58 protein-coding genes and 1 tRNA gene (2 of these 59 only partly in view) are annotated in these 55,517 nt (G+C 69.4%); 20 read left to right on the top strand and 39 right to left on the bottom strand.

The window, feature by feature from the left end; all coding sequences use genetic code 11:
• Positions 1 to 169, bottom strand: partial view of a molecular chaperone DnaK gene (dnaK, locus tag NE235_RS17635; RefSeq protein ID WP_252804164.1) — the start only. Its footprint begins 1,682 nt before the window's first position; only the first 169 of its 1,851 coding nucleotides appear in the window; it begins with the start codon at positions 167 to 169; its stop codon lies beyond the left edge, outside the window.
• A gap of 481 nt (positions 170 to 650) precedes the next feature.
• Between dnaK and NE235_RS17630 the strand changes: the two genes are divergently transcribed.
• The 4 genes from NE235_RS17630 to NE235_RS17615 all read left to right on the top strand — a co-directional run bounded on the left by NE235_RS17630 (position 651) and on the right by NE235_RS17615 (position 5,712).
• Positions 651 to 1,745: a hypothetical protein gene (locus NE235_RS17630; protein ID WP_252804161.1), complete on the top strand. Its 1,095-nt coding sequence runs from the start codon at positions 651 to 653 to the stop codon at positions 1,743 to 1,745.
• Positions 1,746 to 1,802: 57 nt separating this feature from the next.
• Positions 1,803 to 3,233, top strand: coding sequence for a non-oxidative hydroxyarylic acid decarboxylases subunit C (locus tag NE235_RS17625; RefSeq protein ID WP_252804159.1), 1,431 nt, complete (start codon positions 1,803 to 1,805; stop codon positions 3,231 to 3,233).
• Positions 3,230 to 3,469 carry a non-oxidative hydroxyarylic acid decarboxylases subunit D gene (locus NE235_RS17620; RefSeq protein WP_252804156.1) on the top strand — a complete coding sequence of 80 codons (240 nt, stop codon included), beginning with the start codon at positions 3,230 to 3,232 and terminating at the stop codon, positions 3,467 to 3,469. Before NE235_RS17625 ends, NE235_RS17620 begins: the two co-directional genes overlap by 4 nt.
• Positions 3,470 to 3,573: 104 nt before the next feature.
• The gene (locus NE235_RS17615; RefSeq protein ID WP_252804154.1) at positions 3,574 to 5,712 is read left to right on the top strand and encodes a (Fe-S)-binding protein; all 2,139 of its coding nucleotides are present in this window, start codon (positions 3,574 to 3,576) and stop codon (positions 5,710 to 5,712) included.
• Between the two features lie 351 nt (positions 5,713 to 6,063).
• Here NE235_RS17615 and NE235_RS17610 read toward each other — a convergent pair whose 3' ends face one another.
• From NE235_RS17610 to dcd, 5 genes are all read right to left on the bottom strand, one after another.
• Complete coding sequence (locus NE235_RS17610) at positions 6,064 to 7,821, bottom strand: ABC transporter permease/substrate binding protein (RefSeq protein ID WP_252804152.1); 1,758 nt, start codon at positions 7,819 to 7,821, stop codon at positions 6,064 to 6,066.
• Positions 7,814 to 9,097: a quaternary amine ABC transporter ATP-binding protein gene (locus NE235_RS17605; RefSeq protein ID WP_308206099.1), complete on the bottom strand. Its 1,284-nt coding sequence runs from the start codon at positions 9,095 to 9,097 to the stop codon at positions 7,814 to 7,816. The genes NE235_RS17610 and NE235_RS17605 overlap by 8 nt, the downstream gene beginning before the upstream one ends.
• A gap of 431 nt (positions 9,098 to 9,528) precedes the next feature.
• A complete protein-coding gene (locus tag NE235_RS17600; protein WP_252804147.1) occupies positions 9,529 to 10,821 on the bottom strand; it encodes a GDSL-type esterase/lipase family protein in 1,293 nt (430 codons plus the stop codon).
• A 17-nt stretch (positions 10,822 to 10,838) separates the two neighbouring features.
• Positions 10,839 to 11,699 (bottom strand): CHAP domain-containing protein, encoded by an 861-nt coding sequence (locus NE235_RS17595; RefSeq protein WP_252804145.1) that lies wholly within the window; start codon positions 11,697 to 11,699, stop codon positions 10,839 to 10,841.
• A gap of 366 nt (positions 11,700 to 12,065) precedes the next feature.
• The gene (gene dcd / locus NE235_RS17590; RefSeq protein WP_252804143.1) at positions 12,066 to 12,641 is read right to left on the bottom strand and encodes a dCTP deaminase; all 576 of its coding nucleotides are present in this window, start codon (positions 12,639 to 12,641) and stop codon (positions 12,066 to 12,068) included.
• A 177-nt stretch (positions 12,642 to 12,818) separates the two neighbouring features.
• Here dcd and NE235_RS17585 point away from each other — a divergent pair.
• Positions 12,819 to 12,889 (top strand) — tRNA-Gly (locus tag NE235_RS17585).
• 126 nt (positions 12,890 to 13,015) lie between these two features.
• On the opposite strand, the gene NE235_RS17580 is transcribed toward NE235_RS17585, so the two are convergent.
• From NE235_RS17580 to NE235_RS17505, 16 genes are all read right to left on the bottom strand, one after another.
• Positions 13,016 to 14,368: a tyrosine-type recombinase/integrase gene (locus NE235_RS17580; protein ID WP_252804141.1), complete on the bottom strand. Its 1,353-nt coding sequence runs from the start codon at positions 14,366 to 14,368 to the stop codon at positions 13,016 to 13,018.
• Positions 14,368 to 14,583 carry a helix-turn-helix domain-containing protein gene (locus NE235_RS17575; protein ID WP_252804139.1) on the bottom strand — a complete coding sequence of 72 codons (216 nt, stop codon included), beginning with the start codon at positions 14,581 to 14,583 and terminating at the stop codon, positions 14,368 to 14,370. The genes NE235_RS17580 and NE235_RS17575 overlap by 1 nt, the downstream gene beginning before the upstream one ends.
• Positions 14,583 to 16,205: a replication initiator gene (locus NE235_RS17570; RefSeq protein WP_252804137.1), complete on the bottom strand. Its 1,623-nt coding sequence runs from the start codon at positions 16,203 to 16,205 to the stop codon at positions 14,583 to 14,585. The genes NE235_RS17575 and NE235_RS17570 overlap by 1 nt, the downstream gene beginning before the upstream one ends.
• Positions 16,202 to 17,641 (bottom strand): FtsK/SpoIIIE domain-containing protein, encoded by a 1,440-nt coding sequence (locus NE235_RS17565; RefSeq protein WP_252804135.1) that lies wholly within the window; start codon positions 17,639 to 17,641, stop codon positions 16,202 to 16,204. Before NE235_RS17565 ends, NE235_RS17570 begins: the two co-directional genes overlap by 4 nt.
• Positions 17,641 to 17,808: a hypothetical protein gene (locus tag NE235_RS17560; protein WP_252804133.1), complete on the bottom strand. Its 168-nt coding sequence runs from the start codon at positions 17,806 to 17,808 to the stop codon at positions 17,641 to 17,643. The genes NE235_RS17565 and NE235_RS17560 overlap by 1 nt, the downstream gene beginning before the upstream one ends.
• A gap of 86 nt (positions 17,809 to 17,894) precedes the next feature.
• A complete protein-coding gene (locus NE235_RS17555; RefSeq protein WP_252804130.1) occupies positions 17,895 to 18,203 on the bottom strand; it encodes a hypothetical protein in 309 nt (102 codons plus the stop codon).
• On the bottom strand, positions 18,200 to 18,448 hold the full coding sequence (locus NE235_RS17550) for a hypothetical protein (RefSeq protein WP_252804129.1): 249 nt from the start codon (positions 18,446 to 18,448) through the stop codon (positions 18,200 to 18,202). The genes NE235_RS17555 and NE235_RS17550 overlap by 4 nt, the downstream gene beginning before the upstream one ends.
• The gene (locus tag NE235_RS17545) at positions 18,448 to 18,864 is read right to left on the bottom strand and encodes a plasmid replication, integration and excision activator (protein ID WP_252804127.1); all 417 of its coding nucleotides are present in this window, start codon (positions 18,862 to 18,864) and stop codon (positions 18,448 to 18,450) included. Before NE235_RS17545 ends, NE235_RS17550 begins: the two co-directional genes overlap by 1 nt.
• 142 nt (positions 18,865 to 19,006) lie before the next feature.
• Positions 19,007 to 19,828, bottom strand: coding sequence for a protein phosphatase 2C domain-containing protein (locus NE235_RS17540; RefSeq protein ID WP_252804125.1), 822 nt, complete (start codon positions 19,826 to 19,828; stop codon positions 19,007 to 19,009).
• On the bottom strand, positions 19,829 to 20,671 hold the full coding sequence (locus NE235_RS17535; RefSeq protein WP_252804123.1) for a sigma factor-like helix-turn-helix DNA-binding protein: 843 nt from the start codon (positions 20,669 to 20,671) through the stop codon (positions 19,829 to 19,831).
• A 104-nt stretch (positions 20,672 to 20,775) separates the two neighbouring features.
• Positions 20,776 to 21,174, bottom strand: coding sequence for an ATP-binding protein (locus tag NE235_RS17530; protein ID WP_252804121.1), 399 nt, complete (start codon positions 21,172 to 21,174; stop codon positions 20,776 to 20,778).
• 91 nt (positions 21,175 to 21,265) lie between these two features.
• Positions 21,266 to 22,111 carry a helix-turn-helix domain-containing protein gene (locus NE235_RS17525; RefSeq protein WP_252804120.1) on the bottom strand — a complete coding sequence of 282 codons (846 nt, stop codon included), beginning with the start codon at positions 22,109 to 22,111 and terminating at the stop codon, positions 21,266 to 21,268.
• 93 nt (positions 22,112 to 22,204) lie between these two features.
• Complete coding sequence (locus NE235_RS17520; protein ID WP_252804117.1) at positions 22,205 to 23,068, bottom strand: DNA adenine methylase; 864 nt, start codon at positions 23,066 to 23,068, stop codon at positions 22,205 to 22,207.
• Position 23,069: 1 nt separating this feature from the next.
• Entirely contained in the window at positions 23,070 to 24,512 is a 1,443-nt protein-coding gene (locus tag NE235_RS17515) for a ParB/Srx family N-terminal domain-containing protein (protein ID WP_252804115.1), read from the bottom strand.
• Between the two features lie 911 nt (positions 24,513 to 25,423).
• Entirely contained in the window at positions 25,424 to 26,398 is a 975-nt protein-coding gene (locus tag NE235_RS17510; RefSeq protein WP_252804113.1) for a DUF1259 domain-containing protein, read from the bottom strand.
• A gap of 849 nt (positions 26,399 to 27,247) precedes the next feature.
• Entirely contained in the window at positions 27,248 to 27,535 is a 288-nt protein-coding gene (locus tag NE235_RS17505; RefSeq protein ID WP_252804111.1) for a putative quinol monooxygenase, read from the bottom strand.
• Between the two features lie 848 nt (positions 27,536 to 28,383).
• Between NE235_RS17505 and NE235_RS17500 the strand changes: the two genes are divergently transcribed.
• Positions 28,384 to 28,800: a hypothetical protein gene (locus tag NE235_RS17500; protein ID WP_252804109.1), complete on the top strand. Its 417-nt coding sequence runs from the start codon at positions 28,384 to 28,386 to the stop codon at positions 28,798 to 28,800.
• A gap of 258 nt (positions 28,801 to 29,058) precedes the next feature.
• On the opposite strand, the gene NE235_RS17495 is transcribed toward NE235_RS17500, so the two are convergent.
• A complete protein-coding gene (locus tag NE235_RS17495) occupies positions 29,059 to 29,475 on the bottom strand; it encodes a hypothetical protein (RefSeq protein WP_252804107.1) in 417 nt (138 codons plus the stop codon).
• Between the two features lie 159 nt (positions 29,476 to 29,634).
• On the opposite strand from NE235_RS17495, the gene NE235_RS17490 reads away from it, so the two are divergent.
• From NE235_RS17490 to NE235_RS17480, 3 genes are all read left to right on the top strand, one after another.
• Positions 29,635 to 29,835 carry a hypothetical protein gene (locus NE235_RS17490; RefSeq protein ID WP_252804105.1) on the top strand — a complete coding sequence of 67 codons (201 nt, stop codon included), beginning with the start codon at positions 29,635 to 29,637 and terminating at the stop codon, positions 29,833 to 29,835.
• A gap of 245 nt (positions 29,836 to 30,080) precedes the next feature.
• On the top strand, positions 30,081 to 30,659 hold the full coding sequence (locus NE235_RS17485; RefSeq protein WP_252804103.1) for an RNA polymerase sigma factor: 579 nt from the start codon (positions 30,081 to 30,083) through the stop codon (positions 30,657 to 30,659).
• Positions 30,659 to 31,732, top strand: a complete 1,074-nt coding sequence (locus NE235_RS17480) for a hypothetical protein (RefSeq protein WP_252804101.1) — start codon at positions 30,659 to 30,661, stop codon at positions 31,730 to 31,732. Before NE235_RS17485 ends, NE235_RS17480 begins: the two co-directional genes overlap by 1 nt.
• A 125-nt stretch (positions 31,733 to 31,857) precedes the next feature.
• Here the strand turns inward: NE235_RS17480 and NE235_RS17475 are convergent, their stop codons facing one another.
• The 5 genes from NE235_RS17475 to NE235_RS17455 form a co-directional block, all read right to left on the bottom strand.
• Positions 31,858 to 32,337: a GlcG/HbpS family heme-binding protein gene (locus NE235_RS17475; protein WP_252804099.1), complete on the bottom strand. Its 480-nt coding sequence runs from the start codon at positions 32,335 to 32,337 to the stop codon at positions 31,858 to 31,860.
• A 78-nt stretch (positions 32,338 to 32,415) separates the two neighbouring features.
• Positions 32,416 to 32,943: a hypothetical protein gene (locus NE235_RS17470; protein ID WP_252804097.1), complete on the bottom strand. Its 528-nt coding sequence runs from the start codon at positions 32,941 to 32,943 to the stop codon at positions 32,416 to 32,418.
• 197 nt (positions 32,944 to 33,140) lie between these two features.
• On the bottom strand, positions 33,141 to 33,815 hold the full coding sequence (locus NE235_RS17465; RefSeq protein ID WP_252804094.1) for a C39 family peptidase: 675 nt from the start codon (positions 33,813 to 33,815) through the stop codon (positions 33,141 to 33,143).
• Between the two features lie 147 nt (positions 33,816 to 33,962).
• Positions 33,963 to 34,484, bottom strand: a complete 522-nt coding sequence (locus tag NE235_RS17460) for a UTRA domain-containing protein (protein ID WP_252804306.1) — start codon at positions 34,482 to 34,484, stop codon at positions 33,963 to 33,965.
• A gap of 18 nt (positions 34,485 to 34,502) precedes the next feature.
• Positions 34,503 to 35,729 carry an MFS transporter gene (locus NE235_RS17455; RefSeq protein ID WP_252804092.1) on the bottom strand — a complete coding sequence of 409 codons (1,227 nt, stop codon included), beginning with the start codon at positions 35,727 to 35,729 and terminating at the stop codon, positions 34,503 to 34,505.
• A gap of 151 nt (positions 35,730 to 35,880) precedes the next feature.
• Here NE235_RS17455 and NE235_RS17450 point away from each other — a divergent pair, with 151 nt between their 5' ends.
• On the top strand, positions 35,881 to 36,510 hold the full coding sequence (locus tag NE235_RS17450) for a GNAT family N-acetyltransferase (RefSeq protein WP_252804091.1): 630 nt from the start codon (positions 35,881 to 35,883) through the stop codon (positions 36,508 to 36,510).
• Positions 36,511 to 36,531: 21 nt separating this feature from the next.
• Here the strand turns inward: NE235_RS17450 and NE235_RS17445 are convergent, their stop codons facing one another.
• Both NE235_RS17445 and NE235_RS17440 read right to left on the bottom strand, forming a co-directional pair.
• Positions 36,532 to 36,969, bottom strand: a complete 438-nt coding sequence (locus NE235_RS17445; protein WP_252804090.1) for an MBL fold metallo-hydrolase — start codon at positions 36,967 to 36,969, stop codon at positions 36,532 to 36,534.
• Positions 36,970 to 37,000: 31 nt separating this feature from the next.
• On the bottom strand, positions 37,001 to 37,351 hold the full coding sequence (locus tag NE235_RS17440) for a VOC family protein (RefSeq protein WP_252804089.1): 351 nt from the start codon (positions 37,349 to 37,351) through the stop codon (positions 37,001 to 37,003).
• A 161-nt stretch (positions 37,352 to 37,512) separates the two neighbouring features.
• On the opposite strand from NE235_RS17440, the gene NE235_RS17435 reads away from it, so the two are divergent.
• From NE235_RS17435 to NE235_RS17420, 4 genes are all read left to right on the top strand, one after another.
• Positions 37,513 to 38,025, top strand: a complete 513-nt coding sequence (locus NE235_RS17435; RefSeq protein ID WP_252804087.1) for an FBP domain-containing protein — start codon at positions 37,513 to 37,515, stop codon at positions 38,023 to 38,025.
• Between the two features lie 107 nt (positions 38,026 to 38,132).
• Positions 38,133 to 38,840 carry a choice-of-anchor P family protein gene (locus NE235_RS17430; protein WP_252804085.1) on the top strand — a complete coding sequence of 236 codons (708 nt, stop codon included), beginning with the start codon at positions 38,133 to 38,135 and terminating at the stop codon, positions 38,838 to 38,840.
• A 117-nt stretch (positions 38,841 to 38,957) separates the two neighbouring features.
• Positions 38,958 to 39,419 carry a hypothetical protein gene (locus NE235_RS17425; RefSeq protein WP_252804083.1) on the top strand — a complete coding sequence of 154 codons (462 nt, stop codon included), beginning with the start codon at positions 38,958 to 38,960 and terminating at the stop codon, positions 39,417 to 39,419.
• A 6-nt stretch (positions 39,420 to 39,425) separates the two neighbouring features.
• Positions 39,426 to 39,776, top strand: a complete 351-nt coding sequence (locus NE235_RS17420) for a type II toxin-antitoxin system RelE family toxin (protein ID WP_252804081.1) — start codon at positions 39,426 to 39,428, stop codon at positions 39,774 to 39,776.
• A 185-nt stretch (positions 39,777 to 39,961) separates the two neighbouring features.
• Here the strand turns inward: NE235_RS17420 and NE235_RS17415 are convergent, their stop codons facing one another.
• From NE235_RS17415 to NE235_RS17405, 3 genes are read right to left on the bottom strand one after another with little or no spacing between them, the layout of a single operon-like run.
• A complete protein-coding gene (locus NE235_RS17415) occupies positions 39,962 to 42,151 on the bottom strand; it encodes a hypothetical protein (RefSeq protein WP_252804079.1) in 2,190 nt (729 codons plus the stop codon).
• Positions 42,063 to 42,647, bottom strand: a complete 585-nt coding sequence (locus tag NE235_RS17410; RefSeq protein ID WP_252804077.1) for a hypothetical protein — start codon at positions 42,645 to 42,647, stop codon at positions 42,063 to 42,065. The genes NE235_RS17415 and NE235_RS17410 overlap by 89 nt, the downstream gene beginning before the upstream one ends.
• Positions 42,644 to 44,416 carry an HSP90 family protein gene (locus tag NE235_RS17405; protein WP_252804075.1) on the bottom strand — a complete coding sequence of 591 codons (1,773 nt, stop codon included), beginning with the start codon at positions 44,414 to 44,416 and terminating at the stop codon, positions 42,644 to 42,646. Before NE235_RS17405 ends, NE235_RS17410 begins: the two co-directional genes overlap by 4 nt.
• Positions 44,417 to 44,567: 151 nt before the next feature.
• Between NE235_RS17405 and NE235_RS17400 the strand changes: the two genes are divergently transcribed.
• Both NE235_RS17400 and NE235_RS17395 read left to right on the top strand, forming a co-directional pair.
• Positions 44,568 to 44,756 (top strand): hypothetical protein, encoded by a 189-nt coding sequence (locus tag NE235_RS17400; protein WP_252804073.1) that lies wholly within the window; start codon positions 44,568 to 44,570, stop codon positions 44,754 to 44,756.
• 32 nt (positions 44,757 to 44,788) lie between these two features.
• Complete coding sequence (locus NE235_RS17395; RefSeq protein ID WP_252804072.1) at positions 44,789 to 45,502, top strand: YqjF family protein; 714 nt, start codon at positions 44,789 to 44,791, stop codon at positions 45,500 to 45,502.
• A 239-nt stretch (positions 45,503 to 45,741) separates the two neighbouring features.
• Here NE235_RS17395 and NE235_RS17390 read toward each other — a convergent pair whose 3' ends face one another.
• Entirely contained in the window at positions 45,742 to 46,323 is a 582-nt protein-coding gene (locus NE235_RS17390; RefSeq protein WP_252804070.1) for a nuclear transport factor 2 family protein, read from the bottom strand.
• 69 nt (positions 46,324 to 46,392) lie between these two features.
• Positions 46,393 to 47,469 (bottom strand): amidohydrolase family protein, encoded by a 1,077-nt coding sequence (locus NE235_RS17385; protein WP_252804067.1) that lies wholly within the window; start codon positions 47,467 to 47,469, stop codon positions 46,393 to 46,395.
• Between the two features lie 95 nt (positions 47,470 to 47,564).
• On the opposite strand from NE235_RS17385, the gene NE235_RS17380 reads away from it, so the two are divergent.
• Complete coding sequence (locus NE235_RS17380; RefSeq protein WP_308206096.1) at positions 47,565 to 48,266, top strand: TetR/AcrR family transcriptional regulator; 702 nt, start codon at positions 47,565 to 47,567, stop codon at positions 48,264 to 48,266.
• 33 nt (positions 48,267 to 48,299) lie between these two features.
• On the opposite strand, the gene NE235_RS17375 is transcribed toward NE235_RS17380, so the two are convergent.
• Positions 48,300 to 48,707 (bottom strand): DUF2795 domain-containing protein, encoded by a 408-nt coding sequence (locus NE235_RS17375; RefSeq protein ID WP_252804065.1) that lies wholly within the window; start codon positions 48,705 to 48,707, stop codon positions 48,300 to 48,302.
• A 194-nt stretch (positions 48,708 to 48,901) separates the two neighbouring features.
• Between NE235_RS17375 and NE235_RS17370 the strand changes: the two genes are divergently transcribed.
• Entirely contained in the window at positions 48,902 to 50,656 is a 1,755-nt protein-coding gene (locus tag NE235_RS17370) for an acyclic terpene utilization AtuA family protein (protein ID WP_252804063.1), read from the top strand.
• Between the two features lie 38 nt (positions 50,657 to 50,694).
• Here the strand turns inward: NE235_RS17370 and NE235_RS17365 are convergent, their stop codons facing one another.
• Together NE235_RS17365 and NE235_RS17360 are read right to left on the bottom strand one after the other, a co-directional pair.
• Entirely contained in the window at positions 50,695 to 51,390 is a 696-nt protein-coding gene (locus tag NE235_RS17365) for a TIGR03943 family putative permease subunit (protein ID WP_252804061.1), read from the bottom strand.
• The gene (locus tag NE235_RS17360) at positions 51,387 to 52,397 is read right to left on the bottom strand and encodes a permease (RefSeq protein WP_252804059.1); all 1,011 of its coding nucleotides are present in this window, start codon (positions 52,395 to 52,397) and stop codon (positions 51,387 to 51,389) included. The genes NE235_RS17365 and NE235_RS17360 overlap by 4 nt, the downstream gene beginning before the upstream one ends.
• 148 nt (positions 52,398 to 52,545) lie before the next feature.
• Between NE235_RS17360 and NE235_RS17355 the strand changes: the two genes are divergently transcribed.
• Positions 52,546 to 54,438 carry a bifunctional metallophosphatase/5'-nucleotidase gene (locus NE235_RS17355; protein ID WP_252804058.1) on the top strand — a complete coding sequence of 631 codons (1,893 nt, stop codon included), beginning with the start codon at positions 52,546 to 52,548 and terminating at the stop codon, positions 54,436 to 54,438.
• A 79-nt stretch (positions 54,439 to 54,517) separates the two neighbouring features.
• Here NE235_RS17355 and NE235_RS17350 read toward each other — a convergent pair whose 3' ends face one another.
• Positions 54,518 to 55,093, bottom strand: coding sequence for a TetR/AcrR family transcriptional regulator (locus NE235_RS17350; RefSeq protein WP_252804056.1), 576 nt, complete (start codon positions 55,091 to 55,093; stop codon positions 54,518 to 54,520).
• A gap of 78 nt (positions 55,094 to 55,171) precedes the next feature.
• On the opposite strand from NE235_RS17350, the gene NE235_RS17345 reads away from it, so the two are divergent.
• Positions 55,172 to 55,517: the 5' portion of an organic hydroperoxide resistance protein gene (locus NE235_RS17345; RefSeq protein ID WP_252804054.1), read on the top strand. The gene runs 68 nt beyond the window's last position; the window shows 346 of its 414 coding nt (coding positions 1-346); the start codon lies at positions 55,172 to 55,174; its stop codon lies off the right edge, out of view.

Here is a 55,517-nt window from a genome sequence, read left to right as displayed (position 1 = left end):
GACGCTTGGCGACCTCGCCGACCAGGACCTCGCCGTTCTTGGCGAAGGCGACGACGGACGGCGTGGTCCTCGACCCCTCCGCGTTGGCGATGACGGTGGGCTCGCCACCCTCCAGGATCGCGACGACCGAGTTGGTCGTTCCAAGGTCGATACCGACCGCACGTGCCATGAGTTGGTTCCTCCGACTGTGAGCTTGCTAAGCCGATGAAGCTGAGTCCAGCAGACGCAAGGTTGCCAAACCACTCCTGCTCTGTCAAATGACTTGAGCCTGGGCGACTCAACTTTGCTGATTGGTACAACGAGTGGTGCGCCACGCTTGTTCCCGCCCAGGAAGGATCCGGGATCCGCGTGGCGAACCGCCCGCCGTACGACGCGGTCTCGCCGTGGGATCGCTCAGGTCCGGCGAGTGCCGGCCCGGGTTTCGACGGTGGTCTAAAGCCCCAGGCTCAGATGGTGCTCAAACTCACTCCGCCCGGCCGGGAACTCCGGTAGGGAGATCGGGAGACATAAGGGTGACGGGGTCCGTGCCGGATCCCGGCTCGGGGACCGTGCCGGGCCCCGGCCGCCGGCCGAAGCCCGACACGCCGCCGACTCCTTGGCATCGGGACCGGGCGCTCCGCCCGCCCGGGAGAGTGAAGGGGGCCTGACGCGTGACCGACCTGATGCGGGTCGTCGGCGAGCTCGACGACCACCCTGCGCCGCCCTCGGACGAGACCGCGTCTCCGCCCGGGTTCCGGCGCGGCCGGTCGCGCCTGGGCGTGGGGGTGCCCCTGGGCCTGGCGGTCACCGGCGCGGCCGTCGCCGTCGCGCTGTCGGTCGGGTGCCCGCCGTCCGGGCGGCCACGGCCGCACACGCCGACCGGCGGCGACATCCTCCGCGCGACCGCCGCCGCGGCGGACCGCGGGACCGGCATGACGGCCGGCCGCGGAACGGTCACGACGACCGGCCGCGGAACGGTCACGACGACCGGCCGGGGGGCCGGCGCGGCGACCGGCCGCTACTGGCGCGTGGTGGAGACCGGCCGGTACACCCTTCCCGCCGGGGGCCGCGCCGGCGAGGACCCCATCGAGGTCCGGGTGCGGGACGAGCGCCGGCTCGCCGGGCCCGGCGGCGGACGGAGCGCGGCGTACCGGCGGTGCCTCACCTCGCGGCCCCTCACGCTGTCCGAGCGGGCGGCGTACCTGGACCGGCCGTCGCAGGAGTGGCCGGTGGAGACCGCCGCGGCGCGGATCTGCGCGGCGGGGTCCGGGCCCGCCGCGCGGAACGCCGCCCTCACGGCCGCCACCGACTACCGCCTCGCGGGCGTCCCCGTGTCGCAGATCTGGCTGGACCACCTCTCGACCGAACCGGCCGTCCTGCGCCGGCAGGTCGAGGCCAAGCTCGCGACGGCGCACCTGGGCGGCCTGGCCGTGCTGGGTCACGTCGTGCTGCCGCAGCTGACGACCGAGCTGCCGCTCCGTCCGGAGATCCGGGCGGCGGTCCTGCGGATGATGGCCGGGCTGCCCGGCGTACGCGCGACGGGGGCGGTACGGGACGCGCTCGGCCGTACCGGGGTGGGCGTAGCGATCAGCGGGCTCGGGCTCACGACCACGGAGCTGCGCTGGATCGTCGACCCGCGCGGCGGTGGTGTTCTGGGCGTCCAGGAGGTCACCACCGGGCATGGCCGCCGACTGGCCGGAGCGGTGGTCGCGGAGAAGGCGTACGCGTCGGCGGGCTGGACGAACGACGCTCCGGAGAGTGACTGACCGGAGGCCGCTTCTAGGGTGGAGAGGAGGACATCGCACCCTGGAAGGGGACCTCCGATGGCCTACGACGACCTACGTGGCTTCCTGGACACCCTGGAGCGCGAGGGCCGGCTGCTGCGCGTACCCGACGAGGTGCTCCCGGAGCCGGACCTCGCCGCCGCGGCGAACGCCGCCGGGCGGATCGGCGAGGGGGCGCCCGCGCTGTGGTTCGACAACGTCACGGGCTTCACCGGCGCCCGGATCGTCCTGAACGTGCACGGGTCCTGGCCCAACCACGCCCTCGCCCTGGGCCTGCCGAAGGACACCCCGATCCGGGAGCAGGTGGAGGAGTTCGCCCGGCGCTGGGACGACTTCCCGGTGGCACCCGAGCGCCGCGAGGACGCCCCGTGGCGGGAGAACACGGTCGAGGGGCCGGACGCCGACCTTTTCCAGGTGCTGCCGCTGTTCCGGCTCAACGACGGCGACGGCGGCTTCTACCTGGACAAGGCGGCCGTCGTCTCCCGCGATCCGGACGCCCCCGACGACTTCGGCCGGCAGAACGTCGGGATCTACCGGATCGAGGTGATGGGCCGGAACCGGCTGGCGTTCCAGCCCGTCCCGGTCCACGACGTGGCCATCCACCTGCGCAAGGCGGAGGAGCGGGGCGAGGATCTGCCGATCGCGATCACGCTGGGGAACGACCCGGTGATCTCGATCGTCGCGGGCATGCCGATGGCGTACGACCAGTCCGAGTACGCGATGGCGGGCGCGCTGCGCGGTGCGCCCGCGCCGATCGCCACCGCGCCGCTGACCGGCTTCGACGTGCCCTGGGGCTCGGAGGTGGTCGTCGAGGGGGTGATCGAGGGGCGCCGGCGGGAACTGGAGGGGCCGTTCGGCGAGTTCACCGGCCACTACTCCGGCGGCCGCCGGATGCCGGTGATTCGCGTCGACCGCGTCTCGTACCGGACCGATCCGATCTTCGAGTCGCTGTACCTCGGCATGCCGTGGACGGAGATCGACTATCTCGTCGGCCCGAACACCTGCGTGCCGGTGCTCAAGCAGCTGCGCGCGGAGTTCCCCGAGGTGCAGGCGGTGAACGCGATGTACACCCATGGCCTGCTGGGGATCATCTCGACGAGGAAGCGGTACGGCGGCTTCGCCAAGGCGGTCGGCATGCGGGCCATGACGACCCCGCACGGGCTCGGCTACCTGAAGGTCGTGATCGTCGTGGACGAGGACGTCGACCCGTTCGACCTGCGCCAGGTGATGTGGGCCGTCTCCGCCAAGGTCGACCCGGCGGTCGACGTGATCACCGTCCCGGGCCTCCCGGTGGTGCCGCTGGACCCGGCGTCCTCGCCGCCCGGCATGATCGCCAAGCTGCTCGTCGACGCCACGACCCCGGTCTTCCCCGACGACCGGGGGCACTTCGGCAGCCCTGTACGGGACCTGCCCGAGACCGGGGAGTGGGTGCGCCGGCTGCAGGCGCTCCGCTCGGAGGGAGTCCGATGAGCACCGTGATCTGCCCGCGCTGCGCGTACGAGACCGTCGACCACGTCGCCACGTCGCCCGTGCCGGGCGTGTGGGACGTGCTGCAGTGCGGGCGGTGCCTCTACATGTGGCGCACCACCGAGCCGGAGCGCCGTACCCGCCGGGACGCGTATCCGGAGGCGTTCCGCCTGACGCCGGAGGACATCGCGGCGGCGCAGGAGGTCCCCGCGATCCCGCCGCTGCGCACCGGGCGGTGACACATGAAGTTACTGCTCGGTAGACTCCTGGGGTCCCATGTCGATGGCTGTCAGTTGCCGGCCGTACGCTGATTGCCGACGCCGTACCCCAGGAGGACGGAACATTGGTTCTCAGGTTGATCATCGGGCTTGCCGCAACGGTGGTCGCGCTGGTGTTCGCGGTTCGGCGGGTCCTGTTCCTCTACAGGCTCGCGACGAACGGCCAGCCCGCCCCCGACCGCATCGCGCTCGCCAAGGCGAGCGTCGGTGAGGACGTCAAGCTCCAGGCCGTCGAGGTCTTCGGGCAGCGCAAGCTGCTCAAGTGGACCGTGCCCGGTCTCGCCCACCTCTTCGTCATGTGGGCGTTCTTCATTCTCGCGACGGTCTACCTCGAGGCGTACGGTGCGCTGTTCTTCGGGCTGGACTTCCACATCCCGCTGGTCGGCAAGTGGGCCGTGCTCGGGTTCCTGCAGGACTTCATCGCGGTGGCGGCGTTCCTCGGCCTGATCGTCTTCACGACGATCCGGGTGAAGAACTCCCCGAAGAAGCTCGACCGCAAGTCCCGCTTCAAGGGCTCGCACCTCAGCGGCGCCTGGTTCACGCTGTTCATGATCTTCAACGTGATCTGGACGATGTTCCTGTTCCGGGGCGCGGGCGTGGCCACGGGCAACTTCCCGTACGGGAACGCCGCGTTCATGTCGCACCTGGTCGGCAACGGCCTGAAGGGGCTCGGCCACGACGCCGCCGAGGTGCTGGAGTCGGTCGGGCTGCTGCTGCACATCGGCGTCATGCTGGTGTTCCTGCTGTTCGTGCTGAACTCCAAGCACCTGCACATCTTCGTCGCCCCGCTGAACGTCCTGTTCAAGCGCCGCCCGGACGGCCTCGGCGCGGTGCAGCCGATGATGAGCGACGGCAAGCCGATCGACTTCGAGGAGGCCGACCCGGACGAGGACACCTTCGGCCGCGGCAAGATCGAGGACTTCACCTGGAAGGGCTACCTCGACTTCGCCTCCTGCACCGAGTGCGGCCGCTGCCAGTCGCAGTGCCCCGCGTGGAACACCGGCAAGCCGCTCTCGCCGAAGACGCTGATCATGGACCTGCGCGACCACGCCCAGGCCAAGGCGCCGTACATCTTCGCCTCCGAGGCCGAGCGGGAGAACCTCCCCGAGGACGTCCTCAAGGAGGCCGGCCGCCCGCTCGTCGGCGGCGCGGACGTGAACGGCGTCATCGACCCCGACGTCCTGTGGTCCTGCACCAACTGCGGCGCCTGCGTCGAGCAGTGCCCGGTGGACATCGAGCACATCGACCACATCGTCGACATGCGCCGCTACCAGGTCATGATCGAGTCGAGCTTCCCGTCCGAGGCGGGCGTGATGCTCAAGAACCTGGAGAACAAGGGCAACCCCTGGGGCATGTCCGAGATGAAGCGCCTCGACTGGATCGAGGAGCTCGACTTCGAGGTGCCGGTCGTCGAGGAGAAGATGCCCGAGGACGCCGAGTACCTCTTCTGGGTCGGCTGCGCCGGCGCCCTGGAGGACCGCGCGAAGAAGACCACGAAGGCCATCGCCGAGCTGCTGCACATCGCGGGCGTGAAGTTCGCGGTGCTCGGCCCGATGGAGGCCTGCTCCGGTGACCCGGTCCGCCGCCTGGGCATGGAGTTCGTCTTCCAGATGCTCGCCCAGCAGAACGTCGAGACCCTCAACGAGGCGGGCGTCAAGAAGATCGTCGCCTCGTGCCCGCACTGCTTCAACACACTCGCCAACGAGTACCCGCAGCTCGGCGGCACGTACGAGGTGGTGCACCACACCCAGCTGCTGTCGCACCTGGTCGACACCGGGAAGCTCACGCCGGTCACGCCGATCGACGAGAAGATCACCTACCACGACCCGTGCTTCCTGGGCCGGCACAACAAGGTGTACGCCCAGCCGCGCGACATCATGGCCCAGGTGCCGGGCGTCCAGACGCAGGAGATGCACCGCTGCAAGGAGAGGGGCTTCTGCTGCGGGGCGGGCGGCGCGCGGATGTGGATGGAGGAGCGCATCGGCAAGCGCATCAACACCGAGCGCGTCGAGGAGGCGCTGGGCACCGACCCGGACACCGTCTCCACGGCCTGCCCGTTCTGCCTCGTCATGCTCGGCGACGCCATCAACGAGAAGAAGAACAGCGGCGATGCCAAGGAGTCCCTGGAGGTCGTCGACGTCGCCCAGCTGCTGATCAAGTCGGTCAAGGGCGAGCCGGAGCCCGAGCCCGCGGCCGCCGAGTAGGCGCGCCGTCGTACGCCGAGGGCCCGTCACGGGTGATCCGGTGGCGGGCCCTCCGCATGGTCCAGATCCGGGTCCGCGTCCCGGTCCGCGTCCGCATCCGGGTTCGGGCATGAATAAAGGCGGTGCCATCTCGGGGGAGCGGGGATATGAGATGGCACCGCCCTAACGTTTCCCATCAGGTGTGACGAAGGCCACAGATGGCCCACGTCAACCGAACTGATCGGTAACGCGTCGTCCGAAACTATCGGCTTTGCCAGTGATTGGCCACCGATTGTGGAAAGAATCACGGGCCGCCCCCGGCGGAGTCTCCGGGGGCGGCCCGTGCCGTACGTCAGAGCGCAGGCGGCCTGATCAAGCTGTCATCCGCTTGACGAAGTCCGGGTGCTGCTTCTCCCACTCGGCGACACCCTTGGCGGGCTCGTTCTTGTTCTGGTTGATGACCAGGTCCTCGAGCGGGAAGAGCTCCGGGTCGGACATCCGGAACCTCTTCAGCCAGGCGCTCACCTCCGGGAAGTCCTTGGAGAAGCCCGCACGGCCGATGACGTGGGCCTGCTCCGCGGAGCCGAAGGCCTTCTTCGGGTCGGCCAGCACCTTGATCGGGAACTTGCTGTACGCCCAGTGCGGCTTCCACAGCGTCACCACGATCGGCTGATTGCTCTGCACGGAACGGTTGAGCTCCGCCAGCATCGCCGCCGTGCTGCTCTCCATCAGCTTGTAGTCGCCGAGCCCGTACGCGGGCATCACCTTGTTCTTGACGATCTTCATCTCGCCGGCGCCCGGCTCGATGCCGACGATGCGGCCCTTGTACCGGGCGCTCTGCCCCGTGAGGTCGGCGACGGAGTTGGCCGGGTCGTTCTTCGGAACGGCCAGCTGCATGCTGGCGTTCTGGTACCAGACGCCGATGTCCTGGAGCTTGTCCTTGTACTTGTTGTAGTAGTCGGCGTGCGTCGCGGGCAGCCACGCGTCGAGGTACAGGTCGATGTCCCCTTGGCCGAGCCCGGCGAACATCGGCCCGATGTCGACCTGCTTGAGGGTGACCTGGTAGCCCTTCTTCTCCAGCTCCGTCTTCCACAGCTGGGTGACGGCGACGTCCTCGTCCCACGGGATGTAGCCGATCGTGATCGGCTTGCCCTTGCCGCCCCCGCCGGAGCCCGCGACGCCGAGTGTCGTGGCCAGCAGCGCGAACACCACGACGCCGGACAGCGCCATGGCCGGCCGCGGACGGTACCGCAGGACGGAGGACACGCCGCCCTGCGCGGCCCGCTCGGCGTGCCGCCGCGCGGTCGGCGCCAGGCGCTGCCCGAGAGCGCCGGTCATGCGGTCCAGGATGATCGCCAGTAGGACGACCGCCACGCCGGACTCGGCGCCCGCCCCGAGGTCGTACTGGGTGATCGCGGCGAAGACGTTCGCGCCGAGCCCGGCGGCGCCGACCATGCCCGCGATGACCACCATCGACAGCGAGAGCATGATGACCTGGTTGACCCCGGTCATGATCGTCGGCAGGGCCAGGGGCAGCTGGACGCGGGTGAGGACCCGCGCCGACGGCGTGCCGAACGCCTCGGCCGCCTCGACCATCTCCTTGTCGACCTGCTTGATGCCGAGCTCGGTCAGGCGCACGCCCGGCGGAATGGAGAAGATCATCGTGGCGACGACGCCCGGCACCTCGCCGAGGCCGAAGAAGGAGATCGCCGGGATCAGGTAGACGAAGGCCGGCATCGTCTGCATGAGGTCCAGCACCGGACGGACCACCGCGCCGACCGACGGTATCCGCGCACTGAGGATGCCCAGCGGGATGCCGACGAGGAGAGCGGCGAGGCTGGCGACGAGGACGAGCGCGAGCGTCTCCATGGCCGCGTCCCACTGCCCGAGCGTGCCGATGGCCAGCAGGCCGACGAACGTGAGGACGCCCGCGAGCAGGCCGCGCAGCCACCAGCACAGCATCGCGATGAGGGCCGCCAGGGCCAGTGACGGCGGCGCGGTCAGCAGGTGGCTCAGTCCGTGGACGACGCCGCCGACCACGTCACTGATCGCGCCGAACACCGGCCGGCCGTGCTTGGTGAGGAAGTCGACCGCGTCCGTGACCCAGACGCCGAGGTGGATCCTAGGCATCGGCGATCAGCTCCTCGGAGACGGAGCCGCTCTCCTTGGAGGCAGAGCTCATCTCCTCGGAGACGGGGCCGCTCTCCTCGGAGGCGGGCTCGTCCCGTACGACCGGGAAGTCGCCGGTGTTGGTGCTCAGGTGACCGAGCGCCGTGAGCAGGGTGACGCGGGGGATCACGCCGAGGAGCTTCCCGCCCTGGTCGGTGACGGGCACGGGCAGCGGGCTCTCCGCACAGGGCAGGAACAGCTCCGCCACGGGAGTGTCGGGGTCGACCGTGTGCAGGCCGTCCTCGACGATGCCGGCGAGGGTGTTCCGCCCCTCGCGTACGGCCTTGGCCGCGGGTTCGGCGAACACCACGCCGGCCAGCCGCCGGTCGCGGGTCACGACGAACGCGAACGACGCCTGCTGCTCACGGAGGACGCGCACGGCCGCGCGGGGGCCGCCGTTCGCGTCCACGAGGGCGATCGGCTTCTCCATCACCGAGCGGGCGGTGAGCACCCGCGTGCGGTCGACGTCGGCGACGAACTGCGCGACGTAGTCGTTGGCGGGGTCGGTGAGGATCTCCTCGGCGGTACCGATCTGCATGACGCGCCCGTGCCGGAGCATCGCCACCCGGTCGCCGAGCCGCATCGCCTCGTTGAGGTCGTGCGTGATGAAGACGATCGTCTTGCCCAGCTCGCCCTGCAGGTCGAGCAGCAGGTCCTGCATCTCCCGCCGGATCAGCGGGTCCAGCGCGCTGAACGCCTCGTCCATGAGCAGGATGTCCGTCTCGGCGGCGAGCGCCCGGGCGATTCCCACCCGCTGCTGCATCCCGCCCGACAGCTGGTCGGGGTAGCGGTCCTCCCAGCCCGCGAGACCGACGTGGTCCAGGAACTTCTTGGCCTTCGCCAGCCGCTCCTGCTTTGGAACGTTCCGAACCTCGAGTCCGTACGCCGCGTTCTCCAGGACGGTGCGGTGAGGGAAGAGCGCGAAGTGCTGGAAGACCATGCTGATCTTCTCCTGCCGGAGCCGGCGCAGCTCTTTGCCGCCCATGGCCGTGATGTCGACACCGTCGATCTCGATGCTGCCGGCCGTCGGCTCCAAGAGGCCGTTGAGCATGCGGATCAACGTCGACTTGCCGGAACCCGAGAGCCCCATCACGACGAAGATCTCGCCCTCGTTCACCTCGAATGAGACGTCCGCGACGGCCGCGGTCACGCCCATCCGGCGGAGCTCATCGGGGTCGGCGCCTTGCCGGATCCTGCGGAGGGCCTCGGCCGATCGGCGACCGAAGACCTTTGACACGTGTTGCGCGCGGATTCTGGGCACGTCGTCCTTCCGTCCGGCCGCGCCGCCGTCCGAGGGCCGTCGTCCCAGGGCCCGTCGCCCCCCGTCGGACCGCGCGGCGATCTGCGCGAACCGCCGGTGCCCGCCCCGCCGCGGTTCGCCTGTACGACCCAGTCGGTGAAGTGACGCACGTCACTCCCCTGATCGTGAACCAATCGATTGGGTCATGCGTCAAGGCACCTTATCGTCACGTTTACCTTGGTGCACGTACGTGTGTGAACCATCACAAACCGCTAATGATCGGTTTGACCTGCGGCGATCCCGGGCAGTCGGCCACGGAAAGGGGCTTCCCGCGGCGGTCCCGGCGCCGCCTGAGCGGAGCAGAGGGCGGGCCGAGACGAGGCGCCAGGCCCACCCGGGGACGCCGGGTGGGCCTGACCGGAGCCGGCTCAGTCGCCCCAGGTGAAGGAGACGAAGTGCGCGAGGTCGTCGGCCTCGCGCACGTAACCCGCCTTGGTCGGGTGGTAGGACTCGTCGTCACGCGCCCGGAGGCTCGCGGTGTTGTGGTCGTGCCTGCCCTGCATGAGCCCGTTCGCGTAGCGGTGGTCCGCGCCGGTGCAGACGTCATGCCCCGCGAAGGCCCCCTCCTCATCGAGGACGGCGGCACCGGCCTGCTTCGCCACCTGCGTGATGAGGGCGTTCAGGCCGTGCCATGTACGGTGCACGTGATCGAGGTCGGCCTGGCTGATCTTCGTCCCGTAGCCCAGGGTGTCACCGCAACCCTCCTGCACCTGGGCCGGGAAGATGTCCGGGTAGGTCAGGACGACGAGGTGCGCCTTGGGCGCCCGAGAAGTGATCGCCGTGTAGGCGTTCCTGAGGCCGTTCCGGAGACCGGCGCCGGCGATCTTGTCGTCGGCGCCCTTGAGCTCCCCATCCCAGCAGTCGTGCACGGCCGCGTCGGTCTTGAACGCGCCATCGAGACACTTGCCCAGGATGTCGGCGAAGCCCACGTCGTTCCCGCCGATGGTGAGCGTCACCAGCCGGGTGTTCGCGCCGAGCGCCTCGCGATCGGTGACCTGCGGAGAGGGCCGGTCGCCGTTGTGCTCTGTGATGTCGTGGGTCGTGGCGCCGTTGCAGGCCGACAGGACGGGCCGGGTGTCGCCGACCCAGGACGGCAGGCGGTACGACTTCGCGTACATCCAGGAGTAGGTCGCCGTCGAGCGATGACAGGTGCCCGTGTTCCCCGGGTCGTCGTCCTGGTACGTGCCGGTGCCGGCGGCGTAGGAGTCGCCGAGAGCCACGAACGGCTTCGAGCCGTCGTCCGTGTCGACGGGGGTGGTCTTCCGCGCCTCGGCCTCACACGGCGGTACCCCGGGCGAGCGGCCGTCATCGCCTTGCGCCGGGGTGGTGACGTAGTGGTCGTACACCCACCCGCCGTCCGCGAGCCTGTCCCAGGTGTGACCGGTCAGCCCGTCGTACGGGTCGGCGCCGCCGTCCGCGGTCTGGCACACGACGGAGACCTGGTCGCCTTCCCTCAGTTCCCGCAGGGGGTCGCCCACGCGCGGGGAGCGCTGCACGCTCAGCGTTCCGTCCGTTCCCTGAATCCGGTAGTGCACCGGCGCCGGCGCGCACTCCCCCGTGCCGGGATCGGTCGTGCAGGCCCGCGCCGGGGCACCGGTCAGAAGGATGGGGGCGGCGGACAGGAGGACCGCCGTGGTCGACACGATCGCCTTGAATGGCATGATTCAGCGTCCTCTTCTCAGAAGTGCAGGAAACGGCTCGGGGCGGAGGCGGGAATGGTGCGAATGTTCAATCGGTGGAAATTGCCCCAGTTGTATTCCTCGACCTTGATCGTGCCGTTGCCGTAGACGGCCGCGACATAGGCGACGTGGCCCTTCGCGCCGGCTCCGTTACGACCGCCGTCCCACTGAGCGACGTCACCGACATGCGGTGTCGCGTCGGTCGCCGCCCGCCACTGCCCGGCGTTGCCCAGCCAGTCCGGGGACGCGGTGTGGCGCAGCCCGTCGGAGCGGACCGCCCACGCGGCGAAGGACGTGCATTCGCCCTCGTAGTAGCCGTGACCGTCGGCGACCCAGGCGTTCTGCGCCGGCCAGGGATAGGCGTACGGGTCGAGCGACGCCGCCCGCGTCGTGAAGCCGTTGTAGAGCGTGGTCCTGGTGGGGCGGGAAATCGTGGAGCGCGCACCGCAGTGACGGACCCCGGGCGACCAGCCGTTCGCGTCCTGGGCCGGCGTGGTGACGTAGTGGTCGTACACCCAGCCGCCCGCGGTGGTGAAGTCCCAGGTACGGCTGTACAGATGGTCGTACGGGTCGGTGCCGCCGTCGTTGATCTGGCAGACCACGCCGATGGTGGCACCCTCCTTCACATGGGTCTTGACGTGGCCGACCTCGGGCACGGTCTGAACGGCGAGGGTGCCGTCGGTCCCCTGGACCCTGTAGGAGACGGGCGACGTGCAGGCGCCGGAGCGCGGATCGCGGGCCGCGCAGGTGCCGGCGTGCGCGGACGTCGTGGCGGCGATGACCCCCGTCGTGAGGGTCGCGGTGATCGCGGCCGCGACCCCGAGGATCAGACGCCGCAGCGCGATGGGTCGATGACGCATTACAGGTCCTTCCGTAACGGCTCGCCGTAGGGGCGAGGAATCGGTAGGACCTGTATAAGGAACTGATTATCCAAAAACCGCTGTGGCTGGACAATGGAATAGCCTGGTTGTCCAGCTCGGGACCTTGAGCGTTGTCCATAAGGCGCTGACCAGGGCAAACGGCGCACCGTGGAAGAGAGGGCGGGCGCGGCACCCTAAGGAGGCTGGTCAATTCCCTAGGCCAGTGAGTACGTCCACAAAAGCCGTTGAGTGGGCGTTCAGCCGAAAAACCGCCGTACCGGATAATGGCGAGCCGCCGCCACGCCTCCGGCGGAAGCGACAGGACCACCGCCGGCCTCTCGGGCGGGCGCCGGGTCGATGGATCGCTCAGATGCGGGTGCGGTGAAAGTTCAGGTAGGACCGCGACGGCGTCGGACCACGCTGATCCTGGTAGCGCGACCCGTGACGCTTTGAACCGTACGGCTCCTCCACCGGGGAGCTCGTCCGGAACAGGCACATCTGCCCGATCTTCATGCCCGGCCACAGCTTGATCGGCAGCGTCGCGACGTTCGACAGCTCCAGCGTCACGTGCCCGGAGAACCCCGGGTCGATCCACCCGGCCGTCGAGTGCGTCAGCAACCCCAGGCGCCCGAGCGAGCTCTTCCCCTCCAGCCTCGCGGCCAGATCGTCCGGCAGACCGAACACCTCGTACGTCGAGGCCAGCACGAACTCCCCCGGATGCAGGATGAACGGCTGATCCGCGTCGACGTCGACGAGCCGGGTCAGGTCGGGCTGCTCCACCGCCGGATCGATGTGCGGATACTTGTGGTTCTCGAACACGCGGAAATAGCGGTCCAGGCGCACGTCGATGCTCGACGGCTGGACCATCCCGGGATCGTACGGATCGATCTTCATCCGCCCGGACTCGATCTCGGCCTTCAGATCACGATCGGAGAGCAGCACGACAAGAAACTACCGGGTGCGACCGCCCAACACGTAAACGCGGGCCCTGATCAGCCGCCCACCGGCTCCGCGTCGGCCTCCACGCGAGCCGTGATCCGCCCCGGAGCCGAACCGCCGGGCGCGGAGGGCGCGGCTTCCGGTAGCATGTGCGAGCGGTCACCTGAGAAGGCGGCCGATGCGGGTGTAGTTCAATGGCAGAACTCCAGCTTCCCAAGCTGGTAGCGCGGGTTCGATTCCCGTCACCCGCTCGGTCCGGGGGTACGGTCTAGAACGTGCCCCCGGCCAGGCGAAAAGCCCAGGCAAGGGAGACGTCCCCAGCCTGGGCTTTGATCTTGAAAGGGCGGGTAACCGGCCGTCGGGCCATTAGCGGGCCATTAGCCGATGCGGGCCAGCACACCGGCCGTTCCGTCGTCCTCGTCGCCGTCCCCGTCATCCGACCGGCGAGCACCCTCAACGAGCGCGTTCAGTCCCTCGGCGATCTTCCGGTCAGCCTGGTTGGACGCGTGCTGATAGATCAGCGCGGCCCGCTCGTTGTCGTGGCCCATGCGCGCCATCAGGTTCCGGAGCGAGACGCCCATGTCGGCCGCGAGCGTGTTCCCGGTGTGCCGGAGATCATGGAAGTGCAGGCCGGGAACGCCCATCGTTCGGACGACGTCGACCCAGCGCGTGAGCTTGTTGAAGCCGCTCCGTCGCAGCGGTCCGCCCTTGATCCCCGTGAAGACCAGGGCAGCATCGTCGCGCTTCGTGTACTTGTCCAGGTGCGCCTTGATGTCCGGGATGATGGCCGCCGGGATGCTCACGGTCCGCCGACCAGCGCGTGACTTGGGCGGACCCAGGAGCATCTTGCCGTTGTCCTGCTCGGTGTAGGCGAAGCGGACGCGGACCGTACCGGCCGCAAGGTCGATGTCCCGCCGCTTGAGCGCGGTCACCTCACCCCAACGCAGACTCGCGAAGGCGGCCAGGAGCACGAGTGCCCGGAACCGATCGTCATGGGTCGCGTCTGCCTTGCCTTCCATGGCCAGGTCCCAGAGCGCACGAGCCGCAGCCGCCCGAGTCGGGAACATCTCCGAGTGACGACGCATCAGGCCGCCGACCGCTCGATACCGCAGCCGGTATTCGCCGGAGTCGAGCTTGCGGATGTTGCCTACCGGGCGGACACCCACACGTCCGGCCAGTTCGAAAACCTGAGCCACGGTGAGCACCGGGCGTTCGGCCGCCTGCTCGGTACCGGCACCACGCACTCGGCAGGGATTGCGAGGAATGATCTTGTCCTCTTCTGCGGCGGTCATCAGCACGGCCCGCAGCAGGCGGTAAGCCTTGGCCGCCTGATTCTCCGAGACGCCAGCGGCGAGAAGCTTCGCCCGCCATTCACGGATCATCTGTGTGCTGAGCCTGCCGAGCTGCACGCCGCCGAGTTGAGGAGCGATGTACTTGCCGAGCAGCCAGCGATACAGATCAACCGTCCGTGGGCGCAGTCCGGCCCGCTGATCGATCCACTTTTCTGCGTAGTCACCAAGCTCGATCTTGGCGCGGTCGGGGTCTGTCCACTCGCCGTTGAGAATCTGGGCTTCAACCAGCGTGAGGTATCGCTCAGCATCGGATTTCCGAGCGAACGTCTCCGGCGCGGTTCGCATCCGGCCATCTGGGCCGGGGTAGCGCACTTGATACCGGCCAGACTCCCGTCTGCGGATGTTGCCGAAACGTCGGTGGCCGTCCTTGTTCGGCATCAGGCAGCCCTCCAGACACCGGATGCGGTCATGGGTTCGACGAGTCCGGCGGCGATGAACTCCCGGAGCGCGGATTCGGGGATGCGGACAAACCGGCCGATCTTGACGAAGCGGATGCGTCGTTCGGCGATCAGTCGGCGGGGGAAGCGTTCGGAGGTCTTGAGTAGTTCGGCGGCCTCGGCCACGGTCAGCAGTCGGTCATCGGTGAGGTTCATCAGGCAGCGGCCCTCTCAGTTGCCGAAAGGTCGAGGGTGGTGTTGGCGTGGTCGAGTTGGCGTCTCATCTCCAGGCGTTCGGCGATGGAGGCGAGTAGGCGTTGTTCGACCGGCCCGACGTCCGGGTCATCGGGTGGGGCGAGTTCCCAGGCGTAGCGTCCGGGTTGGGCCGGGTGGCCGGTTGCCGAAACGCCGGCCTCAGCCAGGCGGGCGAGGACCCAGTTCTTCCGGTCCGCCTTGTGGTCGGCGAGCGTCTTGCCCGACCACTTGCGGGAGACCAGCACGCGGCGTCCGGCGTAGCCGAGGTATTCGCGGCGGTGTGCTTTGGCCTTGCAGTAGCCGGGCGTCAGACCGTGCCGGGCGTTCTTGGGCTGGATGCCGTAGCGCAGCCAGTTCGCGCACGTCGGCGAGCACGGCTCGAACCGCAGTGCCTCCAGCAGCCTGTCAGCGTGGTCGGCTTGAGCAGCCGTCTGGGCGTGGTGGCATTCGGCGATGTCCTTGACGAGGTACTTGGTGAGGTAGCCGATCAGCCGAGAGGACTCCGGCGTGCCCGCCATGACGCCTTGTGCGTCGATTTGGCGTCCGAACCGGCCGACGTGCAGCGGTTCGGCGTCGTCGTCATCCAGCGTCCTCAGTGCCTCCTGCCAGGTGGTCAGCGGCAGGTGGGTGTCCGGGTCGAGGTAGGCCCGAGCCTGGGCGTCCCAGTACGGCAGGCGCTCCCCCGCGTAGATCACGCGGTCGATCGAGGGCCACCACACCTGTGTGTAGGTCGCCGCGACGACTTGGCGGAGTTCGGCGCGGGAGATGGTGCCGCGGATTGCCATGTGCAGGTGTGGGGCGAGACGGCGTTGTGGTTCGACGGTGGCGAAGTACTGCACGTCATAGCCGACGAACCGGCGCAGGTTTTGGACGAACCGGTCCACCAGCTTGGAGAAGTGCAAAGCGTCCCGTGCCGCCCGCGCGTAGTCGTAGGTGGCCGGGTCGACCGGCGTCCCGTCGTTCTTCACCCGCCCGTAGGAGTCGAGGGTGAGCGTGAGGAACAGCGACGGGCGGAACGTTTTGCCGTCCGGAGCGGTGTAGACCTTGCCGACCGTCCGGGCAGCGACGGGACGGCGGGGAAGGTCGGGCACGTCCTGACGGCGCTTGGTCGATCGCTTGGGCCGTTCGGGCTTGTCGACCGGGAGGCGGCCGACGACGCCGGTCCGGCTGAGTTCGGCTTTGATCTCGGTCAGCAGCTCCCGCCACTCCGATGCGTCCTCACCGGCCGCCTCAGCACGGTCCGCCCAGGCTTGAACCTCGGCCCGCTTTTCCATCCAGAAGCGTTGTTCGTCGTCCGGGTCGGCCCGCTCGATCACCGGCTCACTCTCGAGATGCCAGCCCTCCCGGCACTGAGTAGCCCGCAGCTTCCGCTTCCGCTCCGCACACGGCGGGCACACCGAGGCGAGCGTGTGACCGCACGGCATGTTCACGATCGCCGTCTCACCCGTCGCCAGATCAGTCCGGCGCATGGCCACGGGCCGGATGCACACGCCGTGTTCGACGGCGACGGCTTTGACGACGTCACGAGCGAGCGGCGGCCGGACCTTGTGCGGAGCTTCCGGCGTCGTGTGGTCGGTGCTCATGCGGCCTCCGCGAGGTAGCCGGCCATTGCTGCGATGTCGGTGTCGGAGACGAACGCGGCCCGCACGCGCACCGGGTCGGGTGAGTCCTCCAGCCGGATGTAACCGACTCCCGCACCGACCTCGGGGATCGGAGAGATCTGGTCGGCGAGGGCGCTACGGTCCCGCGCTCCGTCACCGAGAACCATGTCGACCTGTTCGGCCTCATCCAGCCGCAGCGCGATCCGGGTCGGGAAGAGGTTGCGAATGTTGATGACGTCCTTGCGCGGGTCCTGCAAAGCGCCCACGACGCAGATTCCGACCGACCGGCCCTGAGAGGTGAGCGTGGCCAGCGCCGCATCGGCCCGCTTGCGCAGGTCGCGTTCGGGGCAGTAGGCAGTGAGGAAGGCCAGTTCGTCGACCATGACGACGATGAACGGGTCAGCCGCGGTCGCGATGAAGGTCCGGGTGACTCCACCGAAGCGCGCAGCGCGCTTTTGCATCTCGGTGACGGCCGCCTCCAGCAGCTCGACCATGCCGCCGGATGCGTCGTCGCTGTAGCGGTTGAAGACGTCCCGGCCAAAGGCCAGCTCCATGCGCTTGGGGTCGATCCCCCAGACCTGGACGAGCCCCGCGCGTACGGCCGGGAGCAGTGCCCGGACCAGTCCCCACAGGATCGAGCCCTTGCCGGCTCCGGTCGCCCCAGCAATCAGGACATGCGTTCCGAGCAGCCGTAGCCGCCAGGTCGAGCCGTCTTCTCGCCGTCCGATCGGCAGAGACGACAGGTCGACCGCGTGGTCGTCCTCAGCGCCGACCGGGAGCGCGGGCAGCGGTTCGGCGAGCGCGTCGCGGCGGACCAGTTCGAGCCAGAGGTATCCGGGTCTGCTGGCGGTGCGGATGCGGCACAGGGCAGCCCCGAAGCCGTGGGCGAGGTTTTCGGCGTGGTCCCGCCAGATGCCCGGTGCCTGCCCGGACAGCATCTTGACCAGCACCCGGTCCGTGGTCGCGGTGACAGCGACGCGCTTGATGACGGGCAGGTACTCGCGGGCGTTGCGGTAGAACGCCAGCCCGGACATCACCATGACCGGCTGCCAGTGCCGCCGGTAGACGAACAGGTGCCGCCAGCGGGCACGGGCCGGGTAGCCGACGAGGCGGACGAAGGAGTCCCACCAGTAGGCGGCCCAGCAGCCCAGGCACACCGCGGCGAACGCGGCCAGCACCGCGACGAGCCGCCATCCGAGGGCGTAGGTCAGCCCGCCCAGACCGCCGACGATCACCACGGCGATGGGGTGGCGGGCGAGGAAGCCAGCCAGGCGCACGAGGGCGCGGACGAGGTTGACCACCAGGACCAGCGCCGGGGGCATGTGCCAGATGGGCGGCGCCCACTTGGGCGACTCGAACGGGTCGGCGGTGGCGGGCACCATCACGTTGTCCGACGGAGCGTTCTTGCGAAGGCCCATCACCGGCCACCCCCGTCGGTGCGTGAGGTCCGGGAGAGGCGTTCGGCGGTGCGCTTGGGGAACAGCACGGTCTGACCCACGCACGGCGGGCACTTGCCGTTCTTCGTGTTCTGGCGCAGCGGATTGCGGCATACGACGCAGCGCGGCCGCTTGGGTCGGGTAGACATGAGGCGATCTCCTCCAGGAGTAGAAGCCGTGGGGTGATCACAGGGGCGGCCGGAAGGGTGAGAGCTTCCAGCCGCCCCGCTTCGCATCAGGCCGCAGCGTGACCGGACTGGTCGGCCCGCTCGGCGTGCAGGCGCTCGACCTCGGCCAGCAACTCCGCCGACGCCTGAGCGAACCGGCGGATCACCGCGACGTCCTCGGCCGTGATCTCGGAGGTGGAGCGCGGCCCGATGTTCACGCTCACCTGGCCGTGGTCGATCCCGATGAACGGCCGGCCGTCGCCCGAGCCGTAGAGGCGGATGCTCGTGGTCGGGTCGAGGTAGAACGAGGTCCCGATGGTCATGGGCTCACCGGGCCGACCGGTGATCGTGGTGTAGGTGTAGCCGGTCTCCGTCATCGGGTCCTCCTGTCGGTGTTGCCGTTGCGGTAGATGCGCTCGACCTCGGCCGCGTACGCCGCCGCCTGGTCGGCCAGGGCGCGAGCGAAGGCCACGTGGTCGGGCAGCAACCGGTCCGGGAGTGTGAGCGAGACGAGCACGTGACCGGCGCGGAAGGTGAAGATCGGGTTCGCTCGGGGGTAGCTGCGGAACTCCGCGCCCGAGTGCCCGTTGATCGGCAGCGACAGCGCGGGTCCGCGTCCCATCAGGCCGCCGCCTTACCGGGCGCAGGAGCCGGAGCCGCCTTGCCGCCCTTGGGTGCGGTGATCGCGGTGGCCCGCAGCGAGAAGGCCATCCGGCCTTTGTCGGTGACGTACGGGGTGACCGTCATGCCCTCGAACTCGACCGGCTCGAACGGCGCACCGGTCGGCGCGACCGGCTGAACGTCGGCGAGGATCTTGACCGCGATCTCCCGGGACCGGCCGTCCAGCTCGGGGTCCATGTCCATCACCCGGCAGGAGAACACCCGCTGACCGGTGACCTTGTCCTTGGCCGGGGACCGCCGCCCCGACCGCTCGTCGAAGTCCTGCGCCTCCACGATCGAGGCGGGAACGAGGTGGCAGCCGTTGGGGAAGACGTCGGCCATCGTGACCTTGAAGCGAGTACCGCCTCTAAGTGCCATGTAGCGCTCTCCTTGATGTCGACCCCCCTAGACAGTTGTGAATCCATCGATCCCTTCGACGGTGTCTAGGGGGCTATGCATCCAAGGTACGACCGACTCGGCGAACTGTCTAGGGGGGTCGACAAAATCTCGGTTCGGCGTGTCAGAGCACGCAGTACACGGCCGTGGCGTCGTCACTGGCCTTGCCCCGCGGCCACCGCTCACCACGCGGATCGCTGTCTTCAGCGGCCCGAACCCGGCGGATGAGTCCGGCCGGACCGTCATCAGCGAGGATCTTTAGCGCGTCGGCCCAGTCGGTGAGGCGGAACCGGTCGACCAGCCGGCTCGCGCCATCGCTGAGCAACGCCACTGCGCGGAGCCGGTCGAGCGGCACTGAGCCGGTGACAGCATGTGCGGCGGCAGCCGGGTCGGTGTTGGCGACCCAGAAGCCACCGGCAGTGTTCCGGTAGGAGCCCAGCGTTTCGGCGTATGCCCTGCGGGCTTGGGTGTGTTCCGGGCTTCCGGTCGGCAGCGCGTCCATCTCGGCGCGCAGGCTCCGACTGGTCCGGGCCAGCCGGTCATCGGTCACGGCGACCGGGTCACCGTCGAGGACATCGAGTACCAGGACGGAGTCCGCGAGCACCAGGTACTCCAGGTCATCACCGGTCCGCCGGACGACCGTGACGGTCGCGGACGGGGTATTCGGGTCGGTGAGGTCGCAGGCATCCCCGTGCATGGCGGCCACCCGCTCAATCGCCACTGCGAGTACGTCGGCGAGGGGCCGGCGGGGCGCGGTGCCCGCTTCGGCGAGGAGTTGGGCGCCGAGCTGGCGGGCGTACCAGGCCACCCCGTGCGAACAGCCCGACTCGATCCCAGGGGGAGTTCCCGCACCGTCAAGCAGTACGACGACGTCATGCGACGCTGCGGCGAAGTCCTCATTCGACCGATCGGGCGAGCCGGGGACCGAGAGGAGCGAGACCCGCATCTACAGGTCCTCGTGCTGATACAGCGGCGTCAGCAACTCCACATTGGCTGGCTCGTGGGTGTCCGGTTCGTAGTCGACCCCCACGACCACCGAGAACGGCCGGTCACCGACTTGCCCCCACAACGTCGCGATCTCAGTGCTGAGCAGATGCACGACCCCGAGCGAACCGGGCGGGTGAACGCCAGCAATCGTCAGCACGGTCCCTTTACCGTCCGGGCGGGGGAGCCTGCCGAGGTAGCCGATGTCATGCGGCCGAGCCGGGTCGCCGTCCGAACCGGACCGGAGTGTCTTGTCTGCGCTGGCGTCGTGCAGCGTCCACGTTCCCTCAGGCGAGCGCCGCCACGACAGGACCGGGTCCTTCTCGTACGTCTCGCGCACAGCATCGGACATGCGGGGACCGCAGATGACCAGTAGGCCGGAGCGGTTGAGGTCAATCTCTCCGTCGACGCCGACGTGTTCGGAACCGACCTCCAGGTCGAAGGTCCGGGCGAGGTCTTCCAGCCGCTTGCCGGCGGTCAGGTCATCCAGGGTGACATGGCTGCGGCCAGTATTCGGGTCTGGCCGCAGGGGAGTCACCACGGTCACGGCCCCGGTGCCGAGGAACGCGCCTTCCGGCGCCGGACCGGTGTGGCGGATCTGGTGAATGCGGCCCCGGCTCAGGCCGGCCTGCTTGGCGATCTGCGCGTACGACAGGCCCTGACTGTGCAGATCCTGGATGACCCGCCGCCGCAACCGCGCAAGTTCGGTCACCTCTTGCTGTGCGGCGGCGAGGCGTTCAGTCGCGAGGCGGAGCAGCACGAATGGGTCCTTGGTTGCCGCTATGCGGTCGACCTCATCCGACATGCCACCCTCCTCGATCCACTGCACCGAGTCTAGGGGGATAGACAAAACAGGCGAAGAAGAAGGGCCGATCAGACTTGTCCGGAGCCGAGGGACGCCCCGCGGACTCACGCCCGATCGACCCCGTCGACCACCGCCCATACCGTGCAGTGCGACCCCTGGTAGTGGTGACCCCAGTCCTTGACCACCATCCCCATGAGCGCCAGGCCCCGACCGCCCTCGGAGCAGTCACCGGCCACCACGGCGGTAGGCGCGGTGACGCTGCCCTGGTCGGTCACGGAGATGCGGACGGCGGTGTCGAAGACGGTGACGGTTACCCAGAGCATTCCTCCGGGCAGCCCGCTATGGGTGTGCTTGATGGCGTTCGTGGCCAGTTCGCTGACGACCAGTTCGGCGCGCATGACGAGCTCGGGTTGGAGATCACGCAGGTAGGCGGTCACGAAGCGGCGGGCTTCGGTGACCGAGGCGGGCAGGCCGGGGAGACAGCGGGTCCAGGGTGGCCTCACGGCGCACCTCCCTGTCTAGGGGGCTATGCACTGGACACCGAGCGTATTCCTGTATATGCCTGCGCCTCAAGGAACCAGAGGCATTATGCCTCTAACTTCTGTTGGGCCAGTCGTCGTAATCCTGGGCGATTTGGGACACAAGCTCCCGCATCCGTTCCCCGAAGAGCCCGACTTCGCGGAAGGCGGCGAAGGTCTGCCGATAGATAGCGACCTCGTGCTCATCCTCCAAGAGGAACTCGTTGCTGAAGGTCTCAACGGTGACAGCCGACTGGTCATAGAGGGCGAAACCGTGCAATGGGAGCGTCGACACGGCCGCAAACCATGGCACGACACCCACCGAGACGTTCTCCAACGTCGCGACGTCCAGAATCTTCGCCAGCTGTGCTCGCATGACATCTGGCGAACCAGGACAGGTCCGTAGCGCGCCTTCGGTTAGCACGAAGGAGAACCGTCGGCCGGGTTGGTACAGCACGTCTTGGCGCTCGATACGCACAGCAACCGTGCGTGCGACGTCCTCATCTTCCAACGGGGCTGCACGCAACGCCCGGCGCGCGTACTCCGCTGTCTGTAGAAGACTCGGCACGATCGCGGATTGGAAACACTCGAGGATGGTCGATCGATGCTCACGAGCGCTGACTAGCTCCTGGCGGGTGACCGGTCCGGCGGGCATCTGCCGGAGGTTCGCTATGTCCGTGTCGACGCGGCGGAGAAGCGCGAACAACTCGTTGCGGCCGTCATCGCCGACACCGAGGGCTTCAGCCAGCCGTTCAGTCACCTCAGTGCTCGGAAGCATCTGGCCTGTTTCAATCTTGGAGACGGTGGGCTGAGTGATTCCAGCACGATTGGCCAACTGCGCGCCGGTCAGTCCGACCTGACTTCGCAGGAACCGAACGCGTTTCCCGAACTCCCGTAGTACCTGTTGCCGAAGCTCATGCATAATCGACGGTTTACACGATACGCGGCCTACGCGAGGCTCGAACAGAAAACAAACTCTAGTCTTACACCGCGTTCGCCGAACCAGCCGAGCCTATCAGAGCCAGGTGGCGAAGCCGCGGCTTAGCAAGTCAAGCTTGTCTACGACGAGCTTGGAAGAAAACACGGCATACTCGGTGCCGATTTGCTGTTTCGCTGCTGTGTGCTTTATTGAGAACTCGGCGCAGCGCATACCTCTATACAGGGTAGACGTTATCCGCGGATCGGCATCGTAAGTTACGACCCATCGTCGGTGGCGACGGCGGAGTATTTGCGCCAATCGAAGATGGTCAGTCCACGTCAAGGTGTTCAGATATAGTTCGTCGCCTTGACCGAGATAGGGCGGATCGACATAGAAAAAAGTATCGCGTGTAGGGATGGATTCAAGAAGATCAAGTGCATCTTGCTGCTCCACTCTAACTTGATCGCGATACTGGCCCAATATTCGGATCCTCTCAATGAGGTCAGTTCGATTGAAGCGAGCATCTATCTTCCACTTGCCGGACTGTTGAAGACCTCCGATTGGGCGAGCTTCCAGAATCCCTGAGCGATTGGTGCGATTCAAGTAAAGCGTAGCAAAACCCAAGTCCAAATCGGATGACGACGTATTCTGATACACGGCACGGTAATGATGCCATGCATCAATTGACAGCTCGCATCTTTTTATCTCTTCAATGAGCTCACTGGTATGCTCAAAGACGCATCGCCAAAAAGCTGCGATTCCAGGATGTGCGTCGTTGATGACGAGTCGATCGGCGCGACCGGTGTAGAGAAGGCGCAGGGCTGCACCAGCTCCTCCGGCGAAGGGTTCGACAAAAGTCTTCGGGCGAGAGGTCTGAGAAGCCATGACTTCGCCGAAGAAATCTGCAAGCGCAGCCTTGCCGCCCGGATACCGAAGCGGACTTATGTAAAAGTAGCGCAAGCTAGGCTGTACTTCCTAGTCGAGTGTCGAGATCGCCTAGGAGCGTAGCATAAGTTTCAGACAGCGCGCGCAAGCTAAGGGGGTCGGCAGGCAATTTTGCATTGTGCAGATATCCCTGCATTGATCTCATCGAAAACGGGTTATCTCGATCGCTGAGCGCTCTACGGACTGAAAGGTACCGGTCTGATTTGTTAGTTGGGTCAAGCTTGGTGAGACACGCGTTGATCCGATCTCTCAGCTCGGGCCGTGCCTCCCATCCGAGGCGTTCCACAGTTTCGCCTACTACGAGCTCAACTAGTATTCGAACGAGCGCCGCCCCTGCGTTCGGGAACTGAGTAATATCTATACGCTGCGCTTCGCGGAGAACGTCTTTTGCCTTAGGCCCGACGTGAAGCAGCCTCAGGCCGTGGAAGAGCTTCATCGGGCGCGCTCTCTGGCTCTGTGTCCGCGTGTTTGTTCCCTGAATAGGTTGCGACGGCCGTGATGGCGACCCGCCGTGGCTGGAAGTTGCCGGCGTGCGGGTATCATCCCCTATCTGTGCCTGTCCTGGCTCACTTTCATTTTGATCCGCGGGTGTAAGTGAAAGCTGTCCCTGAGCTGGATCACCTTCGGGGGTCGAAGCCTGAGCGGGGAGAAAATTCTCACTCGCAGTTTCGGGAACTAGTGAACTTATCGTAGACATGTATGCGGCCCGCTGCTCTTTGTTCTTGAGAGACGAGACCGTTAGATTGCTGGCGAGATCGCCGAAAATCTTCAGCCAGAACTCTCTCATAGTTGTAAGAGGGCGGAGGCTTGTAAGGGTGTCGCCTCTCATCTCGATTCCCGCGAGAGACCGAAAATCGGGATCGCTAACAAGCCGTCCAAGCGTGGTGAGCTTGGCCGACTTCACGCTCTGTAGCAATCCCTTCATCACCTGGTCTGTTGCGAACGCGGCATCAAGCGCATCGGTCAGCCTTAGAGCGCGACCCCTTTGACCGGTATATATTCCGGTGAATCGGACCTGCATCTCGGGGCTCCAACCAACTACGCCGACCCCTTGCTGGCTGCCGTTGTGTCTCAATTCGATCCACCGGCGCGCCTCAGCGCGGTTTTCCGCGACAACGCAAGTTACCTCGGTGAGGTCCTGGGAAGTCTTACTTATTTCGAGGACCGAGTTCTCAATATTGGACCCACGAGCGAGAGTCGGATCCTGGAGGAGCTTCATCGCGGCAATGCGGCGATTCCCCTCAACGACGACATAAAATCGATCTTGGGGTATCACTAGTGGAAGCTCGATAGGGCTTGGGCCGTGTTCTGCTATATCTTCGGCAAGCCGGAGCAGCTGTTGCCCACCCTTGTCGCCCAACAACGCATGCATCGCGTCCTGCTGACCGGACATGGGGTCATGCCGCGGATTCAGAGGGTCAAGGAGTAGTCGCTTGAGGGGCAACGCTTTGTATTCCACGTACCACAGTATGCATGCGTCGGTAGGGGCAATGTCAACACGATAGATCCCATACGCCCTTGAGATCCGTGGTCCTCGCCTCTCGGTTGACACTGTATCCATCCGGGTCGTTAGCCGCTGCGACGCAGCGTGATGTCCGTAATAGGAGTAATTGACCGACCGCAATATAAGTGGACTATTGAGCTGCCTGGAAGGACGCAAGCGAACGCCATCCAGCACCTGAAGGCATAGGGGAGGGAGGTATGGATAGCTTGGAAGCGGCCGGCCTTCGGAGGGGTGGCCTCCTAGCTGATGTCGTACGCTGGTCGCGGTCTTTGCGGAATTTCGCTGTATTGGATCAAGGCGGCGGCGCAAGCGCCGCCGCAGGCCGCCCGCTCCGGCACGCCCTACGGGCGTGCGGCGTGGGCGCCGGTCCCTCCGGCCGTGCCGATCGGACGGCCTCGACGAACGAAAACCCAACCGCGGATTCCTTCCAGCGTCACCGGTTCCGAACCGTTCTCACGGGACGGCCGCAGAACCGCCGGCCAACTCACTTCGTTCGCCCTCCGGGTCGCCTACGGCGATTGGCAGGCCGCCCCGCTCACCAGGTCACGGGGGGCTGCCAAGTGCCTCCGGCGGGGGCACTCAGGCTCGGGGATGGAGGAGGCGGGGCGCATCGGTGAAGGTAGTCAGTGGTTGAGGTGGAAGCCTGGTCATCCCCTCCGCCGACGTCCCAGGACAAGCCGAGCAGACCAGGCCCTACCGGCGAAGGTCGTTCGTCCGGTGGGGCGCTCCACCTTCACCGGTAGGGCCTGGCCCGCTCCCCGCCGGGTGGGACGACGGCGGAGGGGATGACCAGGCGAGGGGTCCTGTGGCGTTGAGACGCCCTGCCGATCTCGGGCTACGACCGCACTCCGTGTGGCGGAGGCGTCTTAGGCTGCCGGGGTGACGGCTTGCTGCGTGACGGCCTTGTGCAGGGTCTTGGCGAGTTCGACAGCATCGTTGTTGGCCCAAAAGTGCATGTAGAACAGGCGGGGCTCGTCATGCAAGGCATGGTTGTGGAGTTCCACGATGCTGATACCGCCGGAGCGCAGGGCTTGGATGACGTGTTGGACTTCATCGGCGGTCATAGCGAAGTCGCCGTTGATGGCGGCTTTCCCGCCACCTGTGGACTGGAAGTTGAGCGCGGTGGTCACGCCCATTCCGGGCGGGATGACGCGGCCGTGCTCGGTGACCGGGCTGGTGCGTTCAAAGGTGAACTTGTAGATGCCGCCGTCGTTGGTGCCCTTGGTTCCCATGACCCGGTCGATAGCGGCGGTGTCGATCTGCGGTGCCGGGGCAGGGCTTGAGGCTGCCGGGGCCGGTGGCGTGGCCGTGACATCCAGAGCGGCTCGGAGCGAGCGAGCGATAGCCGCTGCGTCGCGTCCGGTTGCGTGAACGTGGGCCCACCACACCTCAGGTTGATGGGCCAGCAGGTGCTTGTGCACCGCCGTCTGCTCGATTCCCTGGCGTTGCAAAGCGTCGGTGACCTTCTGCAGCTCCGGCTCGGTGACCACGAGATCACCCATCATCAAGGTCATGCCGTCGGGGTAGCGAGTGAAAGCGGCATAGCCTCCGAGGGCGAGGCCCGGCTTGATGCTCACCCCGTAGGAGGTCACCTTCAGGTCCGAGCGCGGCAACGAGACCCGGTAGACCTTCTTGTCCGTCGACAACTTCCCAGACCGGCCCAAAGCATGCGCCACGCCGCTCCATCCGGCATCGTCGCTGGCCGACAACGACGGGACTGGATCGGCGTCGCGTTGGATGGAGCCGGGCCGGGCGGCGATCCGTGCCTCACCCCCAGAGGATGAGCAGCCAGCCGTGAGCACCAGGACCATCCCCACCACCAAGCGCATCACAGGAAGCATTCATCGTCCTCAGGCTCTAGCATCACCGTGCATCTATCGCTGTCCCCGCCCGAACACGATTTGTAACCGCGACTGGACCTGACTCATCGGCCGCAGGTGCGGCCTTGACCGTTCTGTTCGCTGAAGGGCTGCGACCCAGGTGGACCAGCGAGATCCAAGACGCGCGCCGCCCTCCGGAGCCGAGTGCGCTGACGGCAGTGACGGCAACGGTGACGGCAACACCGGCAGACGGACACAGATGATCGCAATCATGGGGAGACAGCGCTATGGCGGGCAGAGCTTGATCACCTGGACCATGATCGAACTGATAAAGATGAGGTCGGTGGACCAAGCCGTCGCGTAGGCCGCGTGCTCCGGTCGGGCCATTAGCGGGCCATTAGCCCCGGTGATCAAGGGTCAACAGCGGGCACTCACGATCATTCGGACGAGCAGGTCAGCGCCCATGACGGCCCGGAACCAGACGATTCCCAAGCTGGTAGCGCGGGTTCGATTCCCGTCACCCGCTCCACCGAAGAAAGCCCAGGCCAGGGATGAGATTCCCGACCTGGGCTTTGATCTTGCTAGGGGCGGTGATCGGCCACCGGGCAATTAGGTCGCCGACACCGGTGGTTTGGTCGTCGCCCGTGCTCCTCAACCCTACGGGCTTCCTCAACGCGGACGTCACGGCGGCGGCACTGCGCGCCGCCGCAGTCCTCCCGCTCCGGCACGCCCTGCGGGGGCGGGAGGCGGCGTAGGCGCCGGTCCCTCCGGCCGTGCCGGCCGGGCGGCCTACCTCACGACAGCCATCCTCTGCCGATCCGGATGGTGCCGTTCGGCGGCATGGGCCGCTGGCGACTTCTGGGGAGAGCGTCAGGTCAGTGAGCGGACATCCGCGACGTCGTACTCGGATACGGATGGTGCGAGTATCATCGCGTCCTGCTCTTCGCTTGGGCCGCTGCGGCGAAAGGTCTGGACGGCCTCCTGAGTCTCCCAACGTTCGAAGACGTTGATCCGTCCTGGCTCGAGAAGGTCGGCAGTGATCGAGAAATCGAGGCACCCCTCTGCGCGGCGTGCCTGCTCGACGACGCTGACGCAATCAGCGAGGTAGCGCTCTCGCTGGGCCGGGTTGACGAAGATCTGTCCGGCGACGATCACCATGGTGTCCCCTTCCGAGTTCTGACACTTGATAGGACAGACCGCACGGCACCAACGAACTCATCGGTACAGCCCCCGCTCATCGCACCGCAGGGACCTGTTACAACGCCTCCGGCGGGGGCTCTCTGGCTCGAAGATGGCCCGACACCGCGCATGCCACGAGGACAGTCCGTAGCTGAGGTGGAAGCCGGGTAGGAAACGAGTCACCGGACCGTCGTGGTCCAGCCGGTGTAAGCGCGGCCACGGCGGTCCGATTCAGAAGGCAAGCACTTACGAAATCGACACCCAGCGCCAGTATCCGTGATCCAGCCCGCCGTCGGCATAACAGTATGCGTAAGCCCAGCCAGAGTAGTTGGTGTCGCCCCAGACAGTTCCTCCGTCGTTGCACACTCCTACCGCCTCGTACCAGCGCCCGCTGCCTGTGCAATTTACCCCGTAAGTGTTCTTGTCATGCCATGTGGTACATGAAGCGGCGGCGGAGCGCGCACTAGCAGGCTTCGCGTTCGTTGCAGCAGACGCCGGCGAAGCACCGATGAGACCGACCGGCAGAATCATCGAGGCTCCCACGGCAACACCGGCCAGAGTGGTTCGGATTCGCACCTGATTCCTCCTTGAGACGGGCGCCTTATGCCACCAACTGGCACGGGCGCGGCTCGGCGGGTCGTCAATTGGGATGCTGGCGCACCATTGAATCGGCAGCAAGGAGTTCGAATCTGGTCGAATATGTCTAGGCGGCTGCCCAGGGAGTGCCCAGGAGTTGAACGAGGATCGTTCGATCCACACGGTCGGTTTCCCACCGTGCATCAACGGGCTATCAAGAGCCATGAACGGCCACTCGCGGTCGTCCCGCGTTGATCAACTGTCCGACCTTCGACGCGTATCGTTCAGGCATGGACACCACTGGATCACCGCGCGTCCTCGTCATCGGGCTTGATCCGTATCGGGTGCCCGGACCGTGGGATCCCGAGCCGGTGGTCAAGGCGTTCGAGGCGGGACTGGCCAAGTTCGCTGACCAGGGCGTGGGCGTCGAGACCTGCCTGATCGGTCTCGATGGACGGGACGATGTAAAAGCGGTCGTCGGGAATGCGCTGCGAGCCCGGCCGTGGGAGTGCGTCACCATCGGCGGTGGCCTTCGGCACTCGGACGATCAGGTCGAACTCCTCGAGCAGGTGATCAACCTGGTGCGGCGGCACGCACCCGATGCGGCCATCGCGTTCAACAGCACCCCGGCCACCACCTATGAGGCCGCCGCCCGATGGATCGATTGACGACAGTGAACTACGCGGCTTGAGTATGACCTCCGACCTGTTCGAGCCGAGGCACGAGTGGTCGACCTCGCCGACGCGTGCATCGACGCGGTGGCCGGGATTCACCGTGCCGAAGACTCGGCAGAGCTCACGGAGCACGGTGAGCGTACGGCGCAGCGCGTTGAGGACTTCGTCCAAGCAGCCGCTGTTGAGGTCCGCTGAGTCTGAGCGTGTCCGGTAGAGCCGACGACCGCGAAAAGTCCGACCAGGGGGCCGGGGTCAGCGTCCCGGGTTCTCGTCGAAGGCGCGGAATACCCGCGGGGTCGGGTCCGGCGCTCCCTCGTCTCTGAGGCGATCGGTGAGCAGGAAGCCGGGCAGTTCGAACGCCGAAGCGTGCTCACTCTCGGTCAGGAGGAACGTCCCGCGGGGGAGGTCAGGATCCCAACCGTGTGTCAGGGCGTAGTCGATGACCGTTCGCACGTCCTTCGGGGTCGGGTGGCTGCCATCGGTCGCGCAGCCCCACGGCAGGACGGCCTTCGAAACCAGATCCGCCTGGAGCACACGGCTGTTCTTCCCGGCGCCCCAAACGCGCAGGCGGGTGCATTTGTGGCAGTCGGTGCCGGTGACGTGATGGATCTGGCTCGTCCACACGAATTCTCGGCCATCCGCGTACAGCTTTCGCAACCGCTTGGTCACGCTGTTCACCTCTCCGCATTGACCGGTCGAGTTTAGAGCTGCCTGCGAACGTGCCGACCGAGCCGATATTCAGCGGAGGCGGAGGCTGCCTCTCTGGAAGCCGGCCCCACGCCGTGACAGCATCGACGGATGATCAACGCTGCCGGTACGGGAACGGCCTTGGGGCGACCCGATGACCGGGCCGCGTCCTTCCTGCGCTTCGCGACGGAACTCATCGCGTGGGTGGCCACCCCATGGGCCCTGGCCGGCTCCTCGTGGCTCGCCTGGCCTTTCTGGGCGGCGGTCCCCGTGACCCTGCCGGCCGCCGTCACCGTCGTCACCGAACGCCGACGCCGGCGGTGGCCGATCTCCGCGCATTGACGTGTCGATTGAAGCGTTCGCCCACCGGCCGACGGGGCTGAGGCGCCACACTCGGATCCGGGCCCTGCTTCCCGACGCGGCCTGCGTTGGCTGCTCCGCGTGATGCCGCCGTCATTCTCTGCCGAGACTTCTGGTCGTACTGACGACCGCAGGTCTCGGCGCTCATGGTCCTGACCAGCACTGAACGCTTTGCCGCATCAGTTGGCAATCCCTGGATGTACGGCAAACCGGACGCGAGGAGGGTCATGACATCTGATCCGGATGATGCGGAGTTGATCGCCCGGTCACTCGACGGCGATCAGGACGCCTTCGTCGAGGTCGTCCGGCGTCATGAGCGGGCGGTCGGCGCCTACCTCTCGCGACGGGTCGGCCGGGAGTCGGCCGAGGACCTGCTCGCGGAGGTATGGGTCGCGGCCTTCAAGTCCCGGGCGAACTACGACCGCGCGGTCCCTGACGCCCGCCCGTGGCTGATCGGCGTGGCGCACAACACGCTCCGGCGCCACTGGCGATCCCGTCCGGCCGAGGAGCCGGTGGCCGACATGACGGTGGTGGCGCCCGGCTGGGATCCGTGGGCCGCCGTGGACAACCGCGTCGACGGCGAGTCGGTGCTGCGGCGAGCCCTGGCACTGCTGAATCGACAGCAACGAGAGATCTTGACCCTGGTCGCCTGGGAGGACCTGACCATCGCCGACGCGGGGCGGGTCCTCGGCATGCCGTCGGGAACGGCGCGCCGCCGCCTGCACGAGGCCCGCATGGCGTTGCGGAACGCGCCCGGGATGGTCGCGTTGCTGATGGATCACAACGCGGTGAGGGAGGCCAACTGATGGTTGACGAGATGGACCTGCTGAAGCGCCTGAAGGACACCGAGCGGGTGCGGCCGGCCGCCTTTGACGAGGCGAGGGCCGTGCTGCAGGCGGCGATGGCCGTCGAAGAGATGACGGAGACCAACACGATGACGAAGGACGACAACGTGACGGAGATCAAGACCGCTTCTCACCGGCGGGCCCGGTGGAGCACGCGTCGTACGGTGGGCTTCGGAGCCGCCGGACTGGCCGCGGCCGCGGCGGTGGCGCTGGTCGTCACCTCCACCTCGACGCCGAGCCACACCACGTCGGCGAGCGGCGGTCACTCGGCGGGTGCGGTGTCGGCAGGGGGGAACCCGATCCTGGTCAGTCTGGCCGCGGACATCACGCCCCTGCAGGCCAAGCCGGGCGACGCGACGCTGGAGATCCGTAACCAGTCGCCGACCAGTGACGCGGTGGGCGATCACGGGGTCGAGCTCTTCACCGACGACGGCACCCATTACTGGGCGGTCGACAAGAAGACCCTGGTCAAGCGGGCTAAGGACCCGGCGCACGAGGATGAGGGCGAGTACAAGCGCGCCATCGCGGCGGCGCTCTCCGCCGTGAAGGGCGACGTCGGCGCCGCGCGCGCGCAGATGGCCGTCGCCAACCTCACCCCGGGCACGCACCCGATTGACGCCATGCCCGAGAAGCTCAAGGCCATCGCCACGGCGAAGGGCAAGAAGTACGTGCCTCCGAAGCCGCTGACCCCCGTGCAGGAGAAGGAACGGACCGACAATCACATCTGGTTGAACTGCACCAGCGCTTTGCTCGCGGCGCCGGAGAACCCCCAGGTCCGGGCCGGTGTACTCCGCATCGTGGCGTCGATGCCGAACGTCAAGGTCACGAAGACCACCAACGCCGGCCAGCCCACGCTCACACTGACGGACACGTGGCCGAAGTCCAACCCGGGGTACGCCTGGTCGCTCATCATCAACGCCAAGACGGGCGCTCCCATCGCCGAGGTCAGCAAAGATCCGGGCAAGTCGGCGAAGACCGACTACATCCACACCTCCCGGGTGAGGTTCGCCGACATCAAGGCCGGCAAGTTCTGACCCGCGGCCGGTGAGAACGTACGGGCCGCCCGGCCGCCGGGCGGCCCGTACACCTGTGCCGTGATCGAGAGGAATGCCGCCGCGCTACTTCTTGTGCTCGCGAAGATGTGCGCCAGCGTCCCGTGTCACGTCTGGTCGGCCGCGGACCGATTCTCCCGCCATCGCTGCACGGCCGTCTGTACGGCTTCTTCGTCTTCGCGCGCATGGGCACCGGATGCGCCGACGGCGCCGAGGATCACTTCACCGTCGGTGATCAGGACACCGCCCGCCCACGGGACGAAGTCGCCGCCGTACAGGTGCTGGATGCTGTCGACGATTCCGCCGGGCAGGTCGATCTGGCCGGAGGGTTTCAACGCGAGCAGCGCGGTACGGGCCTTGGCCACGGCGATTCGGCTGGTCATGGGCATGCCGCCATCGCCTCGCCGTAGGACGATCGGTGCTCCGGTGACGTCGACCACGGCCACGGCCAGCGGAGGGAAACCGCGCTCCGCGCCGACCTCCAGCGCAGCCTGCACCAGTCGATCCGCGTCGGCCAACGTCAACCCGGGAAGGCGCGGAGTACCAGACATGATCACGAAATTAACGGCGGAGGTCCCGGTGGTCAAAGCAGCCGCCTGCGCCTCCGGCTGCGGGGTGATCGGTCATGACGCTCAGGTGTCAGGCCGCCACATGAGCGCATCGGCTCACAGGCACATCCAGCAGTAGAGCCGGTCGTCCGCCCGGCGAGCGCGACGGGCCAGGGCCACGAAGTCCTCGATGATGCCGAGAGCGAACGTCGCGTCCATGTGACCGTCGAACTCCTCGATCCGAGCCCACCGATCGGCGATCCACGGCAGGGCGTAATCGTCGGCCTCGGCGAACGCGTCACGGATTCGGTCGTCGAGTTCTTCCAGCCAGGGGCCGGTGTTCCACGGGGAGTCCTCGGGCAGCCGGTTCATCTCTTCGAGCGACCTCGGCTTCGTCTCCTCCGGTGGCCACACGCCGGCGGTCCTCACCAGATCGACGCTCGAGGGCACGGCGAGGATCAGGCCGACCAGCCGGCCGAGGATGACGAAAGGATCGATGCCTTTCGCGTCGAGCGCATCGACGCCCGTACCGATCGTCGCCGGGCCGGCCGGCACGCCATTCCCTCGATCAAGTAGCCGAAGCGCCGTCTCCCCGTCCGGTGCCCGGAAGTAGTCGAACAGCACACCCACGCGATCCGCTCCCATCGCCGCGGGGATCACCGTCGCGCGAATCGTACCGGTGGCAGGCCGCCACCCGCTCGCGTGGCTGTGGCGGTCCCCACGAGCGCAACGGCGAACGAACTACGCGGATGCTCGGCGTCGGCTTCGGCCTTCGTAGGCCAAGGTCCGGTAACCGCTTCGTACCTGGGCCTTCATGCCGTGGCTGGAGACACCGGAGGCGGTCAGCTCTTGGCGGCGACCGTGCCGACGTGGCCGCCCTTCTTGACGCTGGCCCAGGACTTGGCCAGAGACGCGGTGTGGTACGTGTTGTCGGCCGGGTCCCACCAGAGGATCTTCGGGCTGGAGCCCGTCGTGTAGCCGCGGACGACCATCACGTGCCCGGCCTTGTCGTTGTACTGGCTGCCCCACGGCTTGTAGCCGACGAGGACCCGGTACATGATGACGACCTTCTTGGTACCGACCGCGGACTCGACGCTGCCGTAGAACGCGTTCTGCGGCCCGGGGCTCACCGTGACCACGTCGTAGCTCCCCGAGCCGTAGGTCGGCAGGGCCTTGCGCAGGCCGATACGGATTCCGTTGGTGGACGTGCCGTTCGGGGGCTTGGTGCCCATCCAGCCGGCGAGTTTGCTCTGGCTGGGCAGTCCTTTGCTGATGAGGCGGGAGAGCAGGGCGCGTCCGGCGGCGGGTGCGCACCAGTAGTACTTCTGCTGCTCCTGGACCTTGATGGAGACGGACTTGGTCGCTGCGACACCGACCTGGGCCGGGGCGGCGACCGAGGCGGCCGGGGCCGTGCGGGTCGGGGCGATGGGCGCGGCGTGGGCGGGCGCTGCCGCGAGCAGCGGCACGGTGAGGGCGGCTGCACCGGCGAGCGCTGCGATTCGGGGGGAACTGGCCATAGTCGGGGAGTATGTCGGCCTGGTGTCGGACGGCGTCGGGGCCCGTGGGACCAATTCGGAGGAGGTCCATTGGGGCCGGGGACCGATGCGGGCGGGTCGGTGCAGACCGCACGCCATATGCCGGCCGGGTACGGCGGTCGGTCGCCGTCAGAGCGGGTATGCGTCGGTCAGTTCGTACAGTTCACCGGGGAGGGCCAGGTCGACCACCAGAACAGGGCGCCCCTGTGTGTCGGTGACCGTCGCGAGGACGCCCAGGACCGGCATGTTCCTCGCGAGGCCCAGCGTCTTGACCTCCGCGCTGGTCGGCCGCCGGGCGGTGAGGTGCGCGGCGACGCGGCCGAACCGCCGCCCGGTGGCCGATTCGATGAGCTCCCGGACGCTCGTCGTGACGGGAGTCTGGGTGTCCAGTCCGGTGGCGCGGGCGATTTCGGGGTCCAGCCACAGGCTGACGAACTCGGCGGGGACGCCGTCCTGGAGGGCCACGCGTTGCCGGAGGACCAGGGGCGCGCCTTCGGCGACGTCGAGCAACCGCGCGACGCCGGTACGGGCGGGGCGTTGTTCGACGTACGTCACCTGGCCTGGGTCGTCGGCCTCGGCGCGGTCCAGCAGTGTACGGATCGGCCGGGTCCGCTCCGGTTCGTCCATCCGCGTGTCCTCCTGCTCTGGCATGACGACCACCCAACCACCTCAGGCGGTCGCCGCGGGTTCGAGGTGGGCGGATCGGATTCCCAGGGGGCGCTGCGCCCGGCGGACGGCGAGGGGAGCCGCCAGGCCGGTGAGGGTGAACAGCGCTCCCACGACGTACCAGCCGGGGCGGCCCCAGGCGACGCAGAGTGAGATGAGCAGGCTCGGGCCGAGGGCCTCGGCGAGCCCGGCTCCGAGGCCGAAGACGCCCAGGTACTGCCCGGTGGCGTGGTCGGGGGCCAGGGCGAAGGACACCTCGAAGCCGGCGGCGGAGTGCCACAGCTCGCCCACCGTGTGGATCACGACGGCGGCGATGAGCAGTGTCACCGCCGTCCACGGCGGGACCCCGGCGGCGAGGGAGATCAGGACGCAGGACAGGAGGAAGGCCCCCCCGGAACGGCGGTAGGCGCTCCCTCCGGCGGCCGGGGAGTCGACGCGGCGGCCCGCTCTCACCTGGAACGCGATGACGATGACGGTGTTGGTCAGCATCGTGCCGGAGATCAGCCAGCGCGGTGCGGTCGTGGCCTGGACCAGCCAGAGCGGGATGGCCACGGTGAGCACCTTGAACTGGATGGCCATGATGCCGTCGAGAGCGGTGACCAGCAGGTAGGGCCGGTCCCGCAGGGCGATCCAGCGAGGGCCGCCGGTGGCGGGCCGGGGCGTGACCGGCGGAAGGAGCGCGAGGAGCGCCGCGGAGGCCACGAAGGAGATCGCGTTGCCGGCGACGAGAAGCCCGTACGCGGTGGGGGTGCCCGTCTGGACGGCCCAGCCCGCGAGCAGGGCACCGAGGGAGACGCCGATGTTGGTCACGGCGCGGAGGTGGGCGCGGAACTGCTGGGGCCGGTCCCCTCCGTGACATCTGATGATCGGACTGCGGGCGGCCTGGCCGGCCGCGTGCGCCCCGGTCGCCGCGCACACCGCGAGCACGAACGGCCAGAAGCCGTCCGCCAGGAGGAAACCGGCCGTCGCCAGACCCCGGACGACGAGTGTGGCCGCGTAGACGCCGCGTGCTCCGTGGCGGTCGGCGAGGTGGCCGACGACGACGCCCGCGACGAGCGAGACGAGCCCGGCGACACCGAGCCCGAGGCCCACCTGGGCCGCCGGGAGGTGAGCCGCCTCGGTGAAGTACAGCACCCCGGCGGTCAGGTAGACGCCGCTGCCGATGGTGTTGACGAGGTTCGAGGCGGCGATGACGCGCTGCGGTCCGGTCTCTGGCAGCAGGTGGGGCATGGCGTGGCTCCGCCTTTCGAGCGGCCGGTACGAACCCGTCCAGCTTGTTGCAAGTATCTCGCAATAGCAATACCCATGCGACAACGGCCTCAAGTCGCCGTACGCCGCTCCGGGCGGCCCGCCCTGGCCCGAGACCGCTACCGTGCGGATCATGAACGACGACGACGGAGCCGAGGGCGGGAAGACGGGCGCGGCGGGCGCGGCGATTCCGCCCGGCCGGGGGGCGGACGGGGCCGACAGAGTGACCCTCCGGCCGCTCGCCCCAGGTGACCAGGACGAATTCCTCGAACTGGTGGCCGCGAGCAGGGAACTGCACCACCCATGGGTCAGGCTGCCCGCGACCCCGCAGGAGTTCGAGGCCTACGTCGACCGGTACGCACGGCCCGACGAGGAGTCACTGCTGATCTGCCTGCGCGGCACCGGGGCCATCGCCGGCATCGTCAACATCAACAGCATCATCCGGGGCCGCTTCCAGAACGGCTCACTGGCCTACGCCGCCTTCGCCCCGACCGCCGGGCAGGGGTACCTGACCGCAGGCCTGCGCCTGGTCGTGCGGCACGCCTTCACGGAGTTGCGGCTGCATCGGCTGGAGGCCCAGATCCAGCCCGGCAACCACGCCTCCATCGCCCTGGTCCGGCGGGCTGGCTTCCGCCACGAGGGTTGCTCGCCCGAGCTCCTGTTCATCGATGGCGCCTGGCGAGACCACGAACGCTGGGCCATCACCAGCGCCATGGTCGACGACGTCTCCCCGGAACCCCACCCCACCCTGCCCGAACGCTGATCGACCGGCCCGCCGCGCAGGTCAGCGGCGCGCGGACGGGACGGCGACGGGTTCGCCGTCGCCGGCGAGGATCACCGTGACGCCGCGGGCCTCGGCGGCTCGGCGGAAGCGCCGTTCGATGTCAGGCTGTTCGACGTAGGCCGGCGGGTTGTTGAAGAGCCCGTAGTGCACGGCGCAGACGGTGGCCGCGCCGAGCACGGCGGCGGCCTCGACCGCCTGCTCCGGCGTCATGGTGACGGGTACGTTCGCCTCGTAGCCCTCGAAGCGGGCGATCCCCCCGTTGACGGGGACGAACGCCACGTCGAACGGGCCGTGCTCGCGGGCGATCCGCCACCAGTCGCCGTGCCACATGGTGTCGCCGCAATGGATGATCCGCCGGCCGGCGCCCTCCACGACCCAGGCGACCTGGTCGGAGCCGTCACCGCGCCAGTCCAGCGAGGGGACGGGGGCGACCGTCAACGGGCCGATGCGGCTGCCGACGCCCCGATGATCAGGAGCCGGGAGCCACGGTCGGGCAATAAACGGCCAGCTCGCACCCTCCCGGCTCGCGGAAGTGGAAGCGCCGGCCGCCCGGGAAGCCGAACGGCTCGACGGTGACGACTCCGCCCGCGGCCTCGACGGCCCGCCGCGCGGCGTCGAGGTCGTCGGTGCGGATGGTCACCAGGGGCGCACCCGGCCGTTCGGCCGGATCCGCCTGGAAGCCCAGCGCGACACCGCCGCCCTGCACGTCGACGTAGTCGGGGCCGTACGCGGTGGTGCGCCAGCCGAACGCGTCCTCGAAGAACCGGCCGGAAGCGGGGGCGGAGTCGGAGGGGAACTCGACGAAGTCGATCGTGTACATGCGCGGAACCGTACGCCTCGCCCCCGACGTTCCGTGCGCCACGGCGGCCGGTCGCGCAGGGGCGCCCACGGCCCGGCGACGCCCAGAACGGCAGGTCAGGGAACCAAGGAGCCGGTTAAATGAGGCGACAGCCCCCCAATCCGGGCACTACGGTACGGCGCATGAAACCGATCGGGGAGAACGAGATCCGGGCGTCCTTCATCAACTGCTCCAAGGGCGAGGCGCGCAAGCTGCACCTGCCTCGGGGCCTGGCCGACCTGCCCTGGGACGACCTGGACTTCCTCGGCTGGCGAGATCCGGGAGCGCCGGACCGCGGCTATCTGGTCGCGGAGCGCGGCGACGGGCTGATCGGGGTCTCGCTGCGCGTCTCGGCCGAGGTCCGCAGGAGCATGGTCAAGACGACGGTCTGTTCGGTCTGCCTGACCTCCCACGCGGGGTCGGGGGTCTCCCTCTTCGTCGCGCGGCGCGCGGGCGCCGCCGGGCGCGACGGCAACACGGTGGGCACGTACATCTGCGGCGACCTGGCCTGTCCGCTGTACGTACGCGGCAAGAAGAAGAATCCCCTGGCCACCCGGTACACCGAGTCGCTCACCCTCGAGGAGCAGGTGGACCGGATGCGGGGCAACCTGAACACCTTCCTGGACCAGGTCGCCGAGGAACGGCTGTCCGCTTAAGTCGCAGGAAATTCTTTTCAGGAAGCGTGCAACCTCGGCTCCCCTCCATGCGTATTGGCGGGCGGAAGTACCTGCTCGCCGAGAGCCCCCCAAAGGAGTGGACACCTGTGCGCTTGAAGCGTCTTTCCGCCGTCACGGCCATCGCCGGTGCGCTGGCCGCGCCCCTCGCCCTGGCCGGTACGGCCTCGGCCACCACCGGGACCGGGTCGGCCTACGGCCTGGCCGCCGGTGGCCTGGTCGCCATCCCCGCCACCCCGGCCGTCGCCGGCACCGCCGACAAGAGCCTGCTGCACCTGCCGGCCAACCCCCTCATCGACGTTAAGGTCCTGCACGTCACCACCAAACCCGCCTTCGCCCGGGCCAGCGTCACCGACCTGCGCGTCGCCAAGGCCGCCCTCACCGCCCACCTGGTCACCGCCACCTGCGACAACGGGACGGCCAGATCCCACCTGGCCAAGGCGAGCCTCGCCGGGCACCGCCTCGCCGCCGACGCCGCGCCCAACAGCGCCCTCAGCATCCCCGTCCAGGGACTCGGCACCGCGTCCGTCGTCCTCAACAAACAGACCCGCAACGCCGACGGCTCCCTTACCGTCACCGCCATCCAGGTCACCCTCCCCCTCGGAGCCGGCCGGACCCAGACCCTCAGCGTCTCCTCCGCCACCTGCTCCGCCACCGGCGAGAAGCCGCCCACCCAGCCGCCCGGCGGCCCGAAGCCGACGCCCACCCCGACCGCGACCGGCAGCCCCATCTCCGCGCCGCCCGGCCAGGCGCCCAAGCCCACCCCCGTCACCGGCGACCTGCCCGTCACCGGCTGACCCTGCCGTACGGAGCCCTCGTGAGGAGACCAGTGCACGGGCCTCCTCACGAGAGCGCTCCACGGGCCGCTGCGCGAAGACCTTTGAAGTAGTTCAAAGGTCGGTTACTCTAGAGAGGTGAGTACCACCAAGGTTCCCTTCTCACAGCTCATTCAGCAGCCTGGCAAGACGGTCGCCAAGCTGGACGAGGCGCAGCAACTGCGACTCGTGCGCCGTGACGGAGAAGATCTCGTTCTGGAGACGGCCGACCGTGCGGAGGCTGCCGCTGCGGCCATGAGCGTGACGACCCGTCTGTTCGTCTCACTGGTGAAACAGGACGAGGGGGCGCGGGCTCTGCTCATGGTGCTGCCGGAGGCGTTCCCCTGGGTGAAGTTCCTGCCGACCGAAGACGTGCGGGCGTTCCTGGTCGAGCTGGTGGAAACGGCGAACGCCTGTGCGGAACTGGACACGCTCGCTCCGCTGGAGACCGTGGTCGAGGCGTGGCGGAGCACTGCCAGGATTCACGCGGACCCGGAGTTGCGTGCCAGGCTCACCGAGCCTCTGGACGGCACCGACTACGGTCCTGTCTCGGTCCTTTGAGGTTCGATGAGCCCGAAGCGTAAGGACCCGGTTGCTCCTCCGCCGATCGGCCGGGAATGGGACGTTCGGTTCGGCACGAGCGAAGCGGCGAAGGGCTGGCCCGAGCTCGCGAAGCAAGCGCCGAAGAACACCCGTGAAGCCTTTGAGCTCATGCGGTCGAATCCGCGGCCGGTCGAAGACCATCGACACAAGCGTCTTCGCGGTGAGCTCGCCACCCACCAGTTCGAAGGTCGCCCGCTCGAGCAGTGGCAGATCGAGGTCACCGGCGGTGGGCGCATCTTCTACCTGGTCGATGACGAGAAGCGGACCGTATGGGTGATCACCGCCTCCTGCGGGCATCCGAAGAAGACCGAGTGAGGCTGGACGCTAGAGCCTGTCTCAAAGCCCCGCTGTCCTACTACGCGGTGTCCAGGCAGCGCCTCGCCGCGTTGTCGTCGGTCGGCAGCCAAAACCAGGCTGCCTCCCTCCTCCGCCTTGCGACGCACCATCTGGACACCGCTCGCTAGCCGGGGACTTCGAGACAGGCCCTAGCAGGCACTCCTTCAGGTACTCGCGTCACCGGGACCCGGCCGCGCGGCGAGGAGGTCGGCGCGCAGCCGGGCCGCGGCCTCGGCGGGGTCCTTCTGGTCGAGCGCGGTGAACGCGGCGGTCGCCCGGTCGACCGAGGCGATCGCCGCGTCGAACCGCTCCAGGGCCCCGAGGATCCGCGCCTCGTCGAAGTCGGTGAGGGCCGTCTCCCAGGTCAGGGCGGCGGGTTCGTCGGCGGGCAGGTGCGCGAGCGCGGCCCGCGCGGATCCCATGACGGCCAGGCCGTCCTCGGCGCTGCCGCTCCACATCACGCACAGCGCCTGGCGGCGCAGCGACTGAACGGTGCCGTACGGGTCGCCGGCCGCGGTCGACGCCTCGGCGGCCGCGGCGAAGCGTTCGGCGGCGGTCGCGTCCTTGTCGAGCCGGCTCAGCAGGTCGCCCGCTTCGGCGAGAAGGCGCGCGGCGACGGCCGGCTGATCGGCGCGTTCGTCTTCGGCGAGGCGGGTGAACGTCTCCGCGGCGGCGTCGACCTCGCCGAGGTCGCGCTGGGCGTTGCCGAGCAGGTACCGGGTGCGGCGCGCGGCGTCGGTGTCGCCGTGCGCCTCGAACAGCGGCAGCGCCTCCTCGGCGGTTTCGGCCGCTTCGAGGTACCGGCCGGTCTCCAGGTAGGCGACGCACAGGTCCTGGCGCGCGTACGCGGCCTGGTGGTGGGAGCCCTCGGCGGTGAGCCCCGCGACGGCCTCGATCAGGTCCTCGGCGGCCCGGCCGGCGTCGCCGCGGGCCAGGAGGTGTCCGCCCCGGACGGCGTACGCGGCGGCGCGGAGCCCGGCCATGTCGGCGGGGGCGTTCGTGATGGCCTCGGTGAGCAGCGCGTCCGCCTCGGCGGCCTCGTCCTCCGCCTCGCTCGCGGCCAGCCGCCGGCCGAGCAGGAAGGCGGCCTCGGCCAGGACCACGCGCTGACCGCTCGCGCGGAAACCCTCGACCGCCCGCCGGAGCACCGGCGTGAGCTCCGCCTCACGGCCCGCCGCCCCCAGGATCCGGGCGCGGATCATCTCCTGGTCGGCGAGATCGCCGGGCTCCGTGGGCGCGGGCGCGCCGTCGAGCAGGGCGAGCGCCTCGTCGGTACGGCCCGCCTCGCCGTACGCGGCGGCCAGCCGTCCCCGGGCCGCGACCACACGCCCGGGTTCCGCGTCGTGGGCGGCGAGCCAGGCGAAGGCCGACTCGAGCAGCGGCAGTCCGGTCTCGGCCTGCCCGGTCTCGCAGAGCACCGCGGCGTACCGGCTGGTCGCCGACCGGGCGCTCTCCTCGTCGCCGCCCTGCGCGTACAGCTCGGCGGACCGCCGCCACAGCTCGATCGCGCCCTCCGAATCTCCGGTGAGGAGGCGTTCGAGGCCCTCCCCGTCGGCGCGCCGTCCCCGCTGCACGGCGGAGAGCTCGCCCGCGACCGCGTCGACGCGCCGCCAGGCGGCCAGCGCCGCGGGGAACTCGCGCCGCCTCCAGTGCTCCTCGGCGAGGTCGAACAGCCGGTCGACGTCCTCGACGCCCTCGAGATCCTCCTGGGGAGCCGGTGCCGGGGACGGCGCCGGGGCGCGGCGCGCGTACGGGGTCAGCGGCAGGTGGTCGACGAGCGGCTCGGCGTCGAGGAGTTCCCGGACGAGCCGGCCCTGTTCCGGCGTGCCGTTGCGGGCATCGAACCGGGCGGCGAGGTCCAGGGCGTGCCGGGTGAGGTCCGCGCGCAGGCCGGCGGCCGGCACGTCGGCGGCGGGCCGGTCCCCGTGCGCGGGCCGCCGTACGGTGACGTCACCGTGACCGATCTCGGCGAGCCGCCGCAGCAGGAGCGCGCCCGCCGCGGCGAACCGCATGCCGTCGTACGGCGTCGGGGCACGGTCGAGCCAGCCGAGGTGGCGTTCCAGCAGCTCCAGGCCGCGCGCCTCGTTCCCGGTCCGGGCGCAGAACTCCAGGTGCACGGCGACGGCCCACAGTTCGGCCAGCTGGTCCCGCACGGCCCGGTAGGCGCGCCGGTGCGCGTCGACGGCGGCGTCGAGGCGGCCCGTACGGAGATAGATCGGCAGGAGCTCGGTGAGGATCGTCTGGGGCTGTTCGGAGCAGGTGAACTCACCGCGCAGCAGCGGCTCGGCGAGGGGCGATCGCGTCCTCGTCCCGGCCGCGCGCGGCCAGGTACACGACCTTGTGGCTCGGGTCACAGCCCACACAGTCCGACAGGTGGGTCCGCGGGGCGGCGTGCCACCGGGTGTACCACTCATCGGCCGCCTCCGCGCCGTGGACGTGCCGGGTGACGACCGTCCGGCACATGTACACCGGCTGCAGACCCTCACCGGCGAGCCGGTAGCGGCGCTCCATGTCGTCCAGGACCGCCAGCGTGCGGTCGAGCGGGATCTCGGGGAACCGCGTCAGCCCGGTGACGGTCCCCTTGAAACCCCAGAACAGGAGGTACTCCTCACCGAGCTCGGGGTTCCGGTCGTAGTCGCTCAGGCAGCGCGCGAACGTCGCGAACGCCTTGGCGCGCTCGCCGCTCTGCTCGTACTCCTGCCGCAGGGAGTGGCGGACGCGGTAGGCGAGGCGCTCGTCGGCGTCGGCCTCGGCCAGGCGCAGTGCCTCCTCGACCATGATCGTACGAGCCTGGCCGTACGGCAGTTCGCCCGCGCGGCCCATCAGGTCGTACACCTGTTCCACGCTCATTCGTCGTCCTCCGGGGCGGGGTCGTGGACGGCCCAGTCGAGCAGGCCGAGGAAGGATCGGTTGAGCACGGCGGTGTCGGCGGCCCGCAGGGGGTGGTGGCCGAGCAGGAGCGCCTGGCCGTACAGGGCCTGCACCGCGAGCTCGATCAGCCCGGTCTCCTTCAGCGCCGCGATGCGCCGGGCGAGCGGGTTGCGGTGGTTGAGGACGAGCTGCGGGCGGTCGCTCACGGCCGCCATGCCCTCCAGCGCGCCGAGCACGTCCGACCACAGCGCGTCGGCGGACTCCCGCGTCTCGCGCAGCTCGGCCTGGTGCCGGGCGGCCCGGCTCGTCAGGTACAGCGCGGGCAGCGACGCCGGGTCGAAGTCACGGACGACGACCTCGCAGCCGAGCGGGTCGACGGCCCGCTGCGCGACGCTCAGGAAGGGCCGCAGCGCCAGCTCGGTCTCCGGGTCCAGCACGCCGAAGTGAGAGGTCAGCTCGGAGGCGTCCAGCGGCCGCAGCACCGCGTCGGGGTCGATGGCCGGGAGCCGCTCGATGATGCCGGCGTCGTACACGTAACCGCCGTTGACCAGCGCGACGCCCTGCGCGCCGGAGACGGCCGCCAGGCGCCGGAACTCGTCGACGTCCGCGGTGTAGCGCCCGTCCCGGTGCCGGGTGCGGAACTCCGCCAGGGTCATCGGGCCGTCGGACGTCTCGAACTCCAGCCATCGGTCGACGATCCGCAGCATGTCGTCGTCGTTCAGCGCCATCGCCTTGACGCCGAGGTGGTGCAGGCGCAGGAAGGCGCGCAGCTTCGCCGGGTCGGTCTCCGACAGCCGCACCAGCCACTGCCGTACCTGCCGGCCCAGTGCCTCGCGGGTGGCGTCGAGCAGCTCGTCCTCGTACAGTGCCTCGCGCCCCGCCGTCGGGCGCAGCTCCCCGGCGTCCACCACGCAGCGGACGAAGAACGCCCAGTCGGGCAGCAGCCCCTCCACGCCCTCGGCCAGCAGCATCCGCTTCAGGTACACGCGGTGCGCGCCCCGCGCGGACGGGGTCACCGGCTGCGGGAGGACGAACGCCACCCCGGTCAGCCCCGCCTCGGGAACCTCCAGGTCGATGACGTCGAACGGCGTGAACCCGAACAGCCGCCGGGAGTACTCCTCCAGCGTCGCGCGGCGGCGGCCCGGATCGGGGTACGCCGCCCGCCACGGCGGACCGCCCGCGGTGATCCGCCGCCCGTCGACCGTCAGCTCGACGGGCAGCAGCTCGCCGTACGTCGCGGCGAGCTCGGTGACGGTCGCGGGGGTGAGCCAGTCGCTCGCGCCGTGCCGGGGCCGCAGGCTCACGGTGGTCCCCGGCTCCTCGCGCGTGCCGGGTTCGACGCGGTAGCGGCCGTCGGCGAAGCCGGTCCACCGTACGGCGTCGCCGCCGCGGGCGGACCGCGTGACCACGGTGATCTCGTCCGCGACCAGGAACGCCGACAGCAGGCCGATGCCGAACTGACCGAGGAAGTCGTGCCGGGCCAGGCCGAGCTCGTCGCGCTTGGACGACCGGCCGATGGTCGCCAGCAGCTCGTGGACCTCCGCCTCGGTCAGGCCGATCCCGTCATCGTGCACGCGGAGCTCGGCCCCGGTCTCGACCCGGATCCGCCCCGGCCCGTCACCGCGCGCGGTGATCGCGTCGACCCCGTTCTGCAGCAGCTCCCGCAGGTACACGCGGGGACTGGAGTACAGGTGCCTGCTCAGCAGGTCGACGACCCCGCGTAGATCGACTTGGAACGCCTGGTCCACCCCGGTGGCCTCTCCTCGGTCGGCATTGCTGCCGATCACCCTAACGGCGGCCTACCGGACACGCTTTCCAATATCGTGAGATGAGGAGTATCGGCCGTGTGCGGGCTTCCGGCGGCGGGTAGGGGAGCCCTGACCAGGGAGGAGGCCGAGAATGACTGAGCAGAGCGGCCAGGAGGGCGCCGAGCGAGGCGCCGCTGAAGAGGCCACCGGAACACCGGTCACACCGACGGAGGAAGAAGCCGGACACGGCCCGGCCGGGGAGGCCCCCGGGGACGAGGGATACCGGCCGCCGGGTGGCATGTCCCGGCCGGAGGACCTCAACCCCGACGACTTCGAGTGAGCCCGGAGGGCCGCAGGCGGCCGCCCGAACCCGTGACGAGGGCCCCGCGCGACGGCATCCGGCTGCCGACCACGACCCAGGTCTGGCGGGACGTCGTCTTCCTGCACTGGCCCTACGATCCGGCCGAGCTGGCACACCTGGCCCCGCCCGGCACCAGACTCGACGTCCGGGACGGGGTCACCTGGCTCGGCGTGGTGGGCCTGCGGATGACGAAGGTCCGCATCGGCGGAGTGCCCTACCGCGGGGACTTCAACGAACTGAACGTACGGATCTACACGGTCGACGACGATGGCCGCCGCGGCACCGTGTTCCTGGCCATGGAGGCCGAACGCCTGCCGTTCGTCGTCGGCGCGCGCACGGCGCTGCGCCTGCCGTACACGTGGTCGCACGTCGGTCGCCGGCACGTGGGCGACACCGTCGCCCACGCCACCCGCCGGCGGCTGCCGGGACCGGCCGGCGTGGGCATCCGGTTCACCGTACGGATCGGGGCACCTCGCGAGGCCACACCGGCGGACGACTTCGTGACCGCCCGCTGGGGCCTGCACACCCCGTGGTACGGCGCGCCGCTGTACCTCCCCTTCGTCCACGAACCCTGGCCGCTGCACTCGGCGGAACTCCTCGACCTGAGGGACGAGGGCCTGCTCGCGGCGGCCGGAGTGCCGGCCCCCGGCGGCCCGCCGACCAGCGTGCTGTACGCCCCCCATGCCCACGCCCGCAGCGGCCTGCCCAAGCACACGCGGCGGTGAGCGGCCGGGGGTGGGCGTGGGGCCGGCCGCTTCTTCTCGGCGGAGGCGGTGAGCGGCGGGTGGGTCCAGCCGCTCTCTGCTGTGAAACCCGATCGGCCAGTCGGTCCGTGTCCGCTGACCCGTGAGACCCGCTCTCACCTGCGGCTCGGCTCGCCACCCCCTGTGACTCCGTCATTCCCCATCGGCCGGCGCCGATGCGGGCCCGGCCTCGATAGGAGGACGCGCCGGATCGAGGAGTGTCAGCCGTTGAGCCACGCACGGGCGTCGTCGTAGAAGCGGGTGGCCTGCTGGGGGCGGTCGTCTCCATAGAGGTCGTCGCCGATGGTGTAACCGCGACGGGACAGCACGTAGGACAGGAAGCGGTAGGAAGGCCGGTAGCCCGCGACCTCCTCCGGGCCGACGGGCAACTGGACGCCGGGGTGGGCGGCGGTGAGAGTGTCACGTTCGTAGACCGGGTCGATACGGACCACCAGCCAGCGGTCGCGGCGTTCGACGCGGTAGTAGAGACGGGCGGCGGAGGCGAGGTCGACCTCGATGTCGTCGAGGTCGGTGCGCATCTCGATGAGGGCGGGCAGTTCGACCAGGGCGCGGTCACCGTGGTGGTGGACGACGGGAGGGCTGAGCCGGTGGACGGTGGTGTCACCGCGGCTGGCCATCTTCTCGGACTCGGCGACGAAGTCGGCGCCGCTGCCGCGGAACCAGCTCAGGCGAACGGTCGCTTCGTCGGCGTAGCAGGACCGCATCTGGTCCCACCAGCCGCGGTCACGGCCCTGCCGCTCGTGGAGCACGAGTTGGGTGATCTCGGTGATGTCGCTGCCCATGTGTTCCCTTCGGTGTGCGGGTCGTCGGCGCGGTGCGGCCGGTCCTGTCCATGGCGGTGCGGCCGGTGGTCAGGCGCCGGTGGCAGGGGTGATCGGGTGGCCGGCGCACCAGACGGCGCGGATCTTGCGGGTGGCGGTGATGTCGGTGGTCGGGTCGCCGTCGACGAGGACGAGATCGGCGCGCAGGCCCGGTTCGACGGCGCCGCGGTCGGTCAGGCCGAAGGCGCGGGCCGGCAGGACGGTCGCCGAGCGCAGGACGTCCACGGGGCCGATCCCGGCGCGGGCCATGAGTTCGAGTTCGTGGTGGAGGCTTTCGCCGTGCGGGACGGAGTGCGGCGAGCCGGGCTGGGTGTTGGCGTCCGTGCCGGCCAGGATCTCGATTCCCGCCCGGTGCAGGTCGGCGACGCTGGTGAGCAGGCCGGCGATAGGCGCCTTGCCCGCCAGGATGCCCTCCATCATCGTGATCGTGGGAATGGCGACCTGGTTGCCGGCCTGCATCATGACGATGTCTTCGGGCCGGATGGTGCCGATCAGCGGGGTGTGGGTGATGAAATCCGCGCCCGAGTCGACGGCGACGGTGTAGGCGCCGACGGTGACCGCGTGGATGACGGTCTTCAGACCGTGCGCACGGGCGGCGGCGACCAAGGCGCGGAGCGCCTCGGAGGTGGGTCCGCCGTCGCCGGGAGCCTCGGCGACCCCCTTGATGTAGTCGACGCCCTCGGCGGCACGGGCCGCGACGTGCCTGCGGGCGTCTTCGGGAGTGAGAATGATCGCCTCGGCCGGCATGCCCGGCATGCGGGCGTGGTTGCCGGCGGGACCGATCGCCGGCAGGCCCGCCGTGCGGAAGTCGGCGGAACCGGTGACCTCGCGCAGGGACATGACCCGCTCGTGCGGCCAGCACGCCATGTCCAGTCCGGTGGTGACGCCCCAGGAGGCCAGCGTGTCCAGCGTCTGGGGACTGTGCAGGTGGACGTGGGCGTCGATCAGGCCGGGTAGGAGCACCGCGTCAGAGGCATCGATCTCCCGGGCGCCGGTGGGGTCGGCGCCGATCACCGTGCCATCGATGACGACGGTGCGCGGGTCGGTGAGCCGGTGGCCGTCGAACACCCGGACATTGGTCAGGGCGGTCCTGGTGGGCGCGGTCATAGGAGACCCAAATAAGGGACAAGTCTGTTCACTATCGTGACTATACATCCACCCCTTGGTCGACGGACGCTCATCCGGCGGCTATAACCGAACAGGTGGCCACCACCTCCCACGCTCCCGATGCCCCCACCGCGGCGGCCCAGCCGCCCGGGCCCGCCACTCCCCGCGCCACCCGGCGCCGCGGCGAGGCACTGACCCGCGCCATCTACCAGGCCACTCTGAATGAACTGGCGCGCACCAGCTTCGAGGAGCTCTCCTTCGACAAGATCGCGCCCCTCGCCGGCACCGGGAAGTCCGCCCTCTACCGCCGCTGGGCCACTCCCGAGGAGCTGGTCATCGCCGCCCTGACCGACCCGTCCACCGGCTTCGGCGACCCCGTCGCCCCCGACACCGGCTCCCTGCGCGGGGACCTGATCGCGCTCCTCGGCCGCTTCGCCGGCGTCCTGGACGAGCCGCGAGGCCGCGCACTGCGACCCCTGCTGACCCAGCGAGCCCGCCATCCCGAGGTCTTCGAGGAGGTCCGCCGCCTGGTCATCCTCCCGAACCAGCGAATCCTGCTGGCCGTTCTGCAGGCGGCCGCCGACCGCGGTGAGGCGGCCCCCCAGTGCGTCACCCCGCGCGTGGCGTCCGTGGGTCCTCGCCTGATCATGGCCGAGTTCCTGGAGAAGGGAACCGTCGGCCGGGCGGACGTGCAGTCGATCGTGGACGAAGTGCTGATGCCACTGACCGCGCCCCGGCCTGACACCGGTCGCAGCGACGCTCCCGCAGATGCCGGAGACGGAGCGCGGGCGACCTGATCAATGGTCGCCGCGCGCCTCGCCGTCGCGTCGTCAGGCTCGCCGGGTCTCGTTGCCCAGGCCCAGCGCCTCGGAGACCTCGGCGACGCGCGTGTACTCCTGGTCCGGCAGTTTCCGCAGGTCCCTGACGACGTCGTCCGGGGCGCCGTTGCCCGCCGCGCGGTCGGCCAGTGCGGCCGGGCGCATGGGCTCGTGGAAGCCCGCGAGGTAGCGCGCCATGTCGCTGCGCCGCTCGACGTCGTCCGGGCTCATGCCGGCCGGCGTTCCCTCGCGGCCCGCGAGATTCGCGGACGTCGCGTCGCGGCCCCTGTCGTCCACCACCGGTTCGGTCTCCTTCCACTCCTCCGCGTGCGTCGGACGGCCCGCACGCTGCAGTCCCTCGGTCTCGTGCCGCATCTCATCGTCGATGTGCGGCCCGTGCTTGGCGCTCTGATCGCCCATGGTCGTCTCCTTCCGGCTCATCGGTCTCGCAGGCCACCTACCCGCCGCACGCGAAAGATGCGGCTCACGTTCGGTGAGTTGCCCGCCGTGGGCCGGCCGGGACCGGCGGGGCGACCGTGCGGTAACTTCGCTCTCCTGGGACGGGTGCGACGCTGTCCCGTCCCCGGGCGCAGGACTCGTCACCTGGGAGCGGCATGAATCGGCCGGTACGAATCGCGAACTGCTCCGGCTTCTACGGCGACCGGCTCTCCGCACTCGCCGAGATGGTGCGCGGCGGACCCGTCGACGTCGTGACGGGCGACTATCTGGCCGAGGTCACGATGCTCGTGCTGGCCAAGAACCGCCTGAAGAAGCCCACCGGCGGGTACGCCACGACGTTCCTCCGCCAGCTCGAGCCGGTGGCCGCCGAGATCGCCGAACGCGGGATCAAGGTCGTCGTGAACGCGGGCGGCCTCGACCCGGCGGGCCTGGCCCGGGACACCCGCGCGCTGCTGGCCGAGGCCGGCGTCTGCCTCGCGGTCGCGCACGTCGAGGGCGACGACCTGTCGGCCCGGCTGACCGGGCTGGCGGCCGAGGGCCACGGCCTGGCCCACCTGGACACCGGCGAACCGTTCGCGAGCTGGGGGCACGAGCCGCTGACCGCCAACGCGTACCTGGGCGGGTTCGGCGTCGCGGCCGCCCTCGCCGGCGGGGCCGACATCGTGATCACCGGCCGGGTCGCGGACGCGTCGCTGGTGGCGGGGGCCGCCGCCTGGTGGTGGGGGTGGTCGCCGGATGATTACGACGCGCTCGCGGGGGCCGTCGTCGCCGGGCACGTGATCGAGTGCGGGGCCCAGGCCACCGGCGGTAACTTCTCCGGCTTCACCGGCATCCCCGACCTGCGCCACCCCGGGTTCCCGATCGCCGAGGTCGACCGCGACGGGTCGAGTTTGATCACCAAGCACGAGGGCACGGGCGGGGCGGTCACGGTGGACACGGTCACCGCGCAGCTGCTGTACGAGGTCGGTGCGCCCGGGTACCTCAACCCGGACGTGATCGCCCGGCTCGACACCGTCCGCGTCGAGCAGGAGAGGCCCGACCGCGTCCGGATCGCCGGCGCGCGGGGCGAGGCGCCCCCGCCGACCACCAAGGTGGCCGTGACCGGGCTCGGCGGCTGGCGGAACTCCTGCACGTTCGTGCTGACCGGGCTGGACGCCGACGCGAAGGCCGCACTGGTCGAGCGGGCGGTGCGCGCGCGGCTCGACGGCGTTCCCGGCGTCACCGACCTGCGCTTCACCCGCATCGGCGTGCCCGCGGCCGACCCGGCGGACCAGATGGCCGGGTCCAGCCTCCTGCACGTCGCCGTCGACGGCGACCAGAAGAGCGCGGGCCGGGCCTTCTCCGCGCTCTGCGTCGAACTCGCCCTGTCGAGCTATCCGGGGATCTACGGCATGGGGGTGCCGTCGGGCGGGTCCGCGTACGGGGTGTACTGGCCGACGATCGTCCCCCAGGACGTCCTGCGGCACACGGTCATGCACGCCGACGGGCGCGAGGAGATCGTCCCGCCCCCGGCGACCGACGAACCCGCCGCCGGACCTGCCACCGACGTCGCCCTGCCTCCGTACGAGGCGGGGCCGACCGTGGAGGGGCCGCTGGGCCGGCTCGTCCACGCCCGGTCCGGCGACAAGGGCGGCAACGCGAACGTCGGGCTGTGGGTCGCCGACCCGGAGGCGTGGCCGTGGCTCGCCGCGACGATGACCGTCGAGCGGTTCCAGGAGCTGCTGCCGGAGACGCGCGAGCTGGCCGTCGACCGGTACGTCCTGCCGAACCTCCGGGCGGTCAACTTCGTCGTCCGGGGCCTCCTCGACGGCGGCGCGACCGAGGCGCGCCGGTTCGACACCCAGGCCAAGGCGCTCGGCGAGTGGCTGCGCGCCCGCCACGTACCCCTTCCGGAGCGGCTGCTGCGATGAGGACCGCCACCGAGTCCGCGCGCCGCCGGCGGTGACGGTCACTCGTACGGGTCGCGCGGGGCGGTGATCTCGCCGAGGCTGGTGGCGCGCAGTTCGGGGACGCCGTCGGCCGAGCGCTGGAACGTCCCGGTCACGGTGACCCACTGGTCGCGCGCGGGCGTGTTCCCGGTGGTGCCGGTGACGCGTACGACCGCCGCGACGGCGTCGGCGGCGCAACAGGCGATCTGGTACCGCGCGATGCGGAAGCCCGTCCGGTCGCTCGCCGGGGTGACGAAGCCGGTGAGCCGTACGGGGGTCGCGCCGAAGCTCGCGCCGCCGTGGTCGGCGGCGCGCTCGTCGAACTCCAGCAGCGTCATCGGCACCGTACGCCCGGCGGGGAGCGGGTCGAAGGTCCGCCCGCCGGAGCTGACGTCGACGGCGGCGCTGCGGCCGACGCCGAAACTGCCGAGCGCGGGCGGCGTGACCAGCAGCAGCGCGAGGACGGGGCCGAGCAGCAGCCACCCGGCCCGATCGCCGTGGCCGTGGCCGTGGCCGTGGGCGTCGCCCCGGCTCCGTACGAACCCGAGGGCGCGGGCGACACCGGCCAGGCCGAGGGCGACGAGCAGGATCCCGGCGGCCAGCAGCACGCCGCCCATGCCGGTCCGGACGTACTTGGCGTACGCGCCGGTGAGCGCGAGGCGGACCATCATCGCGCCGACGAGCAGGACGGTCGTCGCGCGGGCGTCCTCGGTCACAGCAGCCACCATCCGACGAGACCGGCGCAGGCGACCGCGACCGCGAACGTCGCGAGCGAGAACCGCCACGCGAACCGGGTGCCGAACGTCCCCGCCTGCAGTGCGAACAGCTTCACGTCCACCATCGGCCCGACGACGAGGAACGCCAGCCGCGCGGTGAGGGAGAACTGCTTGAGCCCGGCCGCGACGAAGGCGTCCGCCTCCGAGCAGAGCGCCACGACGACGGCCAGGACGCCGAGGACGAGCAGGGAGAGCGGGCCGGTCCCGGCGACGGAGTCGACGATGGTGCGGGGCACGAGGGTCTGCAGCGTGGCGGCGGTGCCGGCCCCGATGACGAGGAAGCCGCCGGCCTGCAGGAAGTCGTGCTGCGCGGTGGAGAGGAAGACCGCGAGCCGGGGACCGTCCCCGGCGTCGTGCGGGCGCCTCGGCTTGATCAGGTCGTCGCGGCCCAGCGCGATCCACAGCAGGCCCATGACGACGGAGGCGGCCAGGCTCGCCAGGAACCGCGCGAGGACCATCGCGGGCCGTCCGGGGAACGCGACCGCCGTCGAGACCAGGACGACCGGGTTGATGGCGGGCGCCGACAGCAAGAAGGCCAGCGCCGCCGCCGGGGTCACGCCGATCGAGACGAGCCGGGCGGCGACCGGGACCGACCCGCACTCGCAGCCGGGCAGGGCCGCTCCGGCCACCGCGGCGGCGGGGACGGCGAGCGCGGGGCGTTTCGGCAGCAGCCGGGCGATCAGGCCCGGAGGGACGAACGCCGCGATCGACGCGCTGACGGCCACGCCGAGCACGAGGAACGGCAGGGCCTGGATCGTGATCGCGACGAAGACGGTGGCCCAGTTGGCGACGGCGGGGTGGCCGAGCAGCCCGGTCAGCACCGGCCGCAGCACCACCGCGGCGACGATCAGCGCGGTGACCAGCGGCAGCCCGGCTCCACGGGGGCGCCGGCCGGACGCGGCCGCGTCGGCGGGAGGAGCCTCCGGCGAGGAGGCGGGGGTCGGCACAGGCGGCAATCTACCTCTTTGTCTGGATCACGCCATGAACACGAATTAACCCGGCGTCTTCCCGTCCGTCGCCGCCGCATGACAAGGTACGCCCGGTATCCAGCGTCCCCCGCCGGTGACGGCGTGGTCCCGGCTCCCGGAGGAAGTCTTGCTCCCTGCGTTCCTGCGTTCCCGTGCGGCCCGTGCGGGACTCATCGCCGTCGCGCTGGGCGCGGTGGCCGCCGCACCGCTGGCCGTGACGGGTTCACAGCCGGCCGGCGCGGTGACCATCGCCGGCGCCCGTACGCTCTCCGACAAGGTCGCCGTCGACTGGTCGGGCAAGCACCACCCCGCCCGTACGACGGACGTTCACCTGCTCGCCTGGAACGACTTCCACGGCAACCTCGAACCCGCCGGCCTGACCATCTACAACCGGTTCGCGGGCGGCGCCGCCTTCCTCGCCAAGGCGGTGAAGGACCGGCAGAAGCGGTACGGCGCCCGCCAGGCCAGCGTCATGGCCGGTGACGACATCGGCGCCAGCCCCCTCGTCAACGGGCTGTTCAACGAGGAACCGGCCACCATCATGGCCAACCTGATGAACGCCGACTTCGCCTCGGTCGGCAACCACGAGTTCGACAAGGGCAAGACCGAACTGCTGCGCATCCAGAACGGCGGCTGCGCGAGCACCGGCTGCAAGGGCGCGCCGTACCCGGTCGAGCGGCACGGCCGGTGGACGACGACGAACACCTACCCGGGCGCCGGCTTCCAGTACCTGTCCGCCAACGTCACGGACAAGGCCACCGGTAAGACGCTGCTGCCCGCGTACGGCGTCAAGCGGTTCCCCTCCACCGGCGGGCGGCCGATCTCCGTCGGCTTCATCGGTGAGGTGCTGCAGGCCACGCCCACGATCGTCACTCCGACCGGCGTCGCCGGCCTCGACTTCGGCGACGAGGCCGCCGCCGCGAACCGCGCGGCCAAGCGGCTCGCCCGGCAGGGCGTGAAGATCCCGGTCCTCGTCATCCACCAGGGCGGCTTCCAGACCGGTGCGATCAGCAGCCCGAACGGCTGCGCCGGGAACCTCGCCGGCAGCGACATCGAGGCGATCGCCAAGAAGCTCGACCCCTCCATCAAGGTGATCGTGTCCGGTCACACGCACGCGGAGTACCGCTGCACGATCACGGTGAACGGTGTGACGCGCCTGATCACCAGCGCCTCGTCGTTCGGCCGCGTCCTCAGCGACATCACCCTGAAGGTCGACAACCGGACCGGCACGCTCGTCTCGGCGGACGCGACCAACTCGATCGTCGAGAACGCGCTGAACACCCCGGGCGCCGGCGTCACCCGCCAGGAGGACCCGTCCAAGGCCGACCCGGCCGTCGCCAAGGTCGTCAAGCAGTACGTCGACGCGTCCGCGCCGCTGGCCAACAAGGTGGTCGGCAGGATCCAGGGCGACCTGACCCGCGACGCGACCTCCGTCGGCGAGACGACGCTCGGGGACGTGATCGCCGACGCGCAGCTCGCCGCGACCGCCGACGCGGGCAAGGGCGGCGCCCAGCTCGCGCTGATGAACCCGGGCGGCGTCCGCGCGGACCTCAAGGCCGCCGACATCTCCGCCGGCGGTGAGGCCGTCGGCGAGGTCACCTATGGCGAGGCGTTCACCGTCCAGCCGTTCGGCAACAGCCTCGTGACCAAGACGATGACCGGCGACATGCTCCGGCGCGTGCTGGAGCAGCAGTTCACCGGCTGCGGCGGCCAGACCAGCCAGAAGATCCTGCAGATCTCCAAGACGCTGAGCTACCGGTCGAACCCGTCCGCGGCGACCTGCGCCGGCAAGATCGGTGAGATCACGGTGAACGGCGCGACCGTCACCCCGGCCACGACCCTCCGCGTGACGATGAACAACTTCCTCGCCACCGGCGGCGACGGGTTCACCGTCTTCAACGAGGGCACCGACCCGCTCGGCGGCGCGCAGGACATCGACGCGTTCGTCGACTACCTCACCGCCGCCGGGAACACCGGCGTCGCCGTCCCGGCGCGGGACCGCATCACCCCGCTGTCCTGACCCGAGCCCTCGCACGTCGGCCCACCACGCACTCCGCGCGGTGGGCCGACTGCTTGTTCGGGGGTGGGGGCTGGGGGAATCAATCGCCGCTGCCGATGAGGCGGGTGACGGCGGCGTGGACGGCGGGGCGGGCCTCGGCCGGGTCGTCGAGCGCGCCGGCGACGGTGAGGCCGTCGCGGAGCGTCATGAGCATCACGGCCGTACGCCGCGGGTCCGGGTGTCCCGCCGCGGCGAGCAGCTCCTCCAGCAGGCCCTTGAACCATCCGCGGAAGTCGGCGACCACCCGGCGGACGGGGTGGCCGGGGTCGGGGTACTCGGCCGCCGCGTTGATGAAGGCGCAGCCGCGGAAGCCCGGCCGGCAGGTGATCTCGCCGACGCCCTCGAAGACGAAGGCGATCTTCTCCTCGGGCGTCGCGCCCTGGGGGACCACCTGCTGCCGGAGCTGGTCGATCTGCTCCCGTAGGTAGGCGCAGACCAGGTCGTCCTTGGACGGGAAGTGGTGGTAGAAGGTCGCCTTCGCCACGCCGGCCTCGGCGATGATCCGGTCGATGCCCACCGTGTGGATGCCCTCCGCGTAGAACAGCGCGGACGCGGTGTCGAGCACCCGGCGGCGCGCCGGGCTCTGGCGGCGGGGAGCGGTGGTGGTCGGAGTCACGGGTTGACTTTACCAGACAGGTCTGTCTACCTTGGGTCTTGTCCGCACAGACAGGTCTGTCTAGTTTGGGGATCGACAATGAGTGCCATCTACACCGCGATCGCCACCGCCTCCGGCCGGGACGGCCGCGCGGTCACCTCCGACAAGAAGCTCGACGTCACTCTGGCCCTGCCGCCCGAGATGGGCGGGACCGGGGAGGGCACCAACCCCGAGCAGCTGTTCGCCGCCGGCTACGCCGCCTGCTTCGCGAGCGCGCTGAACCTCGTCGCCGGCAAGAAGAAGATCGATGTCTCCGACGCCGCCGTCACCGCCGAGGTCGGCATCGGGTCGAACGGCTCGGGCGGGTTCGCCCTCCAGGCCGTCCTGCGCGTCGAACTGCCCGACGGCGTCGCCGCCGAGACCGGCCGCGAGCTCGTCGAGGCCG

This window comes from Actinoallomurus spadix, from assembly GCF_024055725.1.
GTDB lineage: Bacteria > Actinomycetota > Actinomycetes > Streptosporangiales > Streptosporangiaceae > Actinoallomurus > Actinoallomurus spadix.
This window is presented reverse-complemented; position numbering and strand designations above follow the sequence as displayed.

Excerpts from the sequence above, each read along its gene's own strand:
- NE235_RS17480 (WP_252804101.1), top strand. The coding sequence starts at position 30,659 with ATGGTTGACGAGATGGACCTGCTGAAGCGCCTGAAGGACACCGAGCGG.
- NE235_RS17470 (WP_252804097.1), bottom strand. The coding sequence starts at position 32,943 with ATGGGAGCGGATCGCGTGGGTGTGCTGTTCGACTACTTCCGGGCACCG.
- NE235_RS17575 (WP_252804139.1), bottom strand. The coding sequence starts at position 14,583 with ATGAACCTCACCGATGACCGACTGCTGACCGTGGCCGAGGCCGCCGAA.
- NE235_RS17595 (WP_252804145.1), bottom strand. The coding sequence starts at position 11,699 with ATGCGTCATCGACCCATCGCGCTGCGGCGTCTGATCCTCGGGGTCGCG.
- NE235_RS17370 (WP_252804063.1), top strand. The coding sequence starts at position 48,902 with ATGAATCGGCCGGTACGAATCGCGAACTGCTCCGGCTTCTACGGCGAC.
- NE235_RS17390 (WP_252804070.1), bottom strand. The coding sequence starts at position 46,323 with ATGGGCAGCGACATCACCGAGATCACCCAACTCGTGCTCCACGAGCGG.
- NE235_RS17385 (WP_252804067.1), bottom strand. The coding sequence starts at position 47,469 with ATGACCGCGCCCACCAGGACCGCCCTGACCAATGTCCGGGTGTTCGAC.
- NE235_RS17440 (WP_252804089.1), bottom strand. The coding sequence starts at position 37,351 with ATGTACACGATCGACTTCGTCGAGTTCCCCTCCGACTCCGCCCCCGCT.
- NE235_RS17455 (WP_252804092.1), bottom strand. The coding sequence starts at position 35,729 with ATGCCCCACCTGCTGCCAGAGACCGGACCGCAGCGCGTCATCGCCGCC.
- NE235_RS17450 (WP_252804091.1), top strand. The coding sequence starts at position 35,881 with ATGAACGACGACGACGGAGCCGAGGGCGGGAAGACGGGCGCGGCGGGC.
- NE235_RS17535 (WP_252804123.1), bottom strand. The coding sequence starts at position 20,671 with ATGTCGGATGAGGTCGACCGCATAGCGGCAACCAAGGACCCATTCGTG.
- NE235_RS17570 (WP_252804137.1), bottom strand. The coding sequence starts at position 16,205 with ATGAGCACCGACCACACGACGCCGGAAGCTCCGCACAAGGTCCGGCCG.
- NE235_RS17560 (WP_252804133.1), bottom strand. The coding sequence starts at position 17,808 with ATGTCTACCCGACCCAAGCGGCCGCGCTGCGTCGTATGCCGCAATCCG.
- NE235_RS17400 (WP_252804073.1), top strand. The coding sequence starts at position 44,568 with ATGACTGAGCAGAGCGGCCAGGAGGGCGCCGAGCGAGGCGCCGCTGAA.
- NE235_RS17465 (WP_252804094.1), bottom strand. The coding sequence starts at position 33,815 with ATGGCCAGTTCCCCCCGAATCGCAGCGCTCGCCGGTGCAGCCGCCCTC.
- NE235_RS17435 (WP_252804087.1), top strand. The coding sequence starts at position 37,513 with ATGAAACCGATCGGGGAGAACGAGATCCGGGCGTCCTTCATCAACTGC.
- NE235_RS17565 (WP_252804135.1), bottom strand. The coding sequence starts at position 17,641 with ATGGGCCTTCGCAAGAACGCTCCGTCGGACAACGTGATGGTGCCCGCC.
- NE235_RS17620 (WP_252804156.1), top strand. The coding sequence starts at position 3,230 with ATGAGCACCGTGATCTGCCCGCGCTGCGCGTACGAGACCGTCGACCAC.
- NE235_RS17420 (WP_252804081.1), top strand. The coding sequence starts at position 39,426 with ATGAGCCCGAAGCGTAAGGACCCGGTTGCTCCTCCGCCGATCGGCCGG.
- NE235_RS17460 (WP_252804306.1), bottom strand. The coding sequence starts at position 34,484 with ATGCCAGAGCAGGAGGACACGCGGATGGACGAACCGGAGCGGACCCGG.
- NE235_RS17510 (WP_252804113.1), bottom strand. The coding sequence starts at position 26,398 with ATGCTTCCTGTGATGCGCTTGGTGGTGGGGATGGTCCTGGTGCTCACG.
- NE235_RS17525 (WP_252804120.1), bottom strand. The coding sequence starts at position 22,111 with ATGCATGAGCTTCGGCAACAGGTACTACGGGAGTTCGGGAAACGCGTT.
- NE235_RS17375 (WP_252804065.1), bottom strand. The coding sequence starts at position 48,707 with ATGGGCGATCAGAGCGCCAAGCACGGGCCGCACATCGACGATGAGATG.
- NE235_RS17580 (WP_252804141.1), bottom strand. The coding sequence starts at position 14,368 with ATGCCGAACAAGGACGGCCACCGACGTTTCGGCAACATCCGCAGACGG.
- NE235_RS17625 (WP_252804159.1), top strand. The coding sequence starts at position 1,803 with ATGGCCTACGACGACCTACGTGGCTTCCTGGACACCCTGGAGCGCGAG.
- NE235_RS17610 (WP_252804152.1), bottom strand. The coding sequence starts at position 7,821 with ATGCCTAGGATCCACCTCGGCGTCTGGGTCACGGACGCGGTCGACTTC.
- NE235_RS17540 (WP_252804125.1), bottom strand. The coding sequence starts at position 19,828 with ATGCGGGTCTCGCTCCTCTCGGTCCCCGGCTCGCCCGATCGGTCGAAT.
- NE235_RS17505 (WP_252804111.1), bottom strand. The coding sequence starts at position 27,535 with ATGGTGATCGTCGCCGGACAGATCTTCGTCAACCCGGCCCAGCGAGAG.
- NE235_RS17410 (WP_252804077.1), bottom strand. The coding sequence starts at position 42,647 with ATGAGCGTGGAACAGGTGTACGACCTGATGGGCCGCGCGGGCGAACTG.
- NE235_RS17485 (WP_252804103.1), top strand. The coding sequence starts at position 30,081 with ATGACATCTGATCCGGATGATGCGGAGTTGATCGCCCGGTCACTCGAC.
- NE235_RS17545 (WP_252804127.1), bottom strand. The coding sequence starts at position 18,864 with ATGGCACTTAGAGGCGGTACTCGCTTCAAGGTCACGATGGCCGACGTC.
- NE235_RS17550 (WP_252804129.1), bottom strand. The coding sequence starts at position 18,448 with ATGGGACGCGGACCCGCGCTGTCGCTGCCGATCAACGGGCACTCGGGC.
- NE235_RS17555 (WP_252804130.1), bottom strand. The coding sequence starts at position 18,203 with ATGACGGAGACCGGCTACACCTACACCACGATCACCGGTCGGCCCGGT.
- NE235_RS17600 (WP_252804147.1), bottom strand. The coding sequence starts at position 10,821 with ATGCCATTCAAGGCGATCGTGTCGACCACGGCGGTCCTCCTGTCCGCC.